45 protein-coding genes, 2 tRNA genes and 1 pseudogene are annotated in these 47472 nt (G+C 67.7%); 21 read left to right on the top strand and 27 right to left on the bottom strand.

Going from position 1 to position 47472, the window contains the following annotated elements:
- Positions 1 to 174, top strand: a pseudogene (locus tag EZM51_RS15430) (IS256 family transposase); the annotation flags it as partial.
- On the opposite strand, the gene EZM51_RS15425 reads toward EZM51_RS15430, so the two are convergent.
- The 11 genes from EZM51_RS15425 to EZM51_RS15375 all read right to left on the bottom strand — a co-directional run bounded on the left by EZM51_RS15425 (position 171) and on the right by EZM51_RS15375 (position 8806).
- The gene (locus EZM51_RS15425; RefSeq protein WP_136709196.1) at positions 171 to 743 is read right to left on the bottom strand and encodes a class I SAM-dependent methyltransferase; all 573 of its coding nucleotides are present in this window, start codon (positions 741 to 743) and stop codon (positions 171 to 173) included. The pseudogene EZM51_RS15430 and the gene EZM51_RS15425 sit on opposite strands and share 4 nt — an antisense overlap.
- Positions 744 to 1168: 425 nt before the next feature.
- A complete protein-coding gene (locus tag EZM51_RS15420) occupies positions 1169 to 1510 on the bottom strand; it encodes a type II toxin-antitoxin system PemK/MazF family toxin (protein WP_136709195.1) in 342 nt (113 codons plus the stop codon).
- Positions 1507 to 1707 (bottom strand): hypothetical protein, encoded by a 201-nt coding sequence (locus EZM51_RS15415; protein ID WP_136709194.1) that lies wholly within the window; start codon positions 1705 to 1707, stop codon positions 1507 to 1509. Before EZM51_RS15415 ends, EZM51_RS15420 begins: the two co-directional genes overlap by 4 nt.
- Before the next feature lie 85 nt (positions 1708 to 1792).
- Positions 1793 to 2062: a hypothetical protein gene (locus EZM51_RS15410; protein ID WP_136709193.1), complete on the bottom strand. Its 270-nt coding sequence runs from the start codon at positions 2060 to 2062 to the stop codon at positions 1793 to 1795.
- 95 nt (positions 2063 to 2157) lie between these two features.
- Positions 2158 to 3531 carry a replicative DNA helicase gene (dnaB, locus tag EZM51_RS15405; RefSeq protein WP_136709192.1) on the bottom strand — a complete coding sequence of 458 codons (1374 nt, stop codon included), beginning with the start codon at positions 3529 to 3531 and terminating at the stop codon, positions 2158 to 2160.
- Between the two features lie 556 nt (positions 3532 to 4087).
- Entirely contained in the window at positions 4088 to 4540 is a 453-nt protein-coding gene (rplI, locus tag EZM51_RS15400) for a 50S ribosomal protein L9 (RefSeq protein ID WP_136709191.1), read from the bottom strand.
- An 11-nt stretch (positions 4541 to 4551) separates the two neighbouring features.
- Positions 4552 to 4812, bottom strand: a complete 261-nt coding sequence (rpsR, locus tag EZM51_RS15395; protein WP_022889097.1) for a 30S ribosomal protein S18 — start codon at positions 4810 to 4812, stop codon at positions 4552 to 4554.
- Between the two features lie 68 nt (positions 4813 to 4880).
- On the bottom strand, positions 4881 to 5402 hold the full coding sequence (locus tag EZM51_RS15390; protein ID WP_136709190.1) for a single-stranded DNA-binding protein: 522 nt from the start codon (positions 5400 to 5402) through the stop codon (positions 4881 to 4883).
- A 5-nt stretch (positions 5403 to 5407) separates the two neighbouring features.
- A complete protein-coding gene (gene rpsF, locus EZM51_RS15385; RefSeq protein ID WP_136709189.1) occupies positions 5408 to 5839 on the bottom strand; it encodes a 30S ribosomal protein S6 in 432 nt (143 codons plus the stop codon).
- 303 nt (positions 5840 to 6142) lie between these two features.
- Positions 6143 to 7072: a hypothetical protein gene (locus EZM51_RS15380; RefSeq protein ID WP_136709188.1), complete on the bottom strand. Its 930-nt coding sequence runs from the start codon at positions 7070 to 7072 to the stop codon at positions 6143 to 6145.
- Positions 7073 to 7372: 300 nt separating this feature from the next.
- Positions 7373 to 8806, bottom strand: coding sequence for a CCA tRNA nucleotidyltransferase (locus EZM51_RS15375; RefSeq protein ID WP_136709187.1), 1434 nt, complete (start codon positions 8804 to 8806; stop codon positions 7373 to 7375).
- Positions 8807 to 8914: 108 nt separating this feature from the next.
- Here EZM51_RS15375 and EZM51_RS21115 point away from each other — a divergent pair, with 108 nt between their 5' ends.
- The 6 genes from EZM51_RS21115 (at position 8915) to EZM51_RS15350 (ending at position 16857) form a co-directional block, all read left to right on the top strand.
- Entirely contained in the window at positions 8915 to 11335 is a 2421-nt protein-coding gene (locus EZM51_RS21115; protein ID WP_248305684.1) for a DUF6049 family protein, read from the top strand.
- Entirely contained in the window at positions 11328 to 12956 is a 1629-nt protein-coding gene (murJ, locus tag EZM51_RS15370) for a murein biosynthesis integral membrane protein MurJ (protein ID WP_248305683.1), read from the top strand. Before EZM51_RS21115 ends, murJ begins: the two co-directional genes overlap by 8 nt.
- 100 nt (positions 12957 to 13056) lie before the next feature.
- Entirely contained in the window at positions 13057 to 14031 is a 975-nt protein-coding gene (gene trxB, locus EZM51_RS15365; protein ID WP_136709185.1) for a thioredoxin-disulfide reductase, read from the top strand.
- Positions 14032 to 14071: 40 nt separating this feature from the next.
- A complete protein-coding gene (gene trxA, locus EZM51_RS15360; protein ID WP_136709184.1) occupies positions 14072 to 14395 on the top strand; it encodes a thioredoxin in 324 nt (107 codons plus the stop codon).
- 162 nt (positions 14396 to 14557) lie between these two features.
- A complete protein-coding gene (locus EZM51_RS15355; protein ID WP_136709183.1) occupies positions 14558 to 15880 on the top strand; it encodes a PLP-dependent aminotransferase family protein in 1323 nt (440 codons plus the stop codon).
- 17 nt (positions 15881 to 15897) lie between these two features.
- Positions 15898 to 16857 carry an ATP-grasp domain-containing protein gene (locus EZM51_RS15350; RefSeq protein ID WP_136709182.1) on the top strand — a complete coding sequence of 320 codons (960 nt, stop codon included), beginning with the start codon at positions 15898 to 15900 and terminating at the stop codon, positions 16855 to 16857.
- Positions 16858 to 16950: 93 nt separating this feature from the next.
- Here EZM51_RS15350 and EZM51_RS15345 read toward each other — a convergent pair whose 3' ends face one another.
- The 8 genes from EZM51_RS15345 to rpmH all read right to left on the bottom strand — a co-directional run bounded on the left by EZM51_RS15345 (position 16951) and on the right by rpmH (position 27357).
- A complete protein-coding gene (locus EZM51_RS15345) occupies positions 16951 to 17934 on the bottom strand; it encodes a ParB/RepB/Spo0J family partition protein (RefSeq protein ID WP_136709181.1) in 984 nt (327 codons plus the stop codon).
- Positions 17924 to 20038: an AAA family ATPase gene (locus tag EZM51_RS15340; RefSeq protein WP_248305689.1), complete on the bottom strand. Its 2115-nt coding sequence runs from the start codon at positions 20036 to 20038 to the stop codon at positions 17924 to 17926. Before EZM51_RS15340 ends, EZM51_RS15345 begins: the two co-directional genes overlap by 11 nt.
- 4261 nt (positions 20039 to 24299) lie before the next feature.
- Positions 24300 to 24929, bottom strand: coding sequence for a 16S rRNA (guanine(527)-N(7))-methyltransferase RsmG (rsmG, locus tag EZM51_RS15335; protein WP_136709180.1), 630 nt, complete (start codon positions 24927 to 24929; stop codon positions 24300 to 24302).
- A gap of 16 nt (positions 24930 to 24945) precedes the next feature.
- Positions 24946 to 25440, bottom strand: a complete 495-nt coding sequence (locus EZM51_RS15330; protein WP_136709179.1) for a R3H domain-containing nucleic acid-binding protein — start codon at positions 25438 to 25440, stop codon at positions 24946 to 24948.
- Positions 25441 to 25443: 3 nt separating this feature from the next.
- Complete coding sequence (yidC, locus tag EZM51_RS15325; protein ID WP_136709178.1) at positions 25444 to 26400, bottom strand: membrane protein insertase YidC; 957 nt, start codon at positions 26398 to 26400, stop codon at positions 25444 to 25446.
- Between the two features lie 9 nt (positions 26401 to 26409).
- Entirely contained in the window at positions 26410 to 26841 is a 432-nt protein-coding gene (gene yidD, locus EZM51_RS15320; protein WP_136709177.1) for a membrane protein insertion efficiency factor YidD, read from the bottom strand.
- Positions 26841 to 27212 carry a ribonuclease P protein component gene (gene rnpA / locus EZM51_RS15315; protein WP_136709176.1) on the bottom strand — a complete coding sequence of 124 codons (372 nt, stop codon included), beginning with the start codon at positions 27210 to 27212 and terminating at the stop codon, positions 26841 to 26843. Before rnpA ends, yidD begins: the two co-directional genes overlap by 1 nt.
- A 7-nt stretch (positions 27213 to 27219) precedes the next feature.
- On the bottom strand, positions 27220 to 27357 hold the full coding sequence (rpmH, locus tag EZM51_RS15310; RefSeq protein ID WP_022889115.1) for a 50S ribosomal protein L34: 138 nt from the start codon (positions 27355 to 27357) through the stop codon (positions 27220 to 27222).
- Between the two features lie 424 nt (positions 27358 to 27781).
- Between rpmH and dnaA the strand changes: the two genes are divergently transcribed.
- The 9 genes from dnaA to EZM51_RS15265 all read left to right on the top strand — a co-directional run bounded on the left by dnaA (position 27782) and on the right by EZM51_RS15265 (position 38003).
- The gene (dnaA, locus tag EZM51_RS15305) at positions 27782 to 29203 is read left to right on the top strand and encodes a chromosomal replication initiator protein DnaA (protein ID WP_136709175.1); all 1422 of its coding nucleotides are present in this window, start codon (positions 27782 to 27784) and stop codon (positions 29201 to 29203) included.
- A 489-nt stretch (positions 29204 to 29692) separates the two neighbouring features.
- A complete protein-coding gene (dnaN, locus tag EZM51_RS15300; protein ID WP_136709174.1) occupies positions 29693 to 30841 on the top strand; it encodes a DNA polymerase III subunit beta in 1149 nt (382 codons plus the stop codon).
- Positions 30842 to 30911: 70 nt separating this feature from the next.
- On the top strand, positions 30912 to 32126 hold the full coding sequence (gene recF / locus EZM51_RS15295; protein WP_136709209.1) for a DNA replication/repair protein RecF: 1215 nt from the start codon (positions 30912 to 30914) through the stop codon (positions 32124 to 32126).
- The gene (locus EZM51_RS15290; protein ID WP_136709173.1) at positions 32119 to 32595 is read left to right on the top strand and encodes a DciA family protein; all 477 of its coding nucleotides are present in this window, start codon (positions 32119 to 32121) and stop codon (positions 32593 to 32595) included. Before recF ends, EZM51_RS15290 begins: the two co-directional genes overlap by 8 nt.
- A gap of 123 nt (positions 32596 to 32718) precedes the next feature.
- Positions 32719 to 34731: a DNA topoisomerase (ATP-hydrolyzing) subunit B gene (gyrB, locus tag EZM51_RS15285; protein WP_136709172.1), complete on the top strand. Its 2013-nt coding sequence runs from the start codon at positions 32719 to 32721 to the stop codon at positions 34729 to 34731.
- A gap of 1 nt (position 34732) precedes the next feature.
- Positions 34733 to 37336, top strand: coding sequence for a DNA gyrase subunit A (gene gyrA, locus EZM51_RS15280; RefSeq protein ID WP_282568150.1), 2604 nt, complete (start codon positions 34733 to 34735; stop codon positions 37334 to 37336).
- A 6-nt stretch (positions 37337 to 37342) separates the two neighbouring features.
- Positions 37343 to 37747 carry a DUF3566 domain-containing protein gene (locus EZM51_RS15275; RefSeq protein WP_136709170.1) on the top strand — a complete coding sequence of 135 codons (405 nt, stop codon included), beginning with the start codon at positions 37343 to 37345 and terminating at the stop codon, positions 37745 to 37747.
- A 66-nt stretch (positions 37748 to 37813) separates the two neighbouring features.
- A tRNA-Ile gene (locus EZM51_RS15270) sits at positions 37814 to 37887 on the top strand.
- Positions 37888 to 37930: 43 nt separating this feature from the next.
- Positions 37931 to 38003, top strand: a tRNA-Ala gene (locus EZM51_RS15265).
- Here the strand turns inward: EZM51_RS15265 and EZM51_RS21315 are convergent.
- The 4 genes from EZM51_RS21315 to EZM51_RS15245 all read right to left on the bottom strand — a co-directional run bounded on the left by EZM51_RS21315 (position 37994) and on the right by EZM51_RS15245 (position 41652).
- On the bottom strand, positions 37994 to 38419 hold the full coding sequence (locus EZM51_RS21315) for a tyrosine-type recombinase/integrase (RefSeq protein WP_349236070.1): 426 nt from the start codon (positions 38417 to 38419) through the stop codon (positions 37994 to 37996). The two genes, EZM51_RS15265 and EZM51_RS21315, sit on opposite strands and share 10 nt — an antisense overlap.
- Positions 38420 to 39124: 705 nt before the next feature.
- Positions 39125 to 40039 carry a hypothetical protein gene (locus tag EZM51_RS15255; protein ID WP_136709169.1) on the bottom strand — a complete coding sequence of 305 codons (915 nt, stop codon included), beginning with the start codon at positions 40037 to 40039 and terminating at the stop codon, positions 39125 to 39127.
- 1 nt (position 40040) lies between these two features.
- On the bottom strand, positions 40041 to 40382 hold the full coding sequence (locus EZM51_RS15250; RefSeq protein WP_136709168.1) for a hypothetical protein: 342 nt from the start codon (positions 40380 to 40382) through the stop codon (positions 40041 to 40043).
- 622 nt (positions 40383 to 41004) lie between these two features.
- Entirely contained in the window at positions 41005 to 41652 is a 648-nt protein-coding gene (locus EZM51_RS15245) for an NAD(P)H-dependent oxidoreductase (protein WP_169053937.1), read from the bottom strand.
- A gap of 43 nt (positions 41653 to 41695) precedes the next feature.
- Here EZM51_RS15245 and EZM51_RS15240 point away from each other — a divergent pair, with 43 nt between their 5' ends.
- On the top strand, positions 41696 to 42172 hold the full coding sequence (locus EZM51_RS15240; protein ID WP_136709166.1) for a MarR family winged helix-turn-helix transcriptional regulator: 477 nt from the start codon (positions 41696 to 41698) through the stop codon (positions 42170 to 42172).
- A gap of 48 nt (positions 42173 to 42220) precedes the next feature.
- Positions 42221 to 42667, top strand: coding sequence for an NUDIX hydrolase (locus EZM51_RS15235; protein ID WP_136709165.1), 447 nt, complete (start codon positions 42221 to 42223; stop codon positions 42665 to 42667).
- Between the two features lie 189 nt (positions 42668 to 42856).
- Here EZM51_RS15235 and EZM51_RS15230 read toward each other — a convergent pair whose 3' ends face one another.
- Both EZM51_RS15230 and EZM51_RS15225 read right to left on the bottom strand, forming a co-directional pair.
- Positions 42857 to 43108 (bottom strand): DUF3300 domain-containing protein, encoded by a 252-nt coding sequence (locus tag EZM51_RS15230; RefSeq protein ID WP_136709164.1) that lies wholly within the window; start codon positions 43106 to 43108, stop codon positions 42857 to 42859.
- 667 nt (positions 43109 to 43775) lie between these two features.
- Positions 43776 to 44069: a hypothetical protein gene (locus EZM51_RS15225; protein WP_136709163.1), complete on the bottom strand. Its 294-nt coding sequence runs from the start codon at positions 44067 to 44069 to the stop codon at positions 43776 to 43778.
- A gap of 64 nt (positions 44070 to 44133) precedes the next feature.
- Here EZM51_RS15225 and EZM51_RS15220 point away from each other — a divergent pair, with 64 nt between their 5' ends.
- On the top strand, positions 44134 to 44868 hold the full coding sequence (locus EZM51_RS15220) for a WYL domain-containing protein (RefSeq protein ID WP_211195935.1): 735 nt from the start codon (positions 44134 to 44136) through the stop codon (positions 44866 to 44868).
- A gap of 86 nt (positions 44869 to 44954) precedes the next feature.
- Here EZM51_RS15220 and EZM51_RS15215 read toward each other — a convergent pair whose 3' ends face one another.
- Positions 44955 to 45467, bottom strand: a complete 513-nt coding sequence (locus tag EZM51_RS15215; RefSeq protein ID WP_136709161.1) for a hypothetical protein — start codon at positions 45465 to 45467, stop codon at positions 44955 to 44957.
- Between the two features lie 119 nt (positions 45468 to 45586).
- Between EZM51_RS15215 and EZM51_RS15210 the strand changes: the two genes are divergently transcribed.
- Complete coding sequence (locus EZM51_RS15210) at positions 45587 to 46126, top strand: peptidylprolyl isomerase (RefSeq protein WP_136709160.1); 540 nt, start codon at positions 45587 to 45589, stop codon at positions 46124 to 46126.
- Between the two features lie 163 nt (positions 46127 to 46289).
- A complete protein-coding gene (locus EZM51_RS15205) occupies positions 46290 to 47003 on the top strand; it encodes a rhomboid family intramembrane serine protease (protein ID WP_248305682.1) in 714 nt (237 codons plus the stop codon).
- 189 nt (positions 47004 to 47192) lie between these two features.
- On the opposite strand, the gene EZM51_RS15200 is transcribed toward EZM51_RS15205, so the two are convergent.
- On the bottom strand, positions 47193 to 47432 hold the full coding sequence (locus EZM51_RS15200; protein ID WP_136709158.1) for a cell division protein CrgA: 240 nt from the start codon (positions 47430 to 47432) through the stop codon (positions 47193 to 47195).
- Positions 47433 to 47472 lie beyond the last annotated feature (40 nt).

The raw sequence follows: 47472 nt of genomic DNA, 5'->3' as shown, positions 1-47472 counted from the left end.
ATCTGCGACATCGAGGACAAGCGCGCCCGAGCCCGCGAGCAGGAACGCGGGCTACCCGCCGACAAGCGCAAGGCCAGCGGCAGGCTCATCGAGGGCAACGTCACGACGAACTGGAAACAGGCCCTCGAACAACTCGCGCTCGTCTACCCCGAACGCATCAACCCCCACCTCTAACCACCATCCCCGTACCCGCTTACACAGACAACTTGACAAGCCCCTGCCTTGCGGCCGGCGCGTTCCACGAGCCGGTCCCAGACGTCCAGCCTGCTGCCGGCCGAGCGGACCTGCTCCCAGTTGCGGGAGGTCAGCGCCAGCACCCCATCCGCCGCCAACACGAATGCCATGCCCTCGAGTGCGGCGCGCCGGCCACTGCGTCCGACCGCGTGCGCGAGCGAGTTCCCGACGCAGAACACAGCGTCGAACCGGTCCTGCCAGCCTTGATCGGGTAGCTGGTCCCAGCGGCATACCCTCGTCGACACTTCGACTCCATGAGCGCGAGCCAGCCCCTGGGTCCGCTCGACCATCGCCGGGCTGGCATCGCACGCGGTGACACGGAACCCAGCCTCAGCCAGCCCCACCGCCAGCAACCCAATCCCGCAGGCGCAGTCCAAGATCTGCGCCCCCGGGTCGAGCGCCGCCGTCACCATCTCGAACGCCTGCGCCTTGCCCGTCGGGGACGCCTTGGCATCCGGTACCAGCCACTCATACACCGAAGCCAATGACCCGTAAGCGACCTCACCCACAGCGATCCCTCCCCACGCACATCGTGGCACGCCGCTTGCCGTCTTCTTTGCCTCCCTGGCCGTTCCTCGTAGATCGCTTCGCGCTGCGCTCAACGTCGCAGGCGTTCTCGTCGTCACCGGAAGGCTGATGATCCTCGTTGCGCCCCAGGCGTCAGCGTCGTTTCGTCACGGTCCTACTCGCGCAACCGGATGATTTCGCCGGCATGAACGAGGCATACTCGGAGGTCTTCAGCCAGCTTCCCCCGCCCGCGCCGTCGCCCGGCTCGGACCGGACTTGCGAGGCATCCTGGTGTCGATAATGATGACGGCGCACAGGGACGGTTGACCGCGTCACTGATCGGGACCGCTGTCTGAGCGGCGTCTACAGCCAGTCGAGAATCATCGATGTTTCATTCCGCCCGCAAGTCGGTCGCTGAATGGATGCTCTACGGTGCCCGGGGTGGCATCACGTCTTGAACGCCAAGGTAGTGGGCCAGTGCCGAGTCGACTTCCGCAAGCTGATCTCGGGTCAAGTAGTCGACCGGGTCGCCGACAACGTAATCGACGTCGATCGAGCGGATCTGATCGACGAGCAGCTTCGTTTGGCGACCCTCGATCTCCAGCTCGGGCCGGTGAACGGAACCCCCGGCCGAAGTTGAGGTGGGAACGATGGTGACGACGGACAAGGGCGAGTCCGAAGGCGATACGACAAGTCCGAGCCGCCGTCCGCCCTGCTCATGTCCGCGTGGTCGGCCCAGGTCGATTCGGTAGACCGCGCCGCGGATCACCAGGCGTCAGGCTCCGAGTTGAGGTCCTCGTCCTTCAACGCGTCAGCGTCTGCGCGGAACTGTTCCAGCCAACGCTCGTGATCCAGCAGCCGCAGCGCACGCCGGAGCGTGTCAGACGTGCTCTCGCCCGGCTGCGCCGCTTCGCGAAGAATGCGCTCGTCGTCCTGCGTGGGACGGAATCCGATTGTCGAGGCCACATCTCCATCCTAGCCCTTGTGAAACAAATGTTGAACAGGAGTGCGTGAGGTGGATCCATCAGTGCGACGACCTATGCGCGACCGGTCAGAGCAGCACGAAACCCAAACGCTGCGATCTTGTACCTCGCAGGATCGTCACGCGGCTCGGTGCGACGCCGAAGTGGTCGGCGCGGACCCGCACGGATCGCTCCCGGGTCTCCTCGGGATCTTTTTCTTCGTCATGACTTTCCGCCAGCTCTATCTCCGCAGTAGCCAGTCGGAATATCGGACGCTCGGATGGAGGCAATGCTGAAGGGCTGAGTCGCCCCTTCAGTGTTGGCTGTGCAACGGTGCCGACGCGTTGCGTTTCGGCCATAGCCCTAACCTCCGCCAGCTAGATTGGCCGCCAGGTCGACTCGGACAATCTACGTGGCGGTCGGACAATCTAGCCCGTCGCCCGACGGCCGCCCGCTACACCTGCACCATGTCCGCGAAGCGCGAGAAGTGCCCGTGGAACGCGACCGTGATCGTGCGTGTGGGGCCGTTACGGTGCTTCGCCACGATGAGGTCGGCCTCGCCCGCCCGGGGGCTGTCGCGCTCGTAGGCCGCCTCGCGGTGCAGCAGGATGACCATGTCGGCATCCTGCTCGATCGAACCCGACTCGCGCAGGTCGCTGAGGGCGGGCATCTTGTCGGCCCGCTGCTCGGGGCCACGGTTCAGCTGCGACAGCGCGATCACCGGCACCTGCAGCTCCTTCGCGAGGAGCTTCAGCGCACGCGAGAACTCCGAGACCTCCTGCTGGCGGCTCTCGACGCGCTTGCCGCTCGTCATGAGCTGCAGGTAGTCGATGACGACCATCTTCAGCCCCACGCGCTGCTTCAGCCGGCGGCACTTCGCGCGGATCTCGACGAGCGTCATGTTGGGGGAGTCGTCGATGTAGAGCGGCGCGTCGTTGATGCGGCCTCGGGTCGCGGCGATGGTGGTCCAGTCGCGCGAGTCGACGGTGCCCTTGCGCATCATCTGCAGGGGCACGGATGCCTCGGCCGAGAGCAGTCGCATGGCGATCTCGCTCTTGCCCATCTCGAGCGAGAAGAGGATCGACGGCAGGTCGTTGCTGATGGATGCCGCACGGGCGAAGTCGAGCGCGAGGGTCGACTTGCCCATGGCGGGACGCGCGGCGACGATGATCATCTGGCCCGGGTGGAAGCCGTTCGTCAGCTCGTCGAGGTCGGCGAATCCGGTGGGCACGCCCGTGAACTTGCCGTCGGTGTGCTTGGCCGCCTCGATCTCGTCGATCGCCGCGGTGACCGCCTCCGTGAGCGGCACGTAGTCCTCGCTCTCGGTCGACCCCGTGACGCCGTAGATCTCGGCCTGGGCGTGGTTGACGAGCTCGGTGACCTCGCCCTCGCCCGCGTAGCCCATCTGCACGATGCGGGTACCGGCCTCGACGAGCCGACGCAGCAGCGCCCGCTCGGCGACGATCGACGCGTAGTAGCCGGCGTTCGCGGCGGTGGGCACGAGGCTCGTGAGGGTGTGCAGGTACTCGACGCCGCCGGCCCGCTGCAGCTCGCCCGACTTCGTGAGCTCGTCGGTGACCGCGATGACGTCGGTCGGCTCGCCGTGCGAATAGAGCGTGAGGATGGCGTTGAAGATCACCTCGTGCTTCGGCACGTAGAAGTCGACGCCGCGCACCGTCTCGATGACGTCGGCGACGGCGTCCTTCGAGAGCATCATGCCGCCGAGTGCGCTCTGCTCCGCGAGGAGGTCGTGCGGAGGGGTTCGTTCGCCGCGACGGGACTCACCCTCGTCAGCCGGTTCGGCGAGCCCGATGTGCGCGATCGACAACTCGTGACCTCCCCCTTCGCAGCCACGCGGCTGCACAGTTCAGCGCCCAGCAACCAGTGTGGCCGGAGCCTCTGACACGGGCTCATCGACCGGAGCAGATCCACTGTTCGAAGGACGCGGCTTCACGATAGGGAAGCCTCACTCACAGCACAAGCCGGCCTGTGGATAACTCTGGGGAGAAACTGCGCGAAACGCCGACGAACGTGTGCACTCAGCCTGTGGAAAACTGTGGAATTCTGTGGAATTACACGGGTTGAATTTCAGAACGATCTGGGATTTCGTGTTTCCACACCTGTGGGGGAAAACTTCTTCAGAAGTCCACGGATGTCGCATGCTCACCTGTGCACAACCATGTCAGTCAACTCTCCATTTCGACTTGCGCGACGCCCGTCTGAGGTGTAGGCCTGAGACATCCGACTGGCATCCGAAGCTGCGCCGTCGGGAGGTTCCACGTGTGCCGACGGAGGCAGCGCGCGCTGGTTGCCGACCGCCCCGGAAACGACGAGACGGCGGCCCGGGCCGGAGCCCGAACCGCCGTCTACGAATGGGTCGCGAACTACTTCGCGGCGACCACCTGGAGGGTGATCGTGGCCGAGACCTCGTCACGGAGGCGAACGGTCGCCTCGTGCTCGCCGACCGCCTTGATGGGCGACGGGATCTCGATCTTGCGCTTGTCGATCTCGCCGAGGCCGGCCGCCGCGACGGCTGCCGCGACATCCGTCGTCTTCACCGAACCGAAGAGGCGGCCGCCGAGGCCCGCCTTGACGGTCAGCTTGACCTTGGCCGACTCGAGCTTGGCCTTGAGGGCCTGCGCGTCCTCGAGCGAGTGCAGCTCCCGGGCCGCACGCGCGGCCTTGATCTGCTCGACCTGCTTCTGGCCGCCACGGGTCCACGGCGTCGCGAAGCCCTGGGGGACCAGGTAGTTGCGCGCGTAGCCGTTCTTGACCTCGACCACGTCGCCGGCGGTGCCGAGGCCGGTGACCTCGTTCGTGAGAATTACCTTTGCCATTGTCGTGCTCCTTAGCGGCCGGAGCCCGAGTAGGGCAGAAGCGCCATCTCGCGCGCGTTCTTCACGGCGCGGGCGATGAGGCGCTGCTCCTGCACGGAGACACCGGTGATGCGACGGGCACGGATCTTGCCGCGCTCCGAGATGAACTTGCGGAGGGTGGCGACATCCTTGTAGTCGATGATGCCGACCTTGATCGACTTCGCCGGGGCGGCGTTCTTCGCGCCCTTCCCGCGGCTCGGCTTGCGGCGGTCGCCGCTGCTCTTTCCAGCCATTTCTGATCCTTTGATGAGTTCGCGGGTCGAGGAGGCGCGAAGGGCCGTCTCGAACCCGCTGAGTGCGTTTAGAAGGGGGTCTCGTCGCCGTAGTTGGTGCCCGGCGTGTTCCAGACGTCGCCGCCGGAAGCCCCGCCCGACTGCGCGGCCGCGGGAGCGCTGGGCGCCCACGCGTCGTCGGACTGGCCGCCCCCGTAGGAGCCGCCGCCGACCGCACCGCGGCTCGACTGGGCGCGCGTCACGGACGCGGTGGCGTAGCGCAGGCTCGGGCCGATCTCGTCGACCTCGAGCTCGATGGTGGTGCGCTTCTCGCCTTCCTTCGTCTCGTAGGAACGCTGCTTGAGACGCCCGGAAGCGATGACCCGGGAACCCTTGGTGAGTGAACCCGCGACGTGCTCGGCGAATTCACGCCAGCAGCTCGCGCGCAGGAACAGCGCTTCACCGTCCTTCCACTCGTTCGCCTGACGGTCGAACGTGCGGGGAGTGGACGCGATGGTGAAGTTGGCAACCGCGAGGCCGCTCTGCGTGTAGCGCAGCTCGGGATCTGCAGTGAGGTTGCCCACCACGGTGATGATGGTCTCGCCGGCCATGGGGACTAGGCGTCCTTCGTGGCCGTGGCGGGGGCCGAAGTGGGGGCGGATGCCGCAGCAGCGGCCTTCGCGCCGGCCTTCGCGGAGGCGGCGGCCTTCTTCGCGGCCTTCTCCTCCTGCGCCTTCGCGTGCGCGGCGACCTGGGCGATCGCCTCTTCGGCGCGGAGCACCTTCGTGCGCATGACGGCCTCGCTGAGGTTCAGCTGGCGGTCGAGCTCATCGGTGGTCCTCGACTCGGCGGTGAAGTCGACGACGGCGTAGATGCCCTCGGACTTCTTGTTGATCTCGTAGGCCAGACGACGACGTCCCCAGATGTCGACCTTGTCGACGGTTCCGCCATCGTTACGGATGACGTTGAGGAACTTGTCAAGGCTGGGAGTAACGGTGCGCTCGTCGATCTCGGGATCGAGGATGACCATCAGCTCGTACTGGTGCATGACTAACCCACCTCCTTCGGACTCAAACGGTTACAGACGATCTGCAACAGGAGGGTTGTGCATACGTCGCTCCGAGGAGGCCGCGACTGCGGCGCACGGGCAACCTTCTGAGTGTAACGGATGCCGCCCCAGCGCGCCATTCGTCCCCGCCCATGCCCGCCCGCCCGTTCCAGCTCACCCCACCACAACCCCGGAGGCCCCATTTCGCCGAGGGCGTGCAGTTCCGACCAGCGCGCACGCGGACGCAATTGCGCTCGACGGATCTGGACGCGCTCGGCGGAGGGGACAGGTGTGCCGCAACGATCAGCGGCGAACCACCGGCAGGCCCGCAGCGATCAGCTCGGCCTTGAGTAGGCGCGGTGCGAGCGCGACATCCCACACCCATCGACTCACCTCGAGGCCATGCCCGCGGCGCAGCCGCCGCTCTCGCTCCTTCTCGAGCCACACGACCTCCTCGGGCGTCATTCCGTGCAGGTACTGCTCGCGGTGGTACTTCACGAACCCGTCGAATTCACCCGCTATCGCATATTCGGGCCAATGGAAGTCCGTGACATCCTCCCCGCCGTCGGCCCGAGCGAAGCCCACCTGCAACTCTGGCGGCGGGAAGCCGAGCAGGTGAATCTGCGCGCGGCTGAGCGACTCGCCAGGCGAGGCGGATCGCGGATCCGCGAACTCGACGGCTCGTCGCGCCGAGCGGATGCCACGTGCACCTGCCGCCGCGTCGATGCGCGCGGTGAGGGCGGCGCGGTCCACCGCCGCGATGTCGCCCGGCTCCTGGTCGACGAAACGATCGCCGTCGAACGTCACGGGGAGCGGCTCGTAGCGTCCGGCCAGCGCGGCATCGATGCCCGTGACCGCCGAGCGGAAACCCCGGGTTCGGGCGAGGTCGAACAACGTCCGTTCGGGACTCGTCAGCAGGAATCCGCCGTACTCGATCACCTCACCGTCACCGAGCCGCTCGCGGTGCCAGACCACACCTCGCTGGTTGCGGGGCGCCGAACCCGTGCCGGACACCAGGTGCACGGCTTCAGGACGGGCTCCGATGATCGGGATGCCGAGCACGATCGCGGCGGACTCGTGTGTGAGGACGGCGTTCTGTCGTCGGGTGCGCACCCCCGCGGCGACCCGTATCAGCGCACGTCGCTCGTGCCCGGCAGCCTCCCACTCCGCGGCGTCCACGTGAATGCCGGCTCGAACGCGCACGAGCCGTCCGGCCTCCACAGCGCGGTGCACCCATCGGTCCCCGGCGGTTGCAACACGCTCCTCCGACGTCAGTATGAGTTGCGGCATCCCGGATATCTCCATTCCGCGATGCTCACCCGGTTCTCGGGTTCGGATCGCTCGGGTTGCCTGGTCTGTGAAACCACTCGCGCCCCCGGCGATTGTGGAGGACGACCGACCCGACCGGAGCCTCCCCGAGCGCGTGTACTTCCGTCGAGCGCAATTGCGTCCGCGTGCGCGCTCGTCGGATCTGCACGCGCTCGGCGAAGGGAGGAGAGGAGGAGAGGGGGAGAGGGGAGGAGAGGGGGTGGGTCAGGCGTCGGCGCGCTGGGCCCACCAGGCGCGCAGGCGCTCGGCCGCGGCATCCGGCCCGATGGGTCCCTCGTCGAGTCGCACGTCCAGCAGGTACCGATACGCCTCGCCCACGAGCGGCCCCGGCTTCAGGCCGAGGAGCTGCATGATCTGCTGCCCGTCGAGTTCGGGGCGCACCGCGGCGAGCTCCTCCTCCTCGGCGAGCACGGCGATGCGCTCCTCGAGGTCGTCGTACGCGAAGGCGAGGCGGTCGGCCTTGCGCCGGTTGCGGGTCGTGACGTCCGCCCGCGTCAGGATGTGCAGCCGCTCGAGCTGGTCGCCCGCGTCGCGCACGTATCGGCGCACCGCCGAGTCGGTCCAGGCGCCATCCGTGTACCCGAAGAACCGCAGGTGCAGCTCGATGAGGCGGGAGACGGCGGCGATCGTGTCGTTGTCGAAGCGCAGCGCCCGCAGCCGCTTGCGGGCGAGCTTCGCGCCGACCATGTCGTGGTGGTGGAACGACACCGCGCCGCCGGGCTCGAGCCGCCGCGTGGCCGGCTTGCCGATGTCGTGCATCAGCGCCGCGAGCCGCACGATGAGGTCGGGGGAGTCGAGCACCCCGCGCGAGACCTCGTAGTCGATCGCCTGGTCGAGCACCGTGAGCGAGTGCTCGTAGACGTCCTTGTGGTGGTGGTGCTCGTCGACCTCGAGCCGCAGCGCGGGGATTTCGGGGATGAATCGCTCGGCGAGCCCCGAGTCGACGAGCAGCCGGATGCCGCCGCGCGGCGCCGCGGTCAGGAGCAGCTTCGACAGCTCGTCGCGGATGCGCTCCGCCGAGATCCGGTCGATCTGCGGGGCCAGCGCGGTCATGGCGGCGCGGGTCGCCCGCTCGACCTCGAAGCCGAGCTGGGCCGAGAACCGGGCGGCCCGGAGCATCCGCAGCGGGTCGTCGCCGAACGACTGCTCGGGGGTGGCGGGGGTGCGCAGGATGCCCGCGATGAGGTCTTCCACGCCCCCCGACGGGTCGACCAGGGTCAGTTCGGGCAGGCGCAGGGCGAGCGCGTTGACCGTGAAGTCGCGGCGCGTGAGGTCGTCGTCGAGCGTCCGGCCGAAGACCACCTCGGGCTTGCGGGATGCCCCGTCGTAGGCGTCCGACCGGTAGGTCGTGATCTCCACCGTCTCGCCGGCGATCTTCGCGCCGATGGTGCCGAAGTCGCGGCCGACGTCCCAGTGGGCGCCGGCGATCGGCTTCACGATCGAGAGGATCTCGTCGGGCGTGGCATCCGTCGTGAAATCGAGGTCGCTGACCCGCCGGCCGAGGAACGCGTCGCGCACCGGCCCACCGACGAGTGCGATCTCGTGGTCCGCGGCCTCGAAGGCGTGAGCGAGCTTCGCGACGGTCGGCGAAGCGGCCAGTTCCTCGAGCCGTTCGAGGGCCGCCGCGACACTCTGCATGCCCCTATGTTAGGCGGCGCCCCCACGGCGACCGGTGCGCCGTCCGCGCCGCGGGGTGCCTGTGGACGTCGAACGGATGCCCCGGGCCCACGCCGTAGAATCGCCTGCATGGTGGCCGAGGTGAAACCAGCGCGTCGCCGCGCCGACTCACCCGCCCCCCGCTCGAGCCGCCGCGGCCGTGCCGTCGTGGCGAGCCTCGCCGCCGCAGCCCTCATCGGGGTCGTCGGCGCGCCCCTCGCCGCCGCCGCCGGCGTCGATCCGGCCGGACTGCAGGCGGTGTTCGGCATCGCGGGCGGGGGCACCGCCGGTACCGACGGCGGCGCGGCTCCCGCGAAATCACGGCCACCACAGTCGGTCGACGACGAGAACGGGGGCCTCCACCTCCGGGTCTCGCCCACGATCTCCACGAGCCTGACGCTCTCGGCGCCCGTCTCGGTCACCGTCGAGATCGAGAACGCGACGGGCGAGACGGTCGCACCCGGGCGGCTCCGCCTGGTTCGCGCGGGCGACCCCATCGACGAGAACGCCGAACTCGACGACTGGCTCGCGGCCGGCGGCGAGACCGGCGCCGGGTTCGGGGGCACGGCGGTCGCACTCGCCGAGAGCGAGTCCCGCAGCCTGGCCCCCGGCGGCACGGCGCTCATCCCCTTCACGATCGCACCCGAGCTGCTCGCCGACCTCGCGGGGTCGCCCATCGTCGGCCTCGGCGCAGAGCTCGTCGTCGATGACATGGTGGTGGCCGCCGGGGCTGACGCGTACCCGAACGCCGCCGTGCCCGCCGCCGGCTCGGTCGCCGTCACCCTCGTCGCGCCGCTCACGGTCCCCGTGGCGGAGGGCGCCTCGGGACTCATCCCTCCGGCTCAGCTCGAGAACTGGACCGGCCCGACGGGTGTCCTGACCCGCCAGCTCGACGCGCTCGCGGATCGGCGGGTCGCGATCGGGCTCGACCCGCGCATCCTCGCCTCGATCCGGGTGCTCGGCTCGAGTGCACCGCCGTCGGCCACCGCGTGGCTCGACCGTCTCGCGACACTCACGAACGAGATCTTCCCCCTCGCCTACGCCGACGCCGACCTGGCCGTGCAGTCGCAGGTCGGCCTGCCCGCACTCCTCGCACCGACGTCGTTCGACGACGTGATGGACCCGGCGGACTTCACCGCCCCCGCCCCGGGCGATGACGGCGAAGACGAGGGCGCCGATGGCGTCGAGCCGACGGATGCCCCGGCCGAGCCCGAGACGACCGGCGCGGTGCCCACCACCGACGAGCTCCTCGCCTGGCCGTACACGCGCACCGACCTCGCCTGGCCCGCCGATGACACGGTTGCATCGGGCGATCTCGCGTACCTCGACGCGGCCGGCCTGACGACCGCGTTGCTCGCCCCGACGAACACGTCGCCCGTCGACCGGCCGACGTCCGCGTCCGCCACGATCGACGGCTCGACGGCGCTGGTCGCCGACGCCGGACTCACCGAGCCGCTGCGCGCGGCGGCTTCCGCACAGACGGACGCCGAGTGGCGCGCGGCGGCCGGCCGGTTGCTGTCGGAGCTCGCACTCGACGCCGGCACGGCCCGCACGACCGTGCTCGCGACGTTCGACCGCGGTGCGCCCGCGCGTTCCGACCGCATCTCGGCGCTGATCGGGGAACTCGAGGCGTCCGGGTGGTCGACGCTCGCGGGCCTCGCGGACGCGATCGGTGCGCCGCCCGAACCTCGCGCGCTCGTCTCGGAGCCCGCGGCCGACGACCGGCGCGCGACCGTCACGCGCATGATCGCCGCCGAGGCCGAGGTCGCCGCGTTCGCGAGCGTGCTCGCCGACGAACGCCTGCTCGCCGCGCCGACCCGACGCGACCTCCTCTCGCTCCTCGACGTCGCGTGGCTCGATGACCGCGAGGCGTGGGCGGCGGCGGCCGGCGAGTGGCTCGTCGACCAGCGGCGCATCGTTCGCTCCGTCTCGGTCGTGGAGTCGAGCCCCATCAACGTCGTGTCCACCGAGACGGGCGTGCCCACGACGATCGACAACGGCCTGCCGTATCCTGTCACCGTCGTGGTCGAGGTGGATCCGTCGAACGGCCGACTCATCGTCGAGGATCGGGTCGAGGTCACCGTCGAGCCCGAGTCGCGAAGCACGGTGCGCATTCCCGTCGTGGCCGGGGTCGGCAACGGCGACGTCTCCCTCGTGGTGTCCCTCACGTCGCCGGCGGGCGTTCCCATCGGCGACGCGGTCACCATTCCCGCGAACGTGCAGGCCGACTGGGAGGGACTCGGCGCCGCGGTGCTCGCGACCATCCTCGTGCTCGTGTTCGGCATCGGCATCTGGCGCAACATCCGTCGCCGCCGGCGTGCTCGTGCCGAAGAGGGGGCGGATGCCGCCGCCGAGGGCGCCGACGACGAGGCGGCCCACACCGAGGGCGCCGGAGGAGCCGGGGCCGAGGGCAACGTGCGCACCGCGCCGGACGCCGACACCGAGGCATCCGACTCCGAGGCATCCCGAACCGGAACCGGAGCCGGAGCAGAGAGCGATACGCGTGGCTGACGACCGCATCGGACGCGCCAGCGTCTTCCTCGCCTCCGGAACGATCGTGTCCCGCGTGCTCGGCTTCGTGAAGGCCATCGTGCTCGCGAACGCGATCGGCCTCGTCGGCAGCGGAAGCGCCGACGCGTTCGCCGTCGCCAACCAACTGCCGAACACCATCTACGTCGTGGTCGCCGGCGGCGTGCTGAGCGCCGTGCTCGTACCGCAGATCGTGCGCGCCGGCCTGCACGACGACGGCGGCCACGCCTACATCAACCGGTTGCTGACCCTGTCCCTGGTGCTGCTGGCCCTGGCCACCGTGGCCGCAACGCTCGCCGCACCGCTCTTCACGCTGCTCTACGGCACGCAACTGTCGTCCGAGACCCGCGACCTCGCCACGATCTTCGCCTACTGGTGCCTGCCGCAGATCTTCTTCTACGGCCTCTACACGCTGCTCGGCGAGGTGCTGAATGCGCGCCGTTCGTTCGGTCCGTTCACCTGGGTTCCGGTGCTGAACAATGTCGTCGCCATCGCCGGCCTCTTCGTGTTCATGGCGCTGTACGGCGCCGACCCCAACGGCGAGCGTTCACCGGGTGCGTGGGACTTCTCGATGATCGCGATCCTCGCCGGCTCCGCGACGCTCGGCATCGCGGCGCAGGCGATCGTGCTGTTCTGGTTCTGGCGTCGCATCGGCCTCCGCTATCGCCCCGATTTCCGGTGGCGCGGCGTGGGCCTCGGCGATGCCGGCCGCATGGCTTCGTGGACGTTCGGGATGCTGCTGCTCACGACGTTCGCAGGCATCGTCGAGACGAACGTGGTCGGCATCGCATCCGGCGAGGGGGCCTCCGTCGCCGCACTCGGCAACGCGTGGCTCATCTTCATGCTGCCGCACTCGGTGATCACCGTGTCGATCGCGACGGCGTACTTCACGCGCATGAGCGAGCACGCCTCAGTGGGCGACACCGACAAGGTGCGAACGGATGTCTCGAGCGCGATCCGCGGCGTCAGCCTCATCATCGTGCTCGCCGCGATCGTGCTCGCGATGTGCGCGTATCCGTTCGCGACGGTGTTCACGGGCGAGGCATCCTTCGATTCTCGTCTCGCGTTCGGCAACGTCATCGCCGCCTACGTGGTGGGGCTCGTGCCCTTCAGTTTCCTGTTCATCGTGCAACGCGCGTTCTACGCACTCGGCGACACGAAGACGCCGTTCTTCTTCACGCTGTTCCAGGTGGTGCTGTTCAGTTCGGGCGCGCTCCTGCTGGTCAATGTCGCGATCGACTGGATCGCCATGGGCATCGCGTTGCTCACGTCGGTCGCGACCCTCGCGCAGGTCGTGCTGGCCACGGTGCTGCTCCGCCGCAAGCTCGGCGAGCTCGACGGATGGCGTATCACGACCAGCTTCGTGCGTTACACGATCGCTGCGGTGCCGAGCCTCGTCGTGGGCTTCATGGTGCTGGTCTCGCTCGGAGGTCTCTCCAGCACCGGCTTCGCGATGTCGGGCATCGCTCCGGCGGTCATCTCCATGGTCGCCATCGGCGTTGCCATGGCGGTCGTCTACTTCGGCGTGCTCTGGCTCATCCGCTCACCCGAGCTCCATGGGTTCGCTCGGCCGCTGCTCGACCGCGTCACGCGCCGACGCTGACACAGTCCGCCGGAATACCCGCCGCCTAGACTGTGTTGACCATGGCGTGGCATCCGCTCCACGGATCCCACGACACGATGTATTGAGCAGAGGAGTGGCGTTGCGCGACATCATCATCATCGGTTCGGGTCCCGCCGGGTTCACCGCGGCGATCTACGCCGCTCGCGCAGAACTGAAGCCGCTGCTCATCGCGAGCTCGGTCGAGATCGGCGGCGAGCTCATGAACACGACCGAGGTCGAGAACTACCCCGGATTCCCCGAGGGCATCATGGGTCCCGACCTCATGGCCAAGTTCCAGGCCCAGGCCGAGCGATTCGGCACCGAGGTCGTGTACGACGACGTCGTGGAGCTCGAGGTCGAAGGCCCCGTCAAGCGCGTGAAGCTCGGCAACGGCGGCGTCGAGGAGGCTCGTGCGATCATCTACGCGACCGGATCGGCCTACCGCAAGCTCGGTCTGCCCGAGGAGGAGGTCCTCTCGGGTCACGGCCTGTCCTGGTGCGCGACGTGCGACGGGTTCTTCTTCCGCCAGAAGACGATCGCGGTCGTCGGTGGCGGCGACTCGGCGATGGAGGAGGCCACCTTCCTCACCCGCTTCGCCGACAAGGTGTACATCATCCACCGCCGCGACACGCTCAAGGCGTCGAAGATCATGCAGCAGCGTGCCTTCGACAACGAGAAGATCGAGTTCATCTGGAACGCCGAGGTCACTGCGATCCACGGCGACACGCAGGTGAACGGCGTGACCCTCCGCGACACCGAGACGGGCGACGTGCGCGCCCTCGACCTCGACGGCCTGTTCGTCGCGATCGGCAACGATCCGCGCACCCACCTCGTGCACGGCAAGCTCGAGCTCACCCCCGAGGGCACCATCGCCGTGGAGGGCCGCTCGACGCGCACGTCGGTCGAGGGTGTGTTCGCCGCCGGCGACGTCATCGACCCGACCTACCGCCAGGCGATCACCGCCGCGGGCACCGGCGCGACCGCCGCACTCGACGCCGAGCACTACCTCGCCGCCCTCGGCAACGAGAACGCCGCCGAGGCCGTACTCGAGACAGAGTTCGCCGTCGTCGACTGACGCCGACGCGACATCCGATTCCACTGAAGGAGAGAACGCAATGACCGCACGTGCCGTGACCGAAGCCACCTTCGAGCAGGAGGTGCTCAAGAACGACCGGGCCGTCCTCGTCGATTTCTGGGCAGAGTGGTGCGGCCCGTGTCGCGCGGTGAGCCCGATCCTCGACCAGATCGCCACCGAGCACTCCGACAAGCTCGACATCGTCAAGCTCAATGTCGACGAGAACCCGAATCTGGCGATGAAGTACCAGATCACCGCCATCCCCGCGTTCAAGGTGTTCGAGAAGGGCGAGGTCGTAAAGACCGTCATCGGCGCGAAGCCGAAGCCCGCCCTCGAGGCCGACCTCGCCGCCTTCATCTCGTAGCCGGCGACCTCGCGATATCCGAAGACCCGCCCGGTGCGAACCGGGCGGGTCTTTCGCATCGTCGGGCGGCGACCGCGCATGCGGCGTCGCTCGAGGTGTCACGGAAACAGGCGGCACGAACCCAGCAACTAGCATGAATATCCTGAACAGAACGGAAGCGATGTGACCTCTGACGGCGTCCCCCAGCGGACCGGCAACAATCTCGACCCCTGGTACGCGAATTACGCCGAGCGAGCCGCCGGGCTGGCCGCCTCAGAAGTCCGAGCCCTCTTCGCCGTCGCCTCCCGTCCCGAGGTGGTGTCGCTCGCGGGCGGCATGCCGTTCGTGTCGGCACTCCCGCAGGAGCTCATCGTCTCGTCGATGGAGCGCGTGATGCGCGAGCAGGGCCCGGTCGCCCTGCAGTACGGATCGGGCCAGGGCATTCCCGCACTGCGAGAGCACATCCTCGACGTGATGGCCTTCGAGGGCATCCGGGGGAGCGTCGACAACGTCGTGACCGCGACCGGATCGCAGCAGGCGCTCGATCTCGTCACGAAGCTCTTCGTCGACCCTGGCGATGTGATCCTGGCCGAGGCGCCGAGCTATGTCGGCGCGATGGGGGTGTTCCGCTCGTATCAGGCGAGTGTCGTGCACGTTGCGATGGACGAGCACGGACTCATCCCCGAAGCGCTCCGGCAGACGATCGCGCACCTGCGCGGGCAGGGGCGGAGGATCAAGTTCCTCTACACGATTCCGAACTTCCACAATCCCGCCGGGGTGACGCTCTCGGCCGAGCGTCGACCCGAGATCCTCGAGATCTGCCGCAGCAACGAGATCCTCGTGCTCGAGGACAACCCGTACGGGCTCCTCCATTTCGATGAGCCGGCGCCCGATGCGCTGCGCTCGCTCGACGAGGACGGCGTGATCTATCTCGGCTCGTTCTCGAAGACGCTCGCTCCCGGCTTCCGCGTCGGCTGGGCGCTCGCACCCCACGCCATCCGCGAGAAGCTCATCCTCGCCGCCGAGTCGGCGATCCTCTCCCCGAGCTCGTTCAGCCAGCTCGTCGTGTCGGAGTACCTGTCGACCACCGACTGGCGAGGCCAGATCGACACCTTCCGCGGCGTCTATCGAGAACGCAAGGACGCGATGATCGAGGCGTTGGGGGAATACCTGCCGCAGCTCAGCTGGACGAACCCCAACGGTGGTTTCTACGTGTGGGTCACCATGCCCGATGTGCTCGACTCGAAGCAGATGCTGCCCCGCGCCGTCAGGGAGCTCGTCGCGTACACGCCCGGCACGGCGTTCTTCGCCGACGGGCGCGGGCGACACGCGATGCGCCTGTCCTTCTGCTACCCGACACCCGACGCCATCCGGGTCGGCATCCGGCGTCTCGCGACGGTCGTCAATGGCGAGCTCGACCTCCTGGACACCTTCGCCGGTACCGGGCCGCTGCAACTGCCCCCGAGCGACGGATTCGACTCCGCCCCGCCTTCCGACCTCAAGTAGTGGAGAATACCCTGATCATGAGCGAATCCAGTGGCCTGTATGTCGTCGTGCTGGCGGGCGGGATCTCGCACGAGCGCGATGTCTCGCTTCGCTCCGGCCGCCGGGTGGCCGACGCCCTCTCCGATGCGGGTCACCGCGTGGAGCTGCGCGATCCGGATGCCGGGCTGCTGCCGTTCCTCGCGCGTCAGCGCCCCGATGTGGTGTTTCCCGCGCTTCACGGGTCGAGCGGCGAGGACGGATCGTTGCTCGACCTGCTCCGGGCGCTCGGCGTGCCGACGGTCGGGTCGACCGGCTCTTCGGCTCGTCAGGCGTGGTCGAAGCCGGTGGCGAGCTCGCTCGTGGCGGAGGCCGGCATCGCGGTGCCCGAATCGATCGTGCTGTCGCACGAGGCATTCCGTGAGCTCGGCGCGGCGAGCGTGCTCCGCGTCGTGCGCGAAGCGCTCGAGGGCGATCTCGTGGTGAAGCCGGGGTCGGGCGGCTCGGCGCAGGGCGTCACGATCGTCGGCGACCCGAACGACCTTCCGCGCGCGATGGTCGAGGCGTTCACGTACGACGAGGTGGCCGTGGTGGAACGTCGGATCGTCGGCACCGAGATCGCGGTCGCCGTGATCGACCGGGGAGACGGGCCTCGCGCCCTGGTGCCGGTCGAGATCGAGCCGGTCGACGGGGTGTACGGATTCCAAGCCAGGTACAACGCCGGGGAGACCACCTTCTACGCTCCGTCGCGTCTCAGCGACGACATCTCCGCGAGGGTGTCAGATGCCGCGGTGCTCGCGCACCGCACACTCGGACTCCGCGACCTTTCTCGCGTCGACTTCATCGTCGATGACGATGGCGTGCCGTGGTTCCTCGAGGTCAACGTGATCCCCGGACTCACCGAGACGTCGCTCGTTCCCCTTGCGATCGAGGCATCGGGAACGGATGCCTCGACCATCTACAGCGGCTTGGTACACGCCGCGGCGGCTCGCGCATCCTGAGGACTGATTCCCGGCGCTGTACAAACGCCCGTGTCGAGCTGCTCGACACGGGCGTTTCGGTTCGTCAGGAGCGATTCTGCGGGCGAGGACGTCTCACACGCCCTCGAGTTCTTCGCCGAGATCCGAGAGGATGCGCCGGAGATCCTGTACCGTAGCGAAATCTATGCTGATCTGCCCTTTTCGCGCGCCGAGTGCGATGCGCACCCGGGTGTTCAGTCGGTCACCGAGCCGCCCGGCGAGGTCGTCCAGGAAGTCCTGGCGCTTGCCTGCGGCCGGCTTCGCACGCGAAGGCTTCGGAGTGCTCGTGGCGAGCGCTTCGGCCGCTCGTACGGACAGCTCCTCATTGACGATCTTGTCGGCGAATCGCTGCATCGCCTCGGCATCGCCGCCGATCGAGAGGATGGCACGCGCGTGGCCGGCACTGAGTACGCCGGCGGCGACACGGACCTGCACCGACTCGGGCAGCTTGAGCAGACGCAGGGTGTTGGTGACCTGTGGACGCGAACGGCCGAGTCGAGCGGCGAGTTCCTCCTGCGTGATCCCGAAGTCGGACAGCAGTTGCTGATAGGCCGAGGCCTCTTCCAGTGGATTGAGCTGCGAACGGTGGAGGTTCTCGAGAAGCGCGTCGCGCAGCATCGCTTCATCGGCCGTGTCCTTCACGACCGCGGGGATCGTCTCGAGCCCGGCCTCCTTGGTCGCCCGCAGCCGCCGCTCACCCATGACGAGTTCATACTTGCCGGGTTCGATCGGATGCGGCCGCACCACAATCGGCTGCAGCACCCCGAACTCGCGGATCGAGTGCACGAGTTCCGCGAGGTCGTCGGGGTCGAACACGCTCCGTGGCTGCTGGGCATTCGGGACGATGTCATTGGGATCGAGTCGTGCGAGACGCGCGCCCGGCACCGTGATGAGTCCCTCGGCGGTCGCCGCCTGCTCCACTGCGGCGATCGCCGTCGCCGGCGTGGACTCGGCGTCGGGGAAGAAGACATCCACTGGACGAGTCGGACGAGTCGACTCGTCACTGCTCGGAATGAGGGCTCCGATTCCTCGCCCGAGCCCGGTTCGTTTAGTTGCCATTCGCGTGTTCCTTCGGGTTGGCGACGGATCGGCGCGCGATCTCGGCGGCCGCCTCGCGGTAGGACAACGACCCGGTCGACCCGAAGTCGTAGCTGATGACGCTCTGCCCGTAGCTGGGCGCCTCGGATACCCGCACCGAACGCGGGATGATCGTCTCGAGCGTCTGGGTGGGGAAGTGGTCACGCACTTCCTGTGCGACCTGTTGCGCCAGGTTGGTGCGAGAGTCGTACATCGTGAGCAGGATCGTCGTCAGCCGGAGCTCGGGATTGAGGTGCTTCTCGATGAGCTCGATGTTGCTGAGAAGCTGCGAGAGTCCCTCGAGCGCGTAGTACTCGCACTGGATCGGGATGAGCACTTCACGCGCCGCGACGAAGGCATTGATCGTGAGGAGGCCGAGCGACGGAGGGCAGTCGATGAAGACGTAGTCATACGGTCGCTCCATCGATGCCAGGTGGGCATCGAGCGCCCGGCGAAGGCGCTGCTCGCGGGCAACGAGGGAGACCAGCTCGATCTCGGCGCCCGCGAGATGAATGGTCGCGGGCACGCAGTCCAAGCGCTCATGCTCGGTCGACGGACGAATGACCTCGGTGAGCGGCAGGTCGGCGACCAGCACCTCGTAGACGCTCTGTTGTTCGGATCGATGGTCGACGCCGAGCGCTGTGGAGGCGTTGCCCTGGGGGTCGAGGTCGACCACGAGCACGCGGGCACCGGAACGAGCCAGTGCAGCAGCAAGGTTCACGGCAGTCGTGGTCTTCCCGACGCCGCCCTTCTGATTCGAGATGGTGAAGATTCGCGTGCTCTGGGGGAGGGGGAGCACGGCCTCATCGAGCGCGAGGCGCCGACGAGTCTCATCGGCGAGTTGATCAGCCAGGGGAGTTCCTCCGTATTCGATGACCGTTTCACGTGAAACGGGAACAGCGGGCGAACGGACGAGAGTTTCACGTGAAACGTCTACGCCCTCGCCAGTCGTCGTGGCGGCGATCGAAGCCTCGGTCGGCCACGATGCGTTCAAGGGATATGCGGCACGCCCCTCGAGGCCGACGCGCTCGTCTTCGGTGACGTGATCCGTTGGAGCGGCGCCGCCCAGTTCTTCACCAGCAGTCGACTCGAGGTGTGCGTCGGGCGTGAACCGCGAGACGGCTGCCGTATATGAGGGCCCAGACTCCTCGGTGGGGGTTTGATCGGGTTCAACGAGGGACCCGGAGGATTCGTCGGTCGCCGCCACGATGAGATGTTCCGGAGCGGCGGGATTCTCGTCAGCCGACTGTGGGTGAACCTTGGGTGCGGTCGAGGCCTGCTCGTGGTCGGCGTGGAAGCTGGCCGTGCCGGTCGGCACAGGCGACGTCGAGGTGGACTCCCCGCCCTCCGGTTCGTATGAGACCGATTCGGTTACACCCCCGTCGCCCGTGTCGGGCGCTGCGGCGGCACCGGGAACCGACGCGTCGCCGAGTGTCTCCTGGAGTCGTGGTTCCGTCTCGACCGCCCGGTCGTTACCGAAGGCGGTGTCCGCTTCAGCGGATGCGGCCGTCGGTGGCCGCGTCGTGTCTGCTTCGGGAAGCCTGGCGGTGCTCGGCTCCACGTCCATATCGCCGCCGATGGACGGGCTGGCGCCGTCGGCGGGCTCGGTGTCATCGGCTGGTTCGACGCTCGTCGTCGTCGGCTGCGCAAATGCTTCGTCTGGTGCGGCGGGCGATGCCACGGAGCCGTCGGTCTCGGGGGTATCCGATGCGTCCGACGTTTCAGCTGATTCAGCGCCTGATTCGCCGCGTGATGGTTGCAGAGATGAGACGGTATCGGCCGCCGCATCGCCGACGATCTCCCTGATGATGTCCTCGAGCAGTCGGTCCGCGGTCGACCCCGAGATCGTCCTCGGGCTGCTTGCCGGGCCCGCGCGATCAGGCTCGTCGCTCAGCGCCGCGGCGGTCGCCGCATCCCAATCGATGCTCGCCGTCGGGGGAGTAGCCGGCCAACTCACCTGATCTGAGGCGGCCGAGACGGTTTGGGAGCCACGGTCGTCGACGCGTGGCTGGCCAGGATCCGACGCCCCAAGGTCGGGCGCGTGTTGCTCGCGTCCATTCTCATGCACCGATCCGCCCGCGTTCATGCCGTACGCCGGACCGCGGTCGGGAAGATGTGATGCTCGCGGCTCGGCGTGCACGCCCTCGTGATTCTCGCGTCGCTCATTGCCGGTCGACGGGGACTGTGCAGGCTGACTGGCAGGAATGATGCCGCGGGCTTCGGGGCTCCACTGCGTGGGGTCGTCTGGCTCGGGTGCTGGAGGTGGGGGTGTCGAGAGAGTCGACATGACTTCACTCGGGTCTCCGGTGCGAATGCTCCTCCAGTCAGAACTCGCGTGCGTCGTGCCGCCGACTTCATCTGCATCGGGCTGGTGGCGCTTGCGGTGAAACCACCCGCGTCCTCCGCCCTGTCCCATTCCAACTACTCCCACCCATGCTCGTGCCGCGCGTGATCGGCGATGCGCGGGCCGACCTGAGACTCAAGCCTAACCGGCGGCGACGGAGGCGAACGTGTGGAACGCGGCCGAGCCTCGGCCTGATGCGGGGATTGGAGTTGGGGAGGACGAGTTCGACGAAAGCCCGGTCATGCCGCCGCCGGGGCGGATGGGACGCATCCGGCCGTTTCACGTGAAACATCTTCTCGATGGCGATCCGGGCCCTGGAACGCCGTCCGAGTTCCCGCCTGCGTTGGGTGCGTGCTCCACCATCGCTGGTGTCACGTCGTGTTTCCGGGGTCGGCGTCGGCGTCGGAGTTCGCAATCGTCGGCGCCTGCAGTCGACGGATGGACGAACGATGCCTCGGTCGTCATGGAAGGACTATGCCTCGGTCGTCGCGGCACGATGAGCTGGTGCGGCACGCAGATCTACCACGTTGGACCACCGGCGGTCCAGACTCCAGGAGGGTGGATTCCGTGGATGGGGAGTGCACCCTTGCGGACGTGGCCCTGCCGCGGTGTCGCGGAGCTCGAGTCCATCGGTTCGCGGGATGATTCTCCCGATACGGCGTCAGGCCGGTCGTCGTCACGGAATGACGAGCCGGTGTGGCACGCGGATCCACCGCTTCGGATGATCGGCGGTCCAAACGTGAGAGGAGTGGACTCCGCGGCTGGGGAGCGCACGCTTGCGGACATCGCTGAGCCGCGGTGTCGCGGAGCTCGAGTCCAGCCGTTCGACCGAGGATTGGAACGATACGGCGTCAGGGGCGGTCGCGAACGCTGCGCCGGGCGCTGCCTTCGGCGCACGCCCACGGCTGACCTGTGAACGCCGTCGTGTTGATCCGGGTCCTCCCAGTCGCGCTCGCTCGGGCTCCGTTCGAACCCACCCTCGAACTCGAGCTCTGGGAGGGCGGACCCGAGGGCGACGTTGACGAGACCTGGCGCCCGAGTGCTCACAGTGCTCATTGCATCTTCTTGTGACGTCGGTCTGGCATATCCAACCCGGCGTGAGACGACGGCGTCGCGCAGACGAGGTCGCCAGGTTCACAGGCGACCGGTGGCGGCAGCACTGCCATCCGCCGACGTGTCGGCGGCAATTTCGTCATCGAGCTCCACCACCCCGCTCGAGGCATCATCAGACCGGGCGCACCGGGCGGCTCGGGCTGCCCGACATCAGGTGGGTGCGACGAAGGCCCATCGTCGCCCGATGTGGTCGAATCCTCTTCGTGCGAACACGCACCACTGAGCGTCGTTGCCGATGCATCTGGATTGGCGCATTGCAGCTCAGAGTCGAGTGCGGCCGTAGCGGCGACGGCCAGCTTGAACCGGCCGTCGGCGCTTGGGCTTGGCCTGGGCCCGAGTGGGCTTCCATGGCCGAAACCGATTGATGCCATGGGGTCACGGCGGCTCGCGAGATTTGCTCCTCGACGAAGGCACCCGATCTCCGGTCATCCGCGCAGCGGCGATTCTTGTCGTCATTGCGCCGTGCGCGCCGGTTCGAACCCGTGTGCTCCCATCGTCATACCAACGCGCTGCAGCAGCCGCGACGGTGGTGCAATCGCGTCAGTCGGCCCGCAGAGGAATCTCACGTGGGGAGCAGAATTCGCGGACCGGGGGTCGATCCCGTTCGAGGACCTTGCGTCGAGATCGGAGTGAAACCTCCGACGACAGCCGACCTGCAGCCGAGTACAGCGAGGGACCGTCCGGTCGGCACCGTGGGCCCGCACGTGTCTGACCTGACGTTCGCGGGTGCGTGACGACCCGTCGCTGTAGGAGCGACACCTGGACCAGCGGCGGGGCGAGGCGATCTGCGGGAGCATCAACTGCACACAGACGGCCGATCGAAGCGTTCGACCATTCCACCGGATGTTTCACGTGAAACGGGGGGTGGGCGGCCTTCGATATCGCAAATTGGCTGCGGATCGAAAACAGGCACCAGGCCCTGAGGGTGGTGCTGGAAACGCGGAACTACAGGTCGCGTGATCGGATCACGGGCCCCCGTCACCTCGGCCAGCGCTCAGCGTTTCACGTGAAACACGAATCACCCACGGCAGCCGCCCGTCGGAGGCCCGACGTGACACATGGCGACGACGGATGGTCTGATCCGCGAGGTGCGGAAGCGAACCCGTGCGGCGATCGTGGTGGACGCCACCACAACACCCACGTTTCACGTGAAAACACCATCCGCGGGCGGCCGGCGCTCCATCGCCCATCGGCGGACAACAGAACGATGCAACGCCAGCGTCGGTTGCCGGGAAAGCCGGCGCCGCGAGGTGGCGGCCGAACTCCCGATGCACGACCGAGGCGCGGGCTACGCCACGGCCCCGGCGCCGTCGCGTCGCAGAGTGGCCTCACACCTTGCGCCTCGTCGACCACGACTTCACGACGGCGGGCAACGCTTACTGAATGAGTGCGACCCGCTCGCCGTCGTCGGCAGAAACGGCTGGGGTTCGGGGGCATCAGCGAGCGGCCGTGAACGCTGCTCGACGCCATCGCGCGCAGACACAGCCACGCCGCGTCGTGAACGTGCTTGGCGTCGCTGGCGATCGCCGTCTGCAGGTGCCGGGCATGGCAGATCACGAACAGCCCCATCGTCACCGCGCCGGTAGCGGGCACCGAAGGTCCCTGTCGCTGGCAGACATGCACCGCCAGCGGGATTCCTCCTAGCCCGCCACCACGGGTCAGTGATATGGGCGGGCGCGCGAACGACCATTGGCGGCGACCGCGGCGGACGACCGCCGATCGGCATCGGCGCTTCATATGAAGAACGGGGTTCGTAGACTGCGGCCCTCATAGAGAACTGAGATCGGGCGGCGCCGGGACGAACCGAACCCGAAGACACTGCGCTGAGGCGAACCGATCGCGGCGCTCAGCCACTCCTCGACGAAGACGTTTCACGTGAAACGCCCCTTCCCAGAGGATGCCGCTCGCTGGGGATCTGCCGAGCAGCATGGAATGGGTGATGCGATCGTCGGTGGGGGACCGTACGACGGACGATCACACGGTGGGTGACTTCACGTCGCCAACGGCACCCGCGGAGGTGAGTGAGGGTGCACCAGCCCCGTGGGCGATCAACGAACCGATCACGGCGATCGGCGAGCAGCAGGCCGATCCTCAATCGAACCCCGCAGCCACGAGTTCGTGCCCATGACCTCGGGCTTGCGATCGTCGGTGGGGGACCGAACGACGACGGCGCCATATCCTCCAACTCCAGGGAATGCCGGCTCGAGACGTGAGCAGCGGCGGGCGGGCCCACCCGACCCGCATGACGAGGCAGTGGGCAGCCGAGGAGGAGGAGGCACCCGGGCGCCCCGGACGCCCTGGGACGCCTCATCGGTCAACGCGCGTCTCGCGAGCGCATCCTCGCGGAATTCAGAACCGACCGTCTCGAAGGGCGACCTGCGTCCGACCCGCGAGGTCGGCCGCGACGCGGCGGACCCGCCTCTGCTCGACCTGCGACATCACAGCTTCACGCCACCCGCGAGCACGGCGTCGCAGTGACCGACGCTCCGACCCCGCTCCGTCGCAGGAGCCCGACCGCGCTCAGCGGAACGACCCACACCAAGTCGGCCATACGGCGGTCCAGATCATCGAACGAGCTGGGAGGCCGTTGCGGGACGTGCGCCGGAGCGACGCGGCGCGGCCGCCGGACACGTCCGCGCTGTCGGCATGCGCCCGTCACGCAGCCATCCGCGCCGACACCGCGCCGACACCGCGCCGCCGTCGCAGCGTCCGAGCGTCGGATCACGATCACGCGACCCGGCCCGGCCCGGACAAGCTCGCCCAGCACGCAGATGACCGCGACGAAACCGACGTGAGCGCGTCATTGAGGCGGAGTGGCAGCGTCACACCTGGGCCACGCGTCCCCGCCCAGGCATGTCGCCGAACGCACGCGCGTGAATGGTGCGACGCATCAGCCGACGGTCGCGCGAAACACGCGCGTGACGTCGTCGACCAGGCCCTCGCCGAGCACGAGCACCTCGTAATCGTGCACGCGATACTTCCGGATGGCCTTCTCGGCGGCGGCGATCTCGGCGTCCACGCCGGCACCCTTCATGAGCACGAGCTCGCCTCCCGGCCGAACCAGGGGAGCGCTGATCGGGATCAACGTGCGAAGGGCACTGACCGCGCGGGCTGTGACCTGGTCCAGAGCGCCCTTCAACTTGGATTCCTCCGCACGCGCGCGCACGACCTCGACGTTGCCGAGTTCCAACTCCGCGACCTGTCGCTCGAGCCACGCCACTCGGCGCTCCATCGGCTCGATCACGGTGAACGAGACATCGGGTCGCATGATGGCGAGCACGAGTCCGGGGAGCCCGGCACCGGAACCGATGTCGCCGACGCGACCCGGACGCAAGAGTGGGGCGACGAGGGCGCTGTTCAGGATGTGGCGCGACCAGAGCCGAGGCAACTCCAAGGGGCCGATGAGCCCGAGTTCCTCGCCGTGCCGCGCGAGCGACTCCGTGAAGGCGCGGCCGCGGTCGAGGTGGTCCCCGAAGATCTGCGCCGCGACGGCGGGCTCCGACTCCAGTGCGTCCGTCATGGTTTCACGTGAAACGTCAGGCGCCGCGGGTGATGACCGTGTGGCGGTCGGCGCCCTCACCCTCGGACTCCGAGTGGAATCCGCGCTCACTCACCAGGTCGTGCACGAGCTTCCGCTCGTACGACGACATGGGCGGAAGCGCCGCCTCGGCGGCGCCGCCTTCGATGCGCTCGATCGCTCGTGACACCAGCGCCGCGAGCTCGTCGCGACGAGCATCGCGCGACCCGCCGATATCGAGGATGAGCCGCGAGAACACGCCCGTCTTGGTCTGCACCGCAAGGCGCGTCAATTCCTGGAGTGCACTCACCGTCTCGGGCTTCGACAGCACGTTGAGGTTGGCGCCCTCGCCGGCATTCACCGAGACGTACGCCCGGCCGTTGCGGGCGTCGATGTCGATGTCTCCGTCGAGATCGCAGATGTCGAGCAGTTCCTCGATGTAGTCGGCGGCGATGTCGCCTTCCTCCTCGAGCTGCGCAATGGAACGGTCCTCGTCCTGGTGAACGTTCGTCATGGCCTACTTCCCGCCCTGCTTCTTCGCTCGCGCCTTGCCCATGGGCTGCTGGCGCTGGGTCTTCTTCGGTTCCTCGACTGCGACGGCACCGTCCTGCTTCTCCTCCACGACGAGCTTGCCCTTCTTCGCGAGGCGAGCCTCACGAGCGCGGGCGGCCTCACTGCCGGGTGTCGGCATGTTGCGGATGACCACGAACTGCTGGCCCATGGTCCAGAAGTTCGAGACGAGCCAGTAGAACATCACGCCGAGGGGGAACGCGACACCGGAGAACGCGAAGACGAGGGGGAGCAGGTACAGGAGGATGCGCTGCTGTCGGAACATGGGGCTCGCCTTGGTCTCGGGCGACATGTTCTTCGAAACGATCTGCAGCTGCGTGATGAACTGCGAGGCGGTCATCAGCACGATCATCACGGCGGCGACGACCATGACCTGCCACGGGCCGCCGGCATTCATGGCGTTGATGAAGGTCGAGTTCAGCGGAGCCCCGAGGAACACGGCGTTGGCGAACGAGTCGGCGAGTTCCTGGCTCATCGCGCCCACGCCGGCCTGGTCCTTCACCGATGCGTCGTTGAGCACCGAGAACAGGCCGAAGAAGATCGGCATCTGCAGCAGCAGGGGGAGGCACGACGAGAGCGGGTTCGTGCCCGTGCGCTTGTAGAGCTCCATGGTCTCGCGCGACATCGCCTCGCGCGAGAACTGGTCCTTCTTGCCCTTGTACTTGTCCTGGATCTTCTTCAGCTGCGGCGCGACCTCGAGCATGCGCCGCTGGCTCTTGATCTGCCGCACGAAGATCGGGATCAGGGCCGCACGAACGACGATGACGAGGCCCACGATCGAGAGCACCCATGTGACGCCCGAGTCGGGATCGAGCCCGATGAACGTCCACATGGAGTGGAACGCGACGAGGATGAGCTCGATGACCCATTTGATGGGCCAGAGAATCAGACCGATGAAGTCCATGGGTGCGGGTCAGTCCTTTCGGGACAGGATGGGGGAGGAGTTCGTGAGCACCGCAACCGCAGCCGAAGCCCGATCGTCAGCTGCGTGCGTGCGGGCGTGCGCACGTCGGGCGGCCGCGGCATCCGCTTCGGCCTTCGGGAACATACCCCTCGGCACGACCCAGCCGAACGAGGTCACGACGTAGCGGTCGTGGCGAGCGGGGCGGACGTCGTCGATGCCTCCGGCCGACCACGGGTTGCACCGAAGGATGCGCCAGGCCGTGAGCGCCGAGCCGACCAGCAGTCCGCGCTGCTGCACCGAGCCGAGGCCGTACGCGGAGCAGGAGGGGTAGTACCGGCAGACGTCGCCGTACAACGGAGAGATCACCGCGCGATAGCCACGGAGCAGCAGCACGCCGAGGTTGCGGGGGATGAGCAGCAGGAAGAGCAGAAGGTTGCGCATCAGGCGCTCCTCGAAGCGAGTGTCGAGGAGCCGGCGGGGGGCACACGGCGGCGGAGTGCATCTCGCACCTCGGCGCGCAGCGCGGACCACGTGGCATCCGCCGCTCCCGGCAGGGCACGAACGACGACGTCCACGCCGCCAACACCGTCGGCCACGGCCTCATGACACGCGGCCTTGAGGCGCCGTCGCACGAGATTGCGTCGCACTGCCGTGCCGACCTTCTTGGAGACGATGAAGCCGAAGCGTGCGTCGGTGCCCGACTCCCGTGAGCGCAGATAGCTCACGGTGTGGGCACCGACGACCTTCGCACCCCGGCGCACGATGACTCGGTAGTCGTCGGCGCTCGTGATGCGATTGGCTTTGGCGAGCACCGAGCGACTAGGCGGAGAGTTCGGTGCGACCCTTGGCGCGGCGTGCCGACAGAATGGCACGGCCGGCGCGGGTGCGCATGCGAAGGCGGAAGCCGTGCTTCTTGGCGCGACGACGGTTGTTCGGCTGGAAGGTACGCTTGCTCATTCTTCTTCTCCGGCTTTCGGATCTCCGTGTCGTGCAGCATGCGATGCGCCGACGGGAAAACTGGGTGCCCAAAGGGCTGGGGTCAACCTATTAAAACTACGGCCTCGAAGGGCCGGGGTCAAACCAGGCGAACCTCGCGCTGACCATAGCGCAAACACGACAGTATCCCGCCTCCCTCCGGATCACCTGTGGACCGACACGCCCGTGTCGTCGAATCCCTCCACCGGCATTTGTCCCCGGGGGCCGGATTCGCTACCGTGTGAGACCAGTTATCCCCAGCTTCGCGCGCAGAATCTCAGGCCTCTTCCCGAATCTGCCCACAGGCCGTGGATAACGCTGTGAACACTTCGCGTCGCGCCGCTCGCGTGTCGATCGGGGGATCGATGAGCGGCACACGACGGCACCGGAACGATTGCGGGGAACGATGACAGAGCAGCCCATTTCCGAGACGTGGGCGACCGTCCTCGACCGGCTGTCGGACGACGAGGCCATCACGCCGATGCTCCAGGGGTTCCTGAGCCTCGTCGAGCCCAAGGGCATCGCCGCCGGCACGTTCTACCTCGAGGTGCCGAACGACTTCACGGCCAGCATGCTCAACCAGCGGATGCGCGTCTCGCTGCTGTCGGCCATGAGCGTCATCGAGGCGCCGTCCGCGGTCACCTCGTTCTACGTCGTCGTCAATCCCGAGCTCGAAGAGGCGCGCGCCCCCGAACCCCAGTCGACTGCGCTCGGCGACTACCCGAACCCGGTGGAGCTTCCGGCGTCGCCGCAGTCGGTGTTCGAGAACACGAGTCCCGATCGCCCCCGCGACGCGCGGCTCAATCCGAAGTACTCGTTCGACAGCTTCGTCATCGGCCAGTCGAACCGCTTCGCCCATGCCGCGGCGGTCGCCGTGGCGGAGGCTCCGGCGAAGGCGTACAACCCGCTCTTCATCTACGGCGATTCGGGACTCGGCAAGACGCACCTGCTGCACGCCATCGGCCACTACGCCATGAGCCTGTATCCCGGCATCCGGGTGCGATACGTCTCCAGCGAGGAGTTCACGAACGACTTCATCAACTCGATCGCGAACAACCGAGGCTCGATGTTCCAGCAGCGCTACCGGAACATCGACATCCTGCTGATCGACGACATCCAGTTCCTGCAGGGAAAGGCAGAGACGCAGGAGGCGTTCTTCCACACGTTCAACACCCTGCACGACCACAACAAGCAGGTCGTGATCACCAGCGACGTGCCGCCGAAGCACCTCACGGGGTTCGAGGACCGCATGCGCAGCCGCTTCGAGTGGGGCCTCATCACCGACGTCCAGGCACCCGACCTCGAGACCCGCATCGCGATCCTCCGCAAGAAGGCGCAGTCCGAGCGACTCCAGGTGCCCGACGAGATCCTCGAGTACATGGCCTCGAAGGTGTCGAGCAACATCCGCGAACTCGAGGGCACGCTCATTCGCGTCACCGCCTTCGCGAGCCTCAACCGAACGCCGGTCGACATGCCGCTCGTGCAGACCGTGCTGAAGGACCTCATCATGGACGACTCGGACAACGTGGTGGCTCCGGTCGACATCATCACGGCGACGGCCGAGTACTTCAAGCTGACCGTCGACGACCTCTACGGTTCGAGTCGTTCGCAGGCCGTCGCCACCGCACGACAGATCGCGATGTACCTCTGCCGCGAACTCACGAGCCTCTCGCTGCCCAAGATCGGCCAGCTCTTCGGCAACCGCGACCACACGACCGTCATGTACGCCAACAAGAAGATCTCGGAGCTCATGAAGGAGCGCCGGTCGATCTACAACCAGGTCACCGAGCTCACGGCGCGCATCAAGCAGACGAGCCGCTACCGCTGATCTGGATCCACGGCCGGCACGATCGGATGCCGCGGCCGGCACGATTCCGGCTTCGACTCGCCGTGCTCGCCCCGTCGCCGACCGTGCCCTCCTGCGCCCTGTGCGGCCCGCCGGCGGCGATTCCCACAGCTGTGGACAACTTGTGGATTGTTAACGAGCAACCCCGTCAACACTGTTGAGACAACGCCGCACCCTGTGCACAACTCGGTGCGACGCTCATCGCCGACCTGCGTCATCCGATGCGAAGCCCACACACTGTGCACAGATCGGATGCCCCTCCTCGGGCGTCATTCCGCGGATCGCTGCACACCATCCACAGTTTCCACAGCGGTTAACACCGTTAAGAGAGAACTGGTTAACCAGGGGACCCGACAACATTCGAGTCGGCTGCCGGACTGTCGCATTCGGGGCCATCGAATCTCCCGCCGTCGCGGGGGGCCTGCGGATAGCATGGGAACCCACGACTGCGCCATCCACGACGGGAGAACCGTGAAGTTCCAGGTCAATCGCGACGTCTTCAGTGAGGCCGTCTCCTTCGCCGTCAAGCTGCTGCCCCAGCGCACGACGCTGCCGATCCTCTCGGGCATCCTCATCCAGGCGAACGACGAGGGGCTGGTGCTCTCGTCGTTCGACTACGAGGTGTCGTCGCAGACCGAGATCCAGGCCGACGTCGAGGAGCCCGGCACCGTGCTCGTCTCCGGCCGGCTCCTCGCCGAGATCGCCGGGCGCCTCCCGAACGCCCCCGTGCGCGTGACCACCGAAGACGCCCGCATCTCGGTCAGCTGCGGTTCCTCGAACTTCACCCTGCTCTCGATGCCGGTCGAGGAATACCCGTCGATCCCCGAGATCTCGGGCGAGTCGGGCGTCGTGCCGGCCGAGGAGTTCGCGACCGCCGTCGCGCAGGTCGCGGTCGCGGCATCCCGAGACGACGTGACTCCGGTCATCACGGGCGTGCAGCTCGAGGTGCGCGAGAACCACCTCGGACTCGTCGCCACCGACCGGTACCGGGTCGCCGTGCGCGAGATCGACTGGGACGGCGGGGCGGTGGCCGGCGACGACACGCTCACGGCGCTCGTGCCGGCGCGCACGCTGCAGGAGGTCGGCAAGACCTTCGGCCACTCCGGCACCATCTCGATCTCGATCACCAGTCGCGACGATCGTGAGCTCATCGCCTTCAGCGCGGACCGCAAGACCGTCACGTCGCTGCTCATCAAGGGCAACTTCCCGCCGGTGCGGCGACTGTTCCCCGAGACGGTCGACAACTACGCCGTCATGAACACGGCCGAGCTGATCGAGGCGACCCGCCGTGTCGCCCTCGTGCTCGAGCGCGAGGCCGCCCTGCGGTACACGTTCACGGCCGACGGACTCACCCTCGAGGCGATCGGCAGCGAGCAGGCGCAGGCGTCCGAATCGATCGACGCCATCCTCACCGGCGACGAGACCGTCGTGTCGCTGAAGCCGCAGTTCCTGCTCGACGGTCTCGGTGCCGTGCACTCCGAGTTCGTGCGCATCTCGTTCACGAAGACCGAGAATCCCAACAAGCCCGGCCCGGTGCTCATCACGAGTCAGTCGTCGCGTGAGCAGGCCGGCTCGGACACGTACCGGTACCTGCTGCAACCCAACCTCCTGCTGCGCTGAGGCCGGCGAGGTCGGCGGTCGGCGGTAGCGTGGAGGCTCCCGGATGCCGCGTGATCGAAGGGAGTCCAGCGTGCACGTCGCCCGGCTCTCCCTCACCGACTACCGCAACTACGAGCGCGCCGAACTCGCTCTCGGGCCGGGTGCGACCGTGTTCGTCGGCCGCAACGGCCAGGGCAAGACGAATCTCGTCGAGGCGATCGGGTACCTGTCCACGCTGGGCTCGCACCGGGTCTCCGGTGACCAGGCGCTCATCCGAGCCGGGGCGGATGCCGCGATCATCCGCGCGCTCATGGCGCACGGCGACCGCGAGGTGCTCGTCGAACTGCAGCTCAATCGCCAGGGTGCCAACCGCGCGCAACTCAACCGCTCGCCGGTGAAGACCCGGGAGCTTCCCCGGTACGCGCACAGCGTGCTCTTCGCACCCGAAGACCTCGCCATCGTGCGGGGCGAGCCGTCGGTCAGGCGCCGCATGCTCGATGAGCTGCTGGTGCAGCGCACGCCGCGGCTCGCCGGCGTGATGGCCGATTACGACCGCGTGTTGAAGCAGCGCAACTCGTTGCTGAAGAGCGCACGTGCACGCGGGCTCGCCGCCGCCAGGCTGCCGACGCTCGAGATCTGGGACGAACGGCTCGTCGAGCTCGGGTCGGAGATCATCGACCAGCGGGTCGCGCTCATCGGCGATCTCGCTACGCCGCTCGCCGCGGCGTACCGGTCGATCGTCGACGCGGACCATCGGCCCGAACTCCGTCCGCTGCTGTCGATCGACGGGGGCGAGTCCGACGGCGAGGCGGGTTTCGCGGGAATCTCGGGTTTCGAGACGCCTCCTGCGTCGGCTCCTCGACCCGCGGATGCGTCGGTTCCTCAGCCCACCGACACCGCGGCGCGGTTCGCCGAGGCCGTGCGCCGACTGCGCCCGAAGGAGCTCGAGCGCGGCATCACGCTCGTCGGCCCGCACCGCGACGACGTCGTGCTGCTCCTCAACGGCCTTCCGGCCAAGGGGTACGCGAGCCACGGCGAGTCGTGGTCGTTCGCCCTCGCGCTCCGGCTCGCCTCGGCCGAGCTGTTGCGGCGCGATTCGTCGACGGGTGACCCGGTGCTGGTGCTCGACGACGTGTTCGCCGAGCTCGACCGGCTGCGCCGGGAACGCCTGGCCGCCGCGATCGGCAGCTTCGAGCAGGTGCTCGTCACGGCCGCCGTGCTCGAGGACGTGCCCGAACCGCTCACGGCCCGGATCGTGCATATCGAGTCGGGCCGCATCGTCGAGAGCGAGACCACGGATGTCTGAGGCGGCGCGCGTCTACCAGCACTTCCGCGAGATCTTCGGCGACACCCGACCGCGCCCGGGTCGGGCCCGAAGCCGGGTGCGCGAGGCATCCGGGAGCGAGCCCTTCACGCCGGGCCGCGACCCCAAGCCGCTCGGCGACGCGATCGACGGCCTGACGACCCAGCTCGGCTGGACGGCGCCCCTCTCGCAGCACGAGGTGCTCGCCTCGTGGGCCGACGTCGCGGGGGAGGAGATCGCGAAGCACTCCGAGGCGATCGCGATCGAGAACGGGGTGCTGCAGGTGCGCTGCGAGTCCACGGCGTGGGCGACGCAGCTCCGGCTGATGCGCACGGAACTGGTCACGCGCATCCTCGACCGTAGCCCCGATGCGGGAGTCGAGACCATTCGGTTCCAAGGACCGGATGCCCCCACCTGGAAAAGGGGTCCCAGATCGGTTCCAGGGCGTGGTCCACGCGATACCTACGGCTGAGACGGCAAATTCGGTCACTGAGCCTGAGTCATCGCCTCAGATCGGCGCTTCCGGGCCGGGGTGGAGCCTCCGTTTGATAGGATCAAGGGTCGCCAGAATGACGGTCAGGAGCCCGATTCACACATGACAGCCGAACCCACGAAGGCCCAACAGAAGCCGGCATACGGCGCTGATGACATCCAGGTTCTCGAGGGCCTCGAAGCGGTACGCAAGCGGCCCGGCATGTACATCGGTTCCACGGGACCGCGCGGCCTGCACCACCTCGTGTATGAGATCGTGGACAACTCCGTCGACGAGGCGCTCGCCGGGTACGCCACCGCCATCGACGTGACGATCCTCGCCGACGGCGGGATTCGGGTGGTCGACAACGGCCGCGGCATCCCGGTCGACGTCCACAAGACCGAGGGCCGTTCGACCGTCGAGGTCGTGCTCACCGTGCTGCACGCCGGCGGCAAGTTCGGCGGCGGGGGATACGCCGTCTCGGGCGGACTGCACGGCGTCGGATCATCCGTCGTCAACGCGCTCTCCTCCCGGCTCGACGTCGAGGTTCATCGGCAGGGCTCCGTGTGGACGCAGTCGTACACGGTGGGCGTGCCCGACGCGCCGCTCGCACAGGGCGGGGCGTCCGACAAGACCGGCACGACGATCACCTTCTGGCCGAGTCCCGACATCTTCGAGACCGTCGAGTTCGACTACGAGACGCTCCGCACCCGGTTCCAGCAGTACGCGTTCCTCAACAAGGGCCTGCGTATCACCCTGACCGACCTGCGTGCGGGCAAGGAGGAGATCGACCCCGCCGACACCCCGACGACCGGGGTGATCACGATCCACCCCCGCTCCGACACCTTCCTCTATGAGCGCGGTCTCGTCGACTACGTCGAGTACCTCAACCGCTCGAAGAAGACCGACGTCGTGAACGAGGAGGTCATCTCCTTCGAGTCCGAGGACACCGAACGCAAGATCGCGCTCGAGGTCGCCATGCAGTGGACCACCGCGTACACCGAATCGGTGCACACCTACGCGAACACCATCAACACGCACGAGGGCGGCACCCACGAGGAGGGTTTCCGCGCGGCGCTCACGACCCTCGTGAACAGGTACGCGAGGGAGAAGGGCATCCTCAAGGAGAAGGACGACAATCTCTCCGGCGAGGACGTGCGCGAGGGACTCACCGCGGTCATCTCGGTGAAGCTCGGCGAGCCGCAGTTCGAGGGCCAGACCAAGACGAAGCTCGGCAACACCGAGGCGAAATCGTTCGTGCAGAAGGTCACGGCCGATCAGCTCGGCGACTGGTTCGAGCGCAATCCCGGCCCCGCTCGGGACATCATCCGCAAGGCGATCCAGGCGGCGACGGCCCGACTCGCGGCCCGCAAGGCGCGTGAGGCCACCCGCCGGAAGGGACTCCTCGAGTCGGGCGGCATGCCCGGCAAGCTGAAGGACTGCTCGTCGAAGGACCCGTCGGTCTCCGAGATCTTCATCGTCGAGGGCGACTCGGCCGGCGGCTCGGCCGTCCAGGGCCGCAACCCCGAGACCCAGGCGATCCTGCCGCTGCGCGGCAAGATCCTGAACGTCGAGAAGGCCCGCCTCGACCGCGCGCTCGCGAACAACGAGGTGCAGGCGATGATCACGGCGTTCGGCGCCGGCATCGGCGAGGACTTCAACACCGAGAAGGCCAGGTACCACAAGATCGTGCTCATGGCCGACGCCGACGTCGACGGCCAGCACATCACCACGCTGCTCCTGACCCTCCTGTTCCGCTACATGCGCCCGCTCATCGAGCTCGGCTACGTGTACCTCGCGCAGCCGCCGCTCTACCGCATCAAGTGGTCGAACGCCGAGCACCAGTTCGTGTACTCCGACAAGGAACGCGACCTCCTGGTCGCCGACGGCACCGCGAAGGGCTGGCGCGTTCCCAAGGACAACGGCATCCAGCGTTACAAGGGTCTCGGCGAGATGAACCACCAGGAGCTCTGGGAGACCACGATGAACCCCGAGACCCGTACGCTCCTGCAGGTCACCATGGAGGATGCGGCCGCCGCCGACGAGATCTTCTCGACCCTGATGGGCGAGGACGTCGAGAGCCGCCGCAACTTCATCCAGAAGAACGCGAAGGACGTGCGTTTCCTTGACATCTGACGTGATCAACCCCGGCGCCGACGACGACCGCGAGGACTTCGGCGTGCACGGCAGGATCGACCAGGTCGACCTGCAGTTGGAGATGCAGCGGTCGTACCTCGACTACGCCATGAGCGTCATCGTCGGCCGCGCGCTCCCCGAGGTGCGCGACGGACTGAAGCCGGTGCACCGCCGTGTCATCTACGCCATGTACGACGGCGGCTACCGGCCCGACAAGGCGTTCTCGAAGTGCGCCCGCGTCGTCGGCGACGTGATGGGTCAGTACCACCCGCACGGCGACACCGCGATCTACGACGCGCTCGTGCGCCTCGTGCAGCCGTGGAGCCTCCGCTACCCGCTGGCGCTCGGCCAGGGCAACTTCGGCTCGCCCGGCAACGACGGCGCAGCGGCACCTCGGTACACCGAGACGAAGATGGCGCCCCTCGCCCTCGAGATGGTGCGCGACATCGACGAGGAGACCGTCGACTTCCAGGACAACTACGACGGCCACACGCAGGAGCCGTCGATCCTGCCGTCGCGCTTCCCGAACCTGCTCGTCAACGGGTCGGTCGGCATCGCGGTGGGCATGGCGACGAACATCCCGCCGCACAACCTCCGCGAAGTGGCATCCGGCGCCCAGTGGTACCTCGAGCACCCCGACGCCACGCGGGAGGAGCTCCAGGAGGCGCTGATCCAGCGCATCAAGGGACCCGACTTCCCGACGGGCGCGCAGATCCTCGGCGTGAAGGGCATCAACGACGCCTACCGCACCGGACGCGGATCCATCACCATGCGTGCCGTCGTCTCGGTGGAGGAACTGCAGGGCCGCACCTGCCTCGTGGTCACCGAGTTGCCCTACCAGGTCAATCCCGACAACCTCGCCATCAAGATCGCCGACCTCGTGAAGGACGGGAAGATCGGCGGCATCGCCGACATCCGCGACGAGACATCCGGCCGCACGGGTCAGCGCCTCGTGATCGTGCTGAAGCGGGACGCGGTCGCGAAGGTCGTGCTGAACAACCTCTACAAGCACACGCAGCTGCAGGAGAACTTCGGCGCGAACATGCTCGCGATCGTCGACGGCGTGCCGCGGACGCTCTCGATCGACGGGTTCGTCGCGCACTGGGTCGATCACCAGATCGACGTGATCGTGCGTCGCACGCAGTACCGCCTGCGCAAGGCGGAGGAGCGCATGCACATCCTGCGCGGGTACCTCAAGGCGCTCGATGCGCTCGACGAGGTCATCGCGCTCATCCGCCGTTCCTCCACCGTCGAGGACGCCCGCGAGGGGCTCATGAAGCTCCTCGACATCGACGACCTGCAGGCGCGCGCCATCCTCGAGATGCAGCTGCGCCGGCTTGCCGCGCTCGAGCGCCAGAAGATCATCGACGAGGCTGAGGAGCTCGCCGCGCTCATCGCCGACTACCAGGCGATCATCGCGTCGCCGCAGCGCCAGCGCACGATCGTCTCGGAGGAGCTCGCCGAGATCGTCGACAAGTACGGCGACGAGCGTCGAACGCACATCCTGCCGGGCTACGACGGCGACATGTCGGTCGAAGACCTCATCCCCGAGGAGGAGATGGTCGTCACCGTGACGCGCGGCGGCTACGTCAAGCGCACGCGCAGCGATAACTACCGCTCCCAGCACCGCGGAGGCAAGGGCGTGCGCGGCGCACAGCTGCGCGCCGACGACGTCGTCGAGCACTTCTTCGTCACCACGACGCACCACTGGCTCCTCTTCTTCACGAACATGGGTCGGGTCTATCGCGCCAAGGCCTACGAGATCCAGGAGGGCGGCCGCGACGCGAAGGGCCAGCACGTCGCGAACCTGCTCGAGATGCAGCCCGACGAGCAGATCGCCGAGATCCTCGACATCCGCGACTACGAGGTGGCGAAGTACCTGGTGCTCGCCACCCGCGACGGCCTGGTGAAGAAGACCGACCTCACCGCCTACGACACCAACCGGTCGCGCGGGGTCATCGCCATCAACCTCCGCGAGGGCGACGAACTCGTCTCCGCCATGCTCGCCGACGACGATGACGAGATCCTCCTCGTCTCACGCAAGGGCATGTCGCTCCGGTTCGAGGCGACCGACGAGGCGCTCCGGCCGATGGGGCGCTCGACCTCGGGCGTGAAGGGCATGAGCTTCCGCGACGGAGACAGCCTGCTCGAGGCATCCGTCGTCGATCGGTCGGATGCCGCGGCCGACGCGGATGTCGCCGGGCCGACCGCTGAGGACAACGGCCAGAAGCTCAGCGCGACCGACACCTACGTGTTCGTCGTCACCGAGGGCGGCTACGCGAAGCGCACCCGCGTCGAGGACTACCGCAAGCAGCAACGAGGCGGACTCGGCATCAAGGTCGCGAAGCTCAGCGAGGACCGGGGCGACCTCGCCGGTTCGCTCATCGTCTCGAGCACCGACGAGGTGCTGGTGGTTCTTGCCAGCGGCAAGGTGGTACGCTCTGACGTCGCCGAGGTTCCCGCCAAGGGCAGGGACACGATGGGCGTCGTGTTCGCGAAGTTCGCGGATGACGACCGGATCATCGCCATCGCGAAGAATTCCGAACGGAATCTCGTGGAAGAGGCCGCAGACACCGAAGCGGCCGAGCCCGCGGGGGAGGAGTAACCGTCCATGAGTAGCGTCGCCGAGAAGCTGGCCCGCAAGTCGAACCGCCGACCCCCGGCGAAGCAGGTGCGGTTGCGCCTCGTCTACATCGACTTCTGGTCGGCGGTGAAGTTGTCGTTCCTCGTCGCGGTGGCCCTGGCGGTGATCAGCATCGTCGTCACCTTCCTCGTGCACACGGTGCTGAGCTCCACGGGCATCTTCGAGCAGGTCAACTCGCTCGTTCAGGACGTGGCCGGCTCGAGCGGCGACCTCACGTCGGTGCTCTCCCTCGGCAACGTGATGGGCTTCGCGATCGTGGCGGCGCTCCTCAACCTGGTCGTCACCACTGCGCTCGGCGCCATCGTGGCGGTGCTGTACAACCTCAGCGTGAAGATCACGGGCGGCCTGCTCGTCGGCTTCACGAACAACTGAGCGCCGGCCTTCGGCTCGATTCGGAGATTGCCCGGCGGTCGGGTAGTCTGTCCTTCGGCCGAATTCGGGGATATAGCTCAGGCGGTTAGAGCGCTTCGCTGATAACGAAGAGGTCCGAGGTTCAAGTCCTCGTATCCCCACTCCGAAAATTCCACACCGACGGATGTCGCGGCGTCCGTCTCCGGGGCCTTAGCTCAGTTGGTAGAGCGCCTGCTTTGCAAGCAGGATGTCAGGAGTTCGATTCTCCTAGGCTCCACACCCCACAAGTTCCCCCTGATCAGACGGCATCTCAGCCCACTGCTCGGGGGACTTTTTCGTGCCTCCGATCGTCTCTCGTGCCATCCCCGTGCCAGTAGCGCCGCCGATGGCACCCCAGGAGAGCGCATCGAGCGCCGCCGCAATGGTCGCGTTCCGCTCCTCCGCCGCGTGCTGGTAGATGAGCGATGCCCGCGCCGTTCGGTGTCCTGCGCGCGGCATGAGTTCGCGCGTCGTCGCCCCCACCTGCGCCGCCATCGTCAGACCTGCGTGGCGAACGTCGTGAACGTGGAACTGCCCGAGCCCGACCTTCCGCGCCGCCCTCCTCCACACCTGCCCGAGGGCGTGATTGATGATCGGCTCCCCATCGGTGCGCAGGAATAGGGGCGACTTCGCGAACCCGCGTGACCGCGACAAGTGCGTCCCCTTCAGCGGCGACGCTTGGAGGGAGCACCACCGTCCGCGCGGTCCCTGTCTTCGTGGGGGTGGTCACCGGCTTGCCGTTGACGAGGGTCGTCTGTCGCTCCACCCTCAGCACACCGTCCCCGTCGCCGCCTCGCTGAAGGGCCACGAGTTCACCAGGGCGCAGGTGCGCGTCGAACACCATCAGCAACGAAGGAGGCCCGCCCTCATGAGCGGAAGCGACCCGGGGTGGGGAATTTCGATGAGGGCGGACGTGGGGAATTTCAGTGAGCGCCGTCAGCTCCGGGTGAGCCACCGCACCGGCCCCCGTGATCTGGCACGGGTTCGAGCCGATCAGCCCATGACGCACCGCCGTGGCGAGGATCGAGCGCAGAAGCGTGTACCCCTGCCGGAGTCGAGACTCCCCGGTCTGAACCACGGGCGCGGTAGGGGCCGGAAGCCCTCGGCGCTTCGCGGCTTCGATGGCGCGTGCGTGGGCGGCGGCGGCTCGCTTCCTGCCTGCGTCGTGGAGGTACTTGCGCGCGCGGCTGTACCAGGAGCGCACGTCGGCCGGGGTGATGGTGGAGAGTGCACGGTCGTGAAACGGGAGGAGGAGGCCTGCGAGCAACTCCTCGTTGTTCGCCTTCGTCTTCGGCGCGAACTTCCCACGGGTGCCGCCGTTCGCGATCCAGTCGGTGGCGTCGCATCGGACGCGGTCTGTCAGGAGCGGGCCCGGGCGCGATCCTGGGACGCACCCAGAGAGGGAGTTCGCAGGACGCCGCGCACGCGGGCGATGCCCTCTATCTCAGCCTGCATGTTTTTGACCGCGGCGGCGAGCGTCTCCCACGCACGAGCCGCGAGAATCTGGTCGATCGTCTTCCCGTTGACTCCGCGCGGCGCCTCGCTTTCGAAGATCACGATCGCGAGTGGGTGGAGTTCTGGCTCTGCACCGTCGACGCGAATACCGACGATGCTTCGACACTGCATACGAAGGGTGGCGGCGATCTCCGGCGGGATCCCGTACTCGCTGACTGCCTGGCGTTCCCAGGCATCACGCTCTTCCTCCAGGCCCGTAATGCTGTATCGGCCGTGCCTCCACGCGAGGCCTATGATTCCCTGGTCTGACGGATAGGTCGGGCGACCGCCGATCTTTAGCGTCGGACTCTTCGATACCCGAGCGAGAAGCACGAACTCCGCACCGTCGAGGGCATAGATGCTCGCGCGGGTGTCGTCGCGGTACATGCTCAGATCGGTGCAGATTCGCACCAAGATCGCCCGCAGAACTGCCTCGATGCCCGTCGCATGTACTAGCAAGTTTTCGGAGGCGGTATCAAGATCAGCCTGTAGGCGGTTCGTCGCCTTCGCCGCGGCGATGCTACCTAGGAGCCCAGCGCCCACAAGTACGGCACCGACGGCGAGCAGCGCCGCCGTGGTGGTCGCAGCGGACCACGGCCACCACGGAATGAACGCCGTACTTGACTTGCTAGGTTGGTCGGCGACGAGGAAGCCAGCCACGCCCGCCAGCGCGAGCGCCAGCGTTCCCGCGTAGTTGGTGATTGCAGGCCAGTGGTCGTGAAACCATCCCTCGACGCGGACGCCGATGCGCTCCTTGCGGGCCGGTCCTTTCGCCGCCAATTCAGGCGGGAACCATCTCGGTGCTGCGGATGTCCGCAGTCAGAGACTCGTCATCGCCAGGCGCGGGCGCATCCGACGCGACGCGCCCACCGGCTGATTGGATGGCGTCGGCAAACACCTTCGCGGCTCGGTGATCTGCCTCTTCCCACGAGTCAGCGGTGACCACTGCGCTGATGTCGACAATCCCAGTTGTGAGTGCCGCCGCGACATCCGCACCCTCGACGTCACGAGCCTGCTGCTCGATGCGATGAAGCGCGCTCATCAGATCATCAAGGTGGCTCGCGAGGTCGTCATGCGCGCGCACATTGTATCGGGAGGTAACTCGAATCTTCATGGTTCTCATCCCCGTCCTTATTCGCGACTGTAGCAGGACTCGTTGAACAGCCAATGCAATTTGTAGTTGGCGTATTCGAGCGTTAGATTCCCCGAGCGGATGTAGGTGACGTGGCGATCAGCGCATCCGCAGACTGCCTTCAGTATGGGGCGGACCCCCGACACCGTCCACCCCGCTTCGCGGAACTCGCCGACGATGTGTCGGTGGTAGTTCTCTGGCAGGGGTTTAATCGCCACTCGCACACCCTACTGGTCGTCCGATCCCCTGATTTCGCGCCGCGCGCATACGGCACCCCGGCTCGGCGAGACGATCTACGCCAAGCGGGGCATCCCTGACTAGCGTGAGCGGCGGCCGAGCGGAGCCTCCTCGCCCTTCGGTCGCTCACGTTAGGCCGCTCGTGGACGGCTCCTTTCGTGCCAGAGTCGTGCCATTAGGGGCCGCTACGTGCCATAACTCACGATCACGGGATGACACGAAGAGGTGCCCGCCCTCGCTTGATTCTGCGGGAATCCGGGCCCATCGTGGATGCTGTAGCCCTGCTTTGCAAGCAGGATGTCAGGCTCCACCCCGGTGGTCTTGCGGGAACGCCCGACGTGAGCTCGCGGGGATGCGACCGGTACCTACCGGCTGATCACTTCACGGCACCCACGGCGATGTCGGTCCGGCGCCCTGCGGCGGAGAGGACCCGATCCGCGGGGAGCTCAGTGCGACGCGACTCTCGTGCGTGCGTGAGTCGACGCAGTCGATCGATCAGCGACCCCAGCATCTCCTCGTCCCGCTGCATGAGCGTCAGGCCGGCATCCGTGCGCCGCTCGCGGAGTCCGAGGAGGAGCGAGCCCGCGTGCACCATCGCGAGACCGGACAGCACCGGCAGAAGCGCCGTGGCGGCGCGCGATCCCGACGAGGTGTTGCCGTACGCGACGATCGCCGCCGGCAGATCGGCCCACTCGGGACCGAGGAAGTCCAATGCGTTCTTCAGCGGGGCGGGGAACGACCCGTTGTACTCCGCGGTCACGATCACGACGGCGTCGAGCGCGTCGATCCGCCGTGCCCAGGCGCGGGTGTGCTCATGGACGTAGACGCCGGTCGACGCTTCGCTCGGCTCGTCGAGGAACGGCAGACCCACCGCGGCCAGGTCGATGAGGTCGATCGCGTCGGTGCCGAGCCGCCGAACCGTGTCCGCGACCCACCGCCCGACCGTTCCGCCGACCCGCTCTGGGCGGGTGCTTCCGATGATGATGCCGATTCTCGTCATGGTGATGACCTCCACGTCGAGCATGCAGGCGAGAACTTGACATGTCAAGTCGTGGTACGGTGACTGCATGAGCACGGATGAACGACGGCTCGCCGAGCAGGATCTGCGGGCCTGGGCGTCGATGCGACTGATGTCCCGACAGATCGATGCGCAGCTCGCGCGGCGGCTCGCCGCATCGAGCCCACTCTCGATGCAGGACTACGACGTGCTCTCCTCCGTGGCAGCGAGTCCTGATCGTCGGATGCCGATGAAGGATCTGATGCTGCACCTGCAGTGGTCCTATTCGCGACTCTCGCACCACGTGAGTCGGATGGAATCTCGCGGACTCGTCGGCCGCACGCCGGCCGATGAGAGGTCGGGCACCGACGTCATCGCCACCGATCACGGGTTCGCGGCGATCAGAGCGGCCACCGGCGACCACCTCCGCGCCGTACGAGAGTACTTCGCCGATGTGCTCGAGCCCGGCGAGGCGGAGATGCTCGAACGCCTCAGCCGCCGCATCCTCGAGCGGCTCCCCGGCCCCACGCCCACGCGAGGCTGGTGACGCCGTCGTCACCCGGGGCCGGCCCGGTCCGAGAGGTACAGTGACGGGATGGACATCCGCATCGCCGCGTACGGGGTGATCATCCGCGACGGGCAGATCCTGCTGGCGCATTGGAACGAGCACGGTCGCTCCGGATGGACGCTGCCCGGCGGTGGCGTCGACGGCGCGGAGCATCCGGTGCAGGCCGCGGCACGCGAAATCCTCGAGGAGACCGGCTACGAGGCATCCATCGACCGGCTGCTCGGCATCGACACCATGGTGGTGCCCGCCGCGAAGCGGCACACGGGTCGGGTGCCCCTGTACGCGATGCGCATCGTCTACCGCGCGAGCGTCGTCAGCGGTGAGTTGCGCAACGAGATCGGCGGATCGAGCGACGAGGCCCGGTGGTTCCCGCTCGATCAGGTGCCCGGCCTGAAGCGGGTAAGCCTGCTCGACATCGCGCTTCGGCTCAACGCCGAGGAGCCGGCCGACGGTGTGCCGCGCGCGGAGCCCTGAGCGAAGTCCCCGGCTTCCCCGACGGTCGCGACGGCCTGAACGCCGCACGGCGGCGGCGACAACGCAGCGACCCGATGGTCGGTGCGCTCTCGCCGCCGCCGTGCGCAGCCGGATCCCCCGCGGCTCGCATCCCCATCGTCCATGGAGTCGCGATCCGCGGGGGTTCGGTGTGTTCGGTACCCATGCTCGTCACGCCATCGGGCTGCCCAGCAGGGCGAGCCGCTGGAACTGGTCGTCACGGGCGAGGTTGCCTGCGCGCTCGGCCTGCCGACGCAGTTGCACGGCGCTGGAGGTACGGCGCTCGTCCTGGCGCTGGCTCCAGGCGAGCAGCGCCAGGCCGGCGCGACGTGCCACGCGCTGGCGCAGCCGGCGTGCCTGGGTACTGAGTTCGACGGTCTGACCCTGGCGGGTCGTGCCGGCGGCGAGGGGATTCGCGTTCACGATAATTCCTTCTGATTCGGATGTTGCGGTGTGGATGACCCGATCGGCCGTTGCCGCTCGGGGTGAGTGATCCGTGATGGTGCGCTGGTGCGGGAAGCGTGCGCTCGGACGGATCAACGCGAGCGTGCGCGGGGGAGGCAGCGAGGGCGCGCGAATGTGCGCCGCGGGCGGGGCCGGTGCGTGGCGACGGGGTCCGGTGCCGGCGAGGCATCCGGAGATCGTCTCAGTCGTTGCGACGAGATCGGCGGATGTCGCGGCGGGAGCCGCAGGTGTCACGCCCGAGCGGGCGGAGGGACGTCAGGCGCGAAGGCGCGAGAGGTCGAAGCCCGCTAGCAGGCCGACGTGTAGGCGAGGAGGACGCCCGTGTGCGGCTCAAGGAAGATGTGGCTCGTCATCATGGGTATCAACTCCTCTCTGTCGCGGCGTGAAGTGCCGAATCAAGAGACTAGCGGGAATCTCAGCGCGAATGCAAGGCGATTTCCCAGATTCGTGGAAATCGCCGGTGGCGCCCGCCGGATACCGGCAGAGGGTGCTGAATGGCTCGCCGGGCGCGGGGTGCGGGCGGTGAGCCGGGATCGTGGCCCACCGCCCGCCGAACTCGAGAAGCGATCAGGGTTGCCGTCGCGGGTGAACGGCCTATCCTCCGACACGATCCCCGCTCGGGCCGTTACTCGTAGGTCTTGAGGACCTCGAACTCGCCCGCCTGACCGTCGTCGATCATCGACATGAACCGTGCGCACACCTCGTCGTCCTCCTCGGCGGCGATGACCCGTTCCATCGCGTCGCGGCTCTCGAAGAACACGATGTCGGCGTACCCGCCGTTGGGGTCACGGACGAGGATCCGTCGCAGGATTCCGTCCTGGTGCCGGACGAATCCCTCCTCGAACTCGTCCGATGCATCGAGCAGCCCCTCCTCGGTGATCCCGGGTTTGAGCGTGAATGGCGCCAGTGCGATCTGCATGGCCTCTCCTTTCCTCGTCAGGGATGCTATTGGCGAATATGCCACTGAATGTCATATTTGAATGATGGGTGGCAGCCGAGGCACGAGCCGGGCCGAGCGGCTGGAGTCCCTGAAGTCCCTGCTCGGCGGTCGGGATCACACGACCGTCGCCGAGCTGGCCTCCGAGTTGGACGTGAGCGCCCGGACACTGCACCGGGATCTGGCGTTCCTTCGCGAACAGGGGATCCCGGTGGAGAGCGACCGGGGACGCGGCGGCGGGCTTCGGCTGGAGCACGGCTGGTCGCTCGGCCGGGTGCACCTCAGCGAGCTCGAGGCCATCGGCCTGCTGGTGAGCCTGACCATCGCCGAGAAGGTCGGATCACCCATCCTCCTCGGCGACACGCATGCGATCGCGCGCAAGATCGCCACGTCGTTCGCGCCCGCGCAGGAGCGACGCATCCGTGCCATCCGATCCCGGATCCTGGTCGGCTCTCACGCGTCGGCGGGGGTGCTCGCGAGTTACGCCGCGCCTCCGGACTCGGTCACCCGGCCGCTGCTCGACGCCTTCGCCAACCGACGGGTCGCCGTCATCACGTACCAGGATCAGCGGGCCGGCATCACCGACCGCGAGATCGAGCTTCACTACCTCTACTACAGCGTCCCGGTCTGGTACGTGCTCGCGTGGGATCGACTGCGCGACGACGTTCGCACCTTCAGGATCGACAGGATCAGGGACATCCGCCTCCTGCCGGATCGGTTCGGACTCCGCCGTGACGATCGGTTCCTCACCGCGGGCGAGGCGACGGCCAGGGCCCTCTGAATGAGTGCCCGCAACCGCGCGGGCAACACGAAGGCCCCGTCCCGAGGAGGGACGGGGCCTCGCGAGAAGCGCTGAGGAACCCGGGGTCAGGCGGCGGGAGTCGTGCTCGACGGCGGCGTGGTCGGCGCCGGCTCGTCGTCGGCGACCCAGAGCTCGTCGTCGGCGCGGAACGTCTGCCATACCGCGTAGGCGACGCCGGCCGCCACGACCACGGCGGCGCCGATCAAGAGGTAGGTGCCGACGCCCGGACCGCGATTCTTCTCGGCCACGGCGGCCGCTCGCGGTGAGACCCGGGCGATCGCGCGACGCACCCGGGTGTCGTTCGCGATGTCTCCGATCGACAGCACGGAACCGAGCACGTTGCCGGCCGTGCGTTCGATCGCACCCCGGGCCTGTTCGACGCCGGGACGCACGTAGCTCTCGTAGCCCGTGCGCACGCGCGGAACGACCTCTTCACGGGTGACGTTGCCGAGCACTCGGCTCGCCTCCCGCGCGACGGCATTCGCCTCCGCGAGCACGTGCTGCTGATCCCCCCAGAGTTCTTCCGCACTACTGCGCAGTCGCTTGAGTTCCTTCCGACGCTTGCGTGACAGGCTCATCTCGACCTCCATCGTTGTGCAGCGAACCCCTCCATCTTGCCACCGAAACGGCTGGAAGCGGGGTGGGAGTCCCAAACCTGCATGCCGGTTGACGAATCAGCGCGTGACAGAATAAGGGAATGCCGATCCACACCGCTGTCGCGACCCTCAACACCAACCACGGACCGATCAAGATCGACCTCTACGGGCACCACGCGCCGAAGACCGTCAAGAACTTCGTCGGCCTCGCGACGGGTGAGATCGAGTGGACCCACCCCCGCACCGGTGCCACGTCGAACGCCCCGCTGTACGACGGCGTGGTCTTCCATCGCATCATACCCGGCTTCATGATCCAGGGCGGCGACCCGCTCGGCCAGGGGATCGGCGGCCCCGGCTACCAGTTCGACGACGAGATCAACCCCGAGCTCGACTTCACCGAGCCGTACATGCTCGCCATGGCCAACGCCGGCATCCAGGGCGGGCGCGGCACCAACGGTTCGCAGTTCTTCATCACCGTCGGCCCGACCACGTGGCTGCAGGGCAAGCACACCATCTTCGGCAAGGTGACGGATGCCGCCAGCCAGGCCGTCGTCGACAAGCTCGCCTCGGTTCCGACCGACGGACGCGACCGTCCTCTCGAGGACGTCGTGATCGAGAGCATCACCATCGAGCAGGCCTGACACCGCGGTGAGCGACGCCGGAGCCGACGCCGGAGCCGATCGCCCGGGCTTCTGCTATCGGCACCCCGACCGCCCGAGCTACATCCTCTGCCAGCGGTGCGGGCGCACCATCTGCCCCGAATGCCAGACACAGGCGCCCGTCGGGGTGATCTGTCCCGAGTGCATGCGCGAGCAGCGCGCGTCCGCACCGCGCACGAAGCCCGCCGTGATCACGCGCGTGCGCTCGGCGGCGGGGCGTGGCGCGCCGGTCGTGACGTATACCCTCATCGGCATCACGCTCGCGGTCTTCCTGCTGCAGCTGATCCCGGGTCTCGCGGTCACCGATCGGCTGCTCTACGCCGGGGTGTACTCGCTGCCGTTCAACTTCGAGCCGTGGCGCATGCTCACGTCGGTGTTCGTGCACTCGACGCGACTGCTCTTCCACGTGCTGCTCAACATGTACATCCTCTGGATCTTCGGCCAGCTGCTCGAGGGGCTGCTCGGTCGGTGGCGGTTCCTGGCGCTGTACCTGATCGCCGGATTCGCCGGGTCGGTCGGCGTGCTCTGGCTCGGGGACCTGCGCACCGGCGTGGTCGGGGCATCCGGTGCCGTCTTCGGGCTCATGGGCGCGTTCCTCGTGATCCAGCGCCGGCTCGGCGGCCAGACGACGCAGCTGTTCGTGCTGCTCGGCATCAACCTCGTGATCGGGTTCATCCCCGGTTTCAACATCGCCTGGCAGGCTCACCTCGGCGGCCTGGTCGCCGGTGCGCTCGTCGGCCTGATCTATGTCGAGACCCGCAAGCGCTCGCAGCAGGCGATGCAGGTCTGGCTCCTCGTCGCACTCGTCGCCGTGCTCGTCGTGCTGAGTCTGCGCTACTTCTACCTGCCCATCGCCTGACGCGGGCGCTGAGGCGGCCCTCGGGGGTGGACGAAGTTATCCACAACACCGTCCACAGTTGGGGAGAGTTACACGCCTGTAATTGACGCCAGTTCAGGGGACGTGGGGCGATCGGCATGTGGAGAACCTGTGGAGAACGCGACGGTGGGCGGATGCCGCAGCATCCGCCCACCGTCGGAATCCGTCGGTTCAGCGCCAGCGTGTGGTCATGAGGAAGCCGACGAAGGCGATGCCGAAGCCGATGAGGATGTTCCACGAGCCGAGGTCTGCGACGGGCAGACGGCCCTGGCTCACGTAGAACACGATGATCCAGGCGAGGCCGACGAGCATGAATCCGAACATCACCGGCTTGAACCAGACGGGGTTCGGTGCCTCTTCGCCGCTCACCGGCTCTGCGCGCGCGGGCTTCGGGGGTTTCGTACGTGCCATGCGGGCGATTCTATCCGAGTGGGCCGATGACTCCCAGCCG

It is taken from the genome of Agromyces sp. H66, from assembly GCF_004959775.1.
Classification (GTDB): Bacteria; Actinomycetota; Actinomycetes; order Actinomycetales; family Microbacteriaceae; genus Agromyces.
This window is presented reverse-complemented; position numbering and strand designations above follow the sequence as displayed.

Bases quoted from the DNA above. Each gene is read 5' to 3' on its own strand.
- EZM51_RS15410 (WP_136709193.1), bottom strand. From the start codon at position 2,062: ATGGCCGAAACGCAACGCGTCGGCACCGTTGCACAGCCAACACTGAAG.
- rplI (WP_136709191.1), bottom strand. From the start codon at position 4,540: ATGGCAAAGGTAATTCTCACGAACGAGGTCACCGGCCTCGGCACCGCC.
- rpsR (WP_022889097.1), bottom strand. From the start codon at position 4,812: ATGGCTGGAAAGAGCAGCGGCGACCGCCGCAAGCCGAGCCGCGGGAAG.
- EZM51_RS15390 (WP_136709190.1), bottom strand. From the start codon at position 5,402: ATGGCCGGCGAGACCATCATCACCGTGGTGGGCAACCTCACTGCAGAT.
- rpsF (WP_136709189.1), bottom strand. From the start codon at position 5,839: ATGCACCAGTACGAGCTGATGGTCATCCTCGATCCCGAGATCGACGAG.
- EZM51_RS15375 (WP_136709187.1), bottom strand. From the start codon at position 8,806: ATGCAGAGTGTCGCGGCGGCCCTCGAACGGCTCGAGGAACTGGCCGCT.
- EZM51_RS21115 (WP_248305684.1), top strand. From the start codon at position 8,915: ATGGTGGCCGAGGTGAAACCAGCGCGTCGCCGCGCCGACTCACCCGCC.
- trxA (WP_136709184.1), top strand. From the start codon at position 14,072: ATGACCGCACGTGCCGTGACCGAAGCCACCTTCGAGCAGGAGGTGCTC.
- EZM51_RS15350 (WP_136709182.1), top strand. From the start codon at position 15,898: ATGAGCGAATCCAGTGGCCTGTATGTCGTCGTGCTGGCGGGCGGGATC.
- EZM51_RS15345 (WP_136709181.1), bottom strand. From the start codon at position 17,934: ATGGCAACTAAACGAACCGGGCTCGGGCGAGGAATCGGAGCCCTCATT.
- EZM51_RS15340 (WP_248305689.1), bottom strand. From the start codon at position 20,038: ATGAACGCGGGCGGATCGGTGCATGAGAATGGACGCGAGCAACACGCG.
- rsmG (WP_136709180.1), bottom strand. From the start codon at position 24,929: ATGACGGACGCACTGGAGTCGGAGCCCGCCGTCGCGGCGCAGATCTTC.
- EZM51_RS15330 (WP_136709179.1), bottom strand. From the start codon at position 25,440: ATGACGAACGTTCACCAGGACGAGGACCGTTCCATTGCGCAGCTCGAG.
- yidC (WP_136709178.1), bottom strand. From the start codon at position 26,400: ATGGACTTCATCGGTCTGATTCTCTGGCCCATCAAATGGGTCATCGAG.
- yidD (WP_136709177.1), bottom strand. From the start codon at position 26,841: ATGCGCAACCTTCTGCTCTTCCTGCTGCTCATCCCCCGCAACCTCGGC.
- rpmH (WP_022889115.1), bottom strand. From the start codon at position 27,357: ATGAGCAAGCGTACCTTCCAGCCGAACAACCGTCGTCGCGCCAAGAAG.
- dnaA (WP_136709175.1), top strand. From the start codon at position 27,782: ATGACAGAGCAGCCCATTTCCGAGACGTGGGCGACCGTCCTCGACCGG.
- EZM51_RS15290 (WP_136709173.1), top strand. From the start codon at position 32,119: ATGTCTGAGGCGGCGCGCGTCTACCAGCACTTCCGCGAGATCTTCGGC.
- gyrB (WP_136709172.1), top strand. From the start codon at position 32,719: ATGACAGCCGAACCCACGAAGGCCCAACAGAAGCCGGCATACGGCGCT.
- EZM51_RS15275 (WP_136709170.1), top strand. From the start codon at position 37,343: ATGAGTAGCGTCGCCGAGAAGCTGGCCCGCAAGTCGAACCGCCGACCC.
- EZM51_RS15250 (WP_136709168.1), bottom strand. From the start codon at position 40,382: ATGAGAACCATGAAGATTCGAGTTACCTCCCGATACAATGTGCGCGCG.
- EZM51_RS15245 (WP_169053937.1), bottom strand. From the start codon at position 41,652: ATGCTCGACGTGGAGGTCATCACCATGACGAGAATCGGCATCATCATC.
- EZM51_RS15240 (WP_136709166.1), top strand. From the start codon at position 41,696: ATGAGCACGGATGAACGACGGCTCGCCGAGCAGGATCTGCGGGCCTGG.
- EZM51_RS15235 (WP_136709165.1), top strand. From the start codon at position 42,221: ATGGACATCCGCATCGCCGCGTACGGGGTGATCATCCGCGACGGGCAG.
- EZM51_RS15225 (WP_136709163.1), bottom strand. From the start codon at position 44,069: ATGCAGATCGCACTGGCGCCATTCACGCTCAAACCCGGGATCACCGAG.
- EZM51_RS15220 (WP_211195935.1), top strand. From the start codon at position 44,134: ATGGGTGGCAGCCGAGGCACGAGCCGGGCCGAGCGGCTGGAGTCCCTG.
- EZM51_RS15215 (WP_136709161.1), bottom strand. From the start codon at position 45,467: ATGAGCCTGTCACGCAAGCGTCGGAAGGAACTCAAGCGACTGCGCAGT.
- EZM51_RS15210 (WP_136709160.1), top strand. From the start codon at position 45,587: ATGCCGATCCACACCGCTGTCGCGACCCTCAACACCAACCACGGACCG.
- EZM51_RS15205 (WP_248305682.1), top strand. From the start codon at position 46,290: ATGCGCGAGCAGCGCGCGTCCGCACCGCGCACGAAGCCCGCCGTGATC.
- EZM51_RS15200 (WP_136709158.1), bottom strand. From the start codon at position 47,432: ATGGCACGTACGAAACCCCCGAAGCCCGCGCGCGCAGAGCCGGTGAGC.